This window comes from Aeromonas sp. AE23HZ002T15 (assembly GCF_054165525.2).
On record NZ_CM201342.1, the window covers coordinates 3,484,662 to 3,541,334 of the forward strand.

Below are 56,673 nucleotides of genomic sequence, written 5' to 3' on the forward strand. Positions count from 1 at the left end.
GGCTCGCCCCGTGATGCCGTTGCCGGTGGCGGCGCCCGTGGTGCGGGACAGTCAGCTGGAGGGGGTCAGGATCCTCTGCATCGACAACGAGGAGGACATACTCACCGCCATGGACTCCCTGCTGGGGCGCTGGGGCTGCGAGGTGCGCTGTGCCCAGAGCCTGGAGCAGGCGCAGTCGCTCATCGCGGGCGGCTTCCTGCCGCGCCTGGTGCTCTCCGACTATCACCTGGACGATGGCAAGACGGGTCTGCAGGCCCTGCACATGATCCGGCTGGCCCATGGCAACGGCATCGGCGGCATCATCATCAGCGCGGATCGCAAGAGCGAGCTGCAGGCGCAGATCCGCGAGCACGGCTTCGGCTATGTCAGCAAACCGGTCAAGCCCCTCAAGCTGAGGGCCCTGATGAACAGCCTCCTGTTGCCCATAGCGTGACTGCATTCACAGAATCCATCTTTGGCCCTTCTGGCTGATAACGGTTCTCATCCCGATGCATCGGCGACGTTGTCGCCGGTTTGCATGCATGATCGCAGCCAACTCTGAATAGTGAGTCCCTCTTACTGTCATTTCTACTAGGTGGCGTGAGGTTTTCTCTCATCTATAGTCATTCGGCGATTATTTTCATCGCAAACCAAGTTGTGCAAAAAAGGCAAACCGGATGAAAGTCCGGGACGCAAAGCCTCCGGTCTAAGGGTCAGAGTACCTAGGATAGCGGGGCCACCACAGGTTGTATCGTCCATGGAGCCAAGCCATGGTAGCGATGTTGTCTGCGTTACCTGTCAGGTTGCGTTGCCTTTTTCGTTGTTCATACCAATAACGAAATAAGGAAGTTCAACTATGTTCAGTCCAAAACATTCCCTGCTGGCGCTCCTGGTCGGGGGGATCTGTTCTACCTCCGCCTTCGCCGCCGCCCCCGGCAAACCAACCATCGGCTGGGGCGAAACCAAGTTCGCCATCATCCAGGTCGATCAGGCCGCCACCTCCTACAACAAGCTGGTCACCGTCCACAAGGATGGCGCCCCGGTCAGCGTGACCTGGAACCTCTGGTCCGGCGACGTGGGCCAGACCGCCAAGGTGCTGCTCGATGGTAAGGAAGTCTGGTCCGGCGCCGCCAGCGCGGCGGGCACCGCCAACTTCAAGGTCACCAAGGGTGGCCGCTACCAGATGCAGGTGGCCCTGTGCAACGCCGACGGCTGCACCCTCTCCGACAAGAAGGAGATAGTGGTGGCCGACACCGACGGCAGCCACCTGGCGCCGCTCAATGCACCGCTGCAAGAGAACAACAAGCCTTATGCCAACAAGTCCGGCAAGGTGGTGGGGGCCTACTACGTGGAGTGGGGGGTCTATGGTCGCAAGTTCACCGTGGACAAGATCCCGGCCAAGAACCTGACGCACATCCTCTACGGCTTCACCCCCATCTGTGGCGGCAACGGCATCAACGACAGCCTGAAAGAGATCTCCGGCAGCTTCGAGGCGCTGCAGCGCTCCTGCGCCGGCCGTGAGGACTTCAAGGTCTCCATTCACGATCCCTGGGCCGCGGTCCAGATGGGACAGGGCAATCTCACCGCCTTCGATGAGCCCTACAAGGGCAACTTCGGCAACCTGATGGCGCTCAAGAAAGCCAATCCAAACCTCAAGATCCTGCCGTCCGTGGGTGGCTGGACCCTGTCCGATCCCTTCTACTTCTTCAGTGACAAGACCAAGCGCGACACCTTCGTCGCCTCCATGAAGGAGTACCTGCAGACCTGGAAATTCTTCGATGGCGTGGACATCGACTGGGAGTTCCCCGGTGGCCAGGGTGCCAACCCCAACCTGGGTGGGCCGAACGATGGCGCTACCTATGTGGCGCTGATGAAAGAGCTGCGCGCCATGCTGGACGAGCTGGAAGCCGAGACCGGCCGCCAGTATGAGCTCACCTCGGCCATCAGCGCCGGCGGCGACAAGATTGCCAAGGTGGACTATCAGGCTGCCCAGCAGTACATGGATTACATCTTCCTGATGAGCTACGACTTCAGCGGCGCCTTCGATCTGAAGAACCTGGCTCACCAGACCAACCTCTACGCATCGAGCTGGGATCCGGCCACCAAGTACACCACCGACAAGGGCGTCAAGGCGCTGCTCGGCCAGGGGGTCACCCCGGGCAAGGTCGTGGTGGGTGCGGCCATGTATGGCCGTGGCTGGACCGGGGTCAATGGCTATCAGGCCGGCAACCCCTTCACCGGCACCGCCACCGGGCCCATCAAGGGCACCTGGGAGAACGGTGTGGTGGATTACCGCGATATCGTCAACAACCGCATGGGCGCAGGCTGGGAGCAGGGCTATGACGAGACGGCGGAAGCGCCTTACGTCTTCAAGGCCAGCACCGGGGACCTCATCAGCTTCGACAACGGTCGCTCGGTCAAGGCCAAGGGTCAGTACGTGCTGGCGAACCAGCTCGGCGGCCTCTTCGCCTGGGAGATCGATGCGGACAACGGCGACATCCTGAACGCCATGCACGAGGGGCTCGGCCACGGGGATGGCGGCACCACGCCGCCGGTCAACAAGCCGCCAGTGGCCAACGCCGGCAGCGATCTGAGCGCCACAGGCCCGGCCGAGGTGACTCTTAATGGCGCGGCCTCTCACGACCCGGAGAGCGGCGTGCTGAGCTACAGCTGGAAGCAGGTCTCTGGCCCGCAGGCCTCCCTGCTCGACGCTACCCAGGCCAAGGCCCGTGTGGTGCTGGATGCCGTCAGCGCCGACGTCAACCTGGTGTTCGAGCTGACCGTTACCGACGATCACAACCTCACGGCCAAGGATCAGGTGGTGGTGACCAACAAGGCGCCGCAACCGAACCTGGCCCCCGTGGTGACGGTACCGGCCACCGCCACCGTCGAATCCGGCAAGCAGGTGACCATCCAGGCCACCGCCTCCGATCCGAACGGCGACGCCCTGACCTATCAGTGGAGCCTGCCTGCTGGCCTCACCGCCACCGGTCAGAACAGCGCTACCCTGGTGGTCACTGGCCCGAGCGTCACCAGCGACACAGCCTATGACCTGACCCTGGTGGTGACCGACGGCTCCCTGGACGCCAGCGCCGGCACCCGTCTGACCGTCAAGCCGGTCAGCACGGGCGGTGGCTGCGAGGCGACCGATCCGGATGCCGTCAACCATCCGGCCTGGAGTGCCAGCGCCGTCTACAACACCAATGCCAAGGTGAGCCACAAGCAGCTGGTGTGGCAGGCCAAGTATTGGACTCAGGGCAACGAGCCGAGCCAGACCGCGGATCAGTGGAAGCTGCTGAGCGCGGTGCAGCTCGGCTGGAATGCCGGGGTGGCCTATAACGCCGGCGATCTGACCAACCACAACGGTCGCAAGTGGAAGGCCCAGTACTGGACCAAGGGTGACGAGCCCGGCAAGGCCGCGGTCTGGGTTGATCAAGGTGCAGCCAGCTGCAACTGATCGCCATCAAGGGAGAATGGGGCCTAGGCCCCATTCTTTTTATCGGCAGTTCAATCCGCGCCCAAAAGGTCCATGACGGGCGCGCCATCCAGCAGCGATCCTCGACCGAGAGAGGCGCCTAGTCGCCGGCCTGCTCGGGATCGAAGGAGCATATTTCGCCATCGCCGGGCCCTTGCACCGCGATGGGCCTGATGAATCAACACCCCGCTTGCAAGTTGGCTGACGCCACTTGCGGTCGGGAATGGCTTGCCGGGGCAATCCCGGCCAGGGCGTCGGCCGGTTTTTGGCTGTCAACGCCGGCGCTTCCCAGCAATAGGGCATGTGGACATGCCCATCAAGATGAGAACCATGACAATGAAAACAACGCACATCGCCAGCCTGATCATGGCCACGCTGGCAAGCGGCCCCCTGTTGGCCGCGGTTCAGGCACCCTCTCCCCTGGTGTTCAACGACAGGGCCCCCATCAACGATCTGCAAGGCTCTCTCGCGGCCCAGGTGCAGTTTGCCCAGAACCAGATCCTGCCGGCTCACCCCCAGGAGGGGGACAATCAGCCGAGACTGGTGGCCGAGCGCAAGAGTCTGCTGCTGGTGCGGCCCCTGCAGGCCGACACCAGCGTCCCCATGCAGCTGACGGCCAGGGATGGCGATGGCCAGCTCCTGGGCACCCTGACCCTCAATAATCCGGATCAGCTGCCCAAGCCGGCCTATTACCTGGAGGGCTCGCCGGAGGAGGGGGTCGACTTCACCCCGGGCCCCGGTACCAGCACCGTCATCAACAGCAGTGGCGAGCTGGCCAGGCTGAGCGATCCGGCCGCCGTCTTCCTGCAGGGCAAGCTGCAGCCCCACGCCCTGGTGACCATACAGACCGCGGACGGACGCTGGGTGCGGGACATCCACCTGCCGGGCGGGGCCGAGATGGCCGGCAAGATGGTGCGCGTCGTCTCCAACGCCGGTTACAACTCGACGGTACATTACAGCGGTCGTCAGGCGACGGTCTCCCGCGGTCAGACGCTGCAGTTCAAGTTCGTGGGCGGCCAGTGGATCCGGGACGGAGAGCTTGAGAACAACGGCATCCGCTATGCGACCGACGCCTGGAGCGCCGTGCTGCCCGCCCACTGGATCCGGCCTGGCCTGAGCCTGCAACTCAGTCAGGGAAGCCTGAGCGGCGAGCTGGCGGATCTGCAGGTCGGCGCCCCGAGCGAGCTGCTCATCCACACCATCGACATCGGCATGCTCACTTCTCCCCGGGATCAGTTCGCCTTCGCCAGGGATCCCGAGGCCCACCGTGAATACTTCCAGACGGTGCCCACCAGCCGGCTCATCGTCAGCCAGTACGCGCCCCTCTCCCTGCCGGAGGTGATGCTGCCGGACGGCACCCTGCTCACGGACTTCGATCCCAGCCAGGGGGGCTGGCACGAGGGCACCATGCGCCAGCGCATCGGCAAGGAGCTGATCTCCCACGGCATCGACAACGCGAACTACGGCATCAACAGCACCGCCGGTGAGGGGGAGGGCAGCCATCCCTATGTGGTGGCCCAGCTGGCGGCCCACAACAGCCGCGGCAAGTACGCCAACGGGGTGCAGGTGCACGGCGGTTCCGGGGGCGGCGGCATCGTCACCCTGGACAGTTCACTGGGCAACGAGTTCAGCCACGAGGTGGGCCACAACTATGGCCTCGGCCACTATGTGGGGGGCTTCGCCGGCTCGGTGCACCGCAGCGCCGAGGCGCGCAACTCGAGCTGGGGCTGGGACGGGGACAAGAATCGCTTCATTCCCAACTTTGGCCCGGGTCGCAACGGCCAGAGCAGTTGCCTGGATGGTCAGTGCCAGGCCCCCTTTGACGGCCGCCCGTTCGGCTTCGACGCCATGGCGGGGGGAGCCCCCCTCTCCGGCTTCAACCGTTTCACCCTCTATACCCCCAACTCGGCCGCCATCATCCAGCGCTTCCTCGAGAGCAAGGCGGTGTTCGATGCCGACTCGGTGACCGGATTCAGCAAGTGGAACGCCACTACCGCGACCATGGAGCCTTATGAGCACAAGGTAGATGCCCTGGAGCAGGTGAACGCGCCGGTGGCCAGTCTCGGCGAGGCCGCACTCACGGCCCTGCTGGCCGAGTACGATCTGGTCAGGGTCGCCATGTGGGACGGCAACTGGACACGCAACATCCAGCCGCCCGCCGCCTCGGCCGCCAATGCGGGCCGCATCCTGAACATCGTGCACGATGCCGGCTACAACAGCACCCTCTTCATCAACGGTCAGCAGATCACCGTCTCCCGGGGCTTCAAGAAGAGCTACACCTCCGATGGCAGCCGCTGGCAGGAGGGGGCCTTGGTGGACGCGCGGGCCCCGCGCAAGCCGCAAGATTTCGGGGTTCCGGTGACCACCCTGGTGGGTTACTACGATCCCCAGGGCCAGTTGCCGAGCTATATCTACCCGGCGCTGCACGGCGCCTATGGCTTCAGCTACGGGGATGACGCCGCGCGCCTCGGGACTGGGGATTGCCAGCTGCAGGTGGAGACCCGCGATGGCACCCTGCACTTCCGGCTGGCCAACCACCGCCTGAGCGCCAACCTGATGAACAAGTTCCACGTCAACGTGCCGGAGGCGAGCGAGCCACGCAGCGCCGCCGTGGTCTGCGGCGGGCGTACCCTGGACGAAGGGGCCCTGCAGGGGGCGGGCGGGGCCCTGACGTTTACCGTCAATGGCAGGCCATTGCAGTAGTCATTTGCTCTGTCTGGTTCGGTTGAGATAGATAAACATCCAGCTGGAGCAGGTGGAAGCAGCAACAAAAAAAGGCCCTGACGGGCCTTTTTTCATGGGGATAGCGGGTCAAAGCGGCTTTTGCCACAGGCCGAGCAGCAGATCCTGCTCCAGCTCGTCCGGTCCCTGGTGGGTGAAGGCGTGGCGCTGCTCGCCGCTGGCGCGCCAGCCGAGGCGGCTGGTCTCGAGGATGTGTTCACGCAGACCCTGATCCAGAGCCGTGGTGAACTGGCAGCGCTGCTGGGCGACCGGGGTCAGTCCGGCCAGGCTCGGCCAGCTGAGGGGGTGCTCCATGCTCACCGGGTTGAGGCTGACCCTCAGCTGCCATTGGTGGCGCGGGCCCGGCTGCAGGTAGAGCAGATAGCCACCCGGCGCCAGCCAGTTGACCAGCAACTCTGTCTTGACCTTGAGGTCGTTGACCAGCAGCACCTGGGCCGTGCCCGCCTGCAGCGGGGCGCGGGCGGGGTCGGCGATGATGAACTGGCCGTCTGGCTGGGCCTTGTTGGCGGCGAAGATGGCGTTCTTGGCCAGATCGAAGCCGCCGATGCGCCAGCCCGGCAGTCGCTCCGCCAGGGCGCGGCAGTAGTAGCCTTCCCCACAGCCGAGGTGAATGAGCTCATGGGCGCCGAGAGGGGCCAGCATGGCCGCCATGGCCTCCACCACGGGCAGCTGGTGGCCCTGCTCCAGATAGCGGCGCTTGGCCCGCAGCAGGGCGCGGCTGTCGCTGTCTTTCGGATTCTTGATGCCGGGGATGAGATCGAGATAGCCTTCCGGGGCCGGATCGAAATGGTGTTTCTTGTCGCAATAGACCCCGCGGGAGGCTTCATGAAGATGCAGGGCACCACGACAGATAGGGCATTGAAGATGCATAGCTACTCGCTTGGTTGAGGCCAGGGAGGGGTTCGATTATAGGGGAGGCGATCAAAAAAGGCTGCCGGGGCAGCCTTTTATCTGACGGCGTTCGCGTGATGGCAAAGGGCTGCGCCCTCAGCGGGTACCGAACACCACTATGGTCTTGCCGTGAGCGGAGATGAGCTCCTGCTCTTCCAGCATCTTGAGGATGCGGCCGACGGTCTCGCGGGAGCAGCCGACGATCTGGCCAATCTCCTGACGGGTGATCTTGATCTGCATGCCATCCGGGTGGGTCATGGCATCCGGCTGCTTGGCCAGGTTCAGCAGGGTCTGGGCGATACGACCGGTCACATCCAGGAAGGCGAGGTTGCCGACCTTCTGGCTGGTGTGCTGCAGACGCTTGGCCATCTGGCCGGAGAGGCGCAGCAGGATGTCCGGGTTGACCTGGATCAGCTGGCGGAATTTCTTGTAGGAGATCTCGGCGACTTCACAGGCGCCTTTGGCACGCACCCAGGCGGAACGCTCCGGGTTCTCGTTCTCTTCAAACATGCCCATCTCGCCGAGGAAATCACCCTGGTTCAGGTAGGAGAGGATCATCTCCTTGCCTTCATCATCCTTGATCAGGACGGCGACGGTACCCTTGACGATGTAATAGAGGGTTTCTGCCTTCTCGCCGGCGTGGATCAGGGTGCTCTTGGCGGGATACTTATGAATGTGGCAATGCGACAAGAACCACTCAAGGGTGGGATCGCTTTGCGGTTTGCCAATGATCATGAGACTTCCTCTGTAGTGTCATTTTTGTGGACTCGTGCGTCCGGGCAAGGTGCCACGCTTGCCATTCCTTGTATCGGGTCGCAGTAGAATAAGAGCCTTTGCCTGTGCTGACAAGGCTTCGGGGACTTTTGCGAGTCGCCTCTTGCGTCGTTCTGCTGCGCCATTCCGGCCATTCTAGGTAAGAAAGCATCGAAAGATGTTGATTTCGATCTATTTAGGCGGGAAGTTCGCAAGAATATGGGTATGTGCCACACGGCCCCTGCTTGAGGTATGCTATGGGCGTCAGAACCGTCGTCATTGAGAGGAAATGTGAGATGAAAGCCAAGGTCAGCTGGGTGGAAGGCATGAAGTTTGTGGGCGAGAGCGAGTCCGGTCATCAGGTGACCCTGGACGGCGCCAACCCGGGCGAGGGTGCCAGCCCGATGGAGATGATCCTGCTGGCGGTCGGTGGCTGCAGCTCCATCGACGTGGTCTCCATCCTGGAGAAGGCGCGTCAGTCCGTGACCGCCTGCCACGTGGAGCTGCAAGGGGAGCGTGCCGAATCCGTGCCCCGGGTGTTCGAGAAGATCCATCTCAATTTCGTCGTCACCGGCAAGGGGTTGGCCGAGAAGCAGGTGGCCCGTGCGGTGGATCTGTCGATGGAAAAATATTGTTCAGTTTCCCTGATGTTGGAAAAAGCCGTAGAAATTACTCATAGTTATCAAATCCTTGAGGCTTGATACGCGTAGCTGGATCTGCCGATAACACCATGACATAAGGAAATTACAATGAAGAAAATAATGATGTTGCTTCCCCTGTTCGGACTGGCCGCCTGCAGCATGCCGCAGCCGACCCAGTATCAGTACCGCCAGTACCAGTGCGGGGAAGAGCTGCTGGCCATCACCTATGATGCCCAGGCCGACATGGTGCAGTTCCCCTATGCCGGGGTTTATCACAAGCTGGGTCGCATCGAGGCTCCCAAGGGGACGTCCAGCTATTCAGACGGCGTGACCACCTTCTCCCATCAGGACAAGAACGCCACCCTGGTCAAGAACGGCGTGACCCTGCTCACCTGCGAGCTCAAGTAACTGCTCGTCTGTCTGGTGTGTCAAAAGGCCCGCATCGAGCGGGCCTTTGTGTTTCTGGGGATTAGCGGGGCAGGGCGTCCAGCAACTGGGTGGCGAGCTGCTGGCTGAGCTGACGCCGGTTGTCGTCGTCGATGGGCACGTCGCTGGCGAGCTGGATGGCGCTGCTCCACACCGTCTGCTGGCTCTGGCGGTCGAGCAGCAGTATGGCGAGGGTGCCCTTGCGGGCATCCCCCTTGGCCTGCAGGCCGGGCGTCATGCCGAGGCGGGAGAAGATCTCACCGTCGCTCATGTCCTTGCTGCCCGCCACGCCGATGGCAACCCAGACATCGGCCTCATCGAGGGGCACGCTCTGCCAGCCGCGGTTGTTGAGGTCCTGGCTGACCGCCTGCTGTACCGGCTCCAGCCAGCCGGCAGCGCTGTTGCCCGCATACTGGAACTGTTCGGCCAGGGCATAGCGCGGGGTGGCGCCGTAGCGCCAGTGGTCCGCCGGGCGCACCACCATGGTGCCGGTCTCCACCGTGGGAGCGGCAGGACCTGTGGTACAGCCGCCCAGCAGGGCGACCAGGGATAACGAGAGAAGTGCGGCGCGCATCGTGAACTCCTTGGTTCAGGTGATCTTGCCGGTTTCGATCAGCTGCTGGATCAGGGGGCGCAGGATCAGCTCCATCGCGAAGCCCATCTTGCCCCCCGGCACCACTATGGTGTTCATCCTGGACATGAAGGCGCCGTCGATCATCGACAGCAGGTAGGGGAAGTCCACCTGCTTGATGCCTCGAAACCGTATCACCAGCATACTCTCGTCCAGACTCGGTATCACCTTGGCGCTGAAGGGGTTGGAGGTGTCCACGGTGGGCACCCGCTGGAAGTTGATGTGGGTGCGGGAGAACTGGGGGGTGATGAAGTTGATGTAGTCGTCCATGGAGCGGACGATGGAGTCGGTGACCGCCTCCCGGGAGTGGCCGCGCTCCGAGGTGTCGCGAATGAGTTTCTGGATCCACTCCAGGTTGACGATGGGCACCACGCCGATGAGGAAGTCCACGTGGCGTGCCACGTTGTGCTCGTCGGTGACCACGCCGCCGTGCAGCCCCTCGTAGAACAGCAGGTCCGTCTCACCGGGCAGCGCCTGCCAGGGGGTGAAGGTACCCGGCATCTGGTTGAAGGGCACCGCCTCGTCAAAGCTGTGCAGGTAGCGACGGTACTGGCCGCTGCCGTTCTGGCCATATTCCTGGAAGAAGGACTCCAGCAGGCCGAAGTCGTTCGCCTCCGGGCCGAAGTAGCTGATGTGGCGCCCCTGCTCCCGGGCCTTGCGGATGGCCACGTCCATTTCGGGTCGGGTATAGCGGTGAAAACTGTCCCCCTCCACCACGGCCGCGTTGTAACCCAGTTGATGGAACATGGATCGGAAGGCGTTGGTGGAGGTGGAGGTGCCGGCACCGGACGAACCGGTAACCGCGATGATGGGATGCTTGGCCGACATAGAATTCTCTCTTCCTTGGGAGTCCCGTTATAAGGGGAGGATCAAAGGGCGGTCAAGTGGGTTCTGTGGCCGACCCCGGCCGTGGGAATCCTGATGGGTAGCGAAAAACACTATCCATATCAGCTTAATTTATTGTTCATGCTGCGGAGGTACTTCTCGTTGGTCATATTCGCTACCCGTGGCAGCGAGATATGTGCCTCATTCAGGCATGTCCGGAGCGGCGAAACGATGTAAGGACTCCAGAGGAACTATATTTATGCTCTCATGGAGTTCGCTGTAGACGATGACGGCACTACCTTGCCGCAGCTGTTTTCTGACATCATCGACCTTGTCAGCCAGGCTGACATCCTGTTCACCGTATTCGGTTCCCTCCTGCAGGACGAAATGTTCTATCAGGTTGTGCAGGGTATCCGGATCCAGTTCTTGCCAGGGGATTATCATGGTTTCATCTTCGGTCATGGGTATGCGGACATTGTCTTTGTCTGGCCACCGAGCGCAAGCAGTTTGTCCCCGTGAGGTCATCCATGCTGTCCGTTGAGCAGCGCCGCCTCGCCAGCCGGTTCGATCACCACCTGCACGATGCCCGTCGCCGAGCCCTGGACGGGGGGCTGCGCTGGTTCTGGATCATCAATCTGATCGCCATCCTGTTTCTGATCACCCGCTTCTACGTCTATTGGGATGCCCAGATGATGCCGACCGGGCTCCTGCCCTGGCACTACGAGTGGCAGCTCATCGCCATGCTGTGCATCTGTCTGCTGCTCCCCCTCCTGTGGCGCTGGCTCTCCCGTCAGCCGCCCTCCGTGTGGCGACCCTGGCTGTGGGGCTGCGCCCTGTGCTGGGGCGTGGTCTGGGCATCGACGGGCCATACCATCTCCCAGGTCGATCCCAAGGGGGGATTCAGCCTGAGCTTCAACATGGTGAGTCTGCTGCTGCTGACGGCCCTCATCGCCTTCTACAGCGAGGGGCGGCTGTTCTACTGCCTGGCGGTCACTCCCTTGCTGTTTGTGCTGATACGGGCCTGCGGTAGCCCGTCCCCGATCAATATGATCAACGGGCTGTCGGTGGTGGTGCTGCTCATTGTGCTGGAAACTGGGCGACGCATGCTCAACGGCTGGTTCGAGCTGGCGGTGCTGAGGGAGCACGACAACCTGGTGCTGGCACGGCGGATGGATGCCATGGCCAACAGCGATCCCCTGACCGGGGTGGCGAATCGCCGCTACTTTGCCACCGTCAGCGAGCAGATCCTGAAGGAGGTGCAGGCCCAGCACGAGAAGCTGGCGCTGATCCTGCTGGACGTGGATTTCTTCAAGCTGTTCAACGATCGCTACGGTCACCAGCTGGGGGACGAGTGCCTGATCGCGGTGGCGGACTGCCTGAGCACCTCCCTGCGGGAACCCACCGACGTGGTGGCCCGCTACGGGGGGGAGGAGTTCGTGATCCTGCTGTACGGGGCCGATGCCGCTGCCGCCGAGACGGTGGCGAAGCGGATCGCGGGCGAGCTCGCCATCTGCGCCATCCCCCATGCCGACTCCAGCGTCGCCGAGCGGGTCACCGCGAGCCAGGGGATAGCGCTCTGGCGGCGCGGCGAGACCATAGAGGCCTTGCTGGCGCGGGCGGACGAGGCGCTCTACCGGGTCAAGGACGGGGGACGAAACGGCTATCAAATAGCCCCTTGAGTCTGCTCCTGTAACCACTGGCTGATGCGCTCCTCCAGCCAGAAGCGGGGACGCCAGGGGGAACCGTGCAGGAAGCCAACGTGTCCACCCCGGCGGCTCAGCTCATAGCGCACCTGGGGGGAGAGCTGTTCGGGGGTGGGGATCACGGCCCCTGTCATGAAGGGATCGTCGGCGGCGTGGATGATTAGGGTCGGGATGGTGATCCGGGCCAGCATGCCGAGCCCGGAACAGCTCCTGTAGTAGTGATCCGCACTGTCGAAACCGTGCAGGGGAGCGGTGACCTGCTCGTCGAAATCCCGCAGGGTGGCGATGCGGGTGACCGCCTCCGGTTGCCAGCGCGCCTGGGCCGCCGCCTGATGGCGGATCTTCTTCTGCAGGTTGTCCCGCATGGTGCGCAGCAGATAGCTCTGATAGACCCGTGAGAAGCCCTGATTGACCCGATCCGCGCAGCTCGCCAGCTGCAGCGGCGCCGAGATCACCACGGCGGCGGTCAGTTCCACCGGGCAGGCCCGCGCCAGCAGATTCACCAGCATGTTGCCCCCGAGAGAGTAACCGATGGCCACCATGGGCTTGCCGGGGAAGCGGCGGCCCAGCTCGGCGATCAGCGCCTGGGCATCCTCGATGGCACCGGAGTGATAGGCCCGCAACAGCCGGTTCGGCTCGCCGCTGCAGCCCCGGAAATGCATCAAAACAGCTTCATTGCCCTGCCGCTGCAGATGGGCAAAGAGCCCCTTGGCGTAGTGGGAGTGGATGCTCCCCTCGAGACCGTGGAACAGCACCAGTAGCGGTTTCCCATCCTGGCTGATGGGGCCGCTCCAGGCGAGATCGACGAAATCCCCGTCTGCCAGTTCGAACCGCTCCGGGATGAAGCGGGCGGGCGCCCGGCGCAGCCACTTCGGCAATATGGTCTGCAGATGGGGGTTGCGGGCCCACCAGGGGGCGTGGAAGTGGCTCTCAATCAACATAAGGGGCTCGCGAGGTGGCAAACGGCGGCGAGGCTGGCTCGCCACCGTCATCAGAGGTCGGGGATCAGGCGGGCAGGCGGTCGTGGTGTTCGGCACCTCGCAGCATGGCCTGGATCAGTTCGTTCGCTTCAAACTTGGTGAGGGCCTCGTGGGCGCCCACCTGATGGGCCCGCTCCACGCTGATCTCGCTGGAGAGGGAGGTGTGCAGGATGATGTAGGCCTCCGCCAGCTTGGCATCGCTCTGCACCTCGAACGCCAGCTCGTAGCCATCCAGCCCCGGCATCTCGATGTCGCTCACCAGGATGTCGATGGGGTTGCCCTGGGCGGCCCGCGCTTGCATCAGGCTGAGGGCATCACGGCCGTTGGTACAGACCTCGTAGGGGATGTTGATGTAGTCCAGCGCCGCCATCAGCTGACGGCGGGCGACGGCGGAGTCATCCACCAGCAGGATCCGCATCGGCTTGAGGCGCTCGCGCTGCACGTCGGTCAGCACCGGATAGAGGTGGCTGGGATCGTCCGGGTAGACCCGGGAGAGGATCAGCTCCACGTCCAGCAGCTGGATCAGCTGATCGCCGACCTTGGTCACCCCGGTGACGAACACGTTGTGGCCGAGGGAGGGGGGAGGCGGCTCTATGTCACGCCAGTTGCACTCGGTGATCTTGTCGATGCCGCGTACCAGGAAGCCCACCAGGGTGCGGCGGCAATCCGTGATGATGATGAAGCACTGGGCCATCTCCTCCCTGGCGATGGGCCTGTAGCCCACCGCCATCGCCATGTCGATCACCGGTATGGTGGTGCCGCGCATGTTGGCGGCCCCGAGCACGGTCGGGTGGGAGTGGGGCAGGGCGGTGAGCTGGGTATAGGGCACTATCTCCTTCACCTTGAGGGTGCCGATGGCGAAGGATTGCCTGGCGGAGAGGTGAAACAGCAACATGCCCTGGGATTGGTTGGCCTTGCTCGTCATGGCGGATGTCCTGTTGATCTAAACGGTGGTGTTCAGCATAGGGGATGCGAAACAGAATGACTCGTCTGTTATTAGCGACCGCTGGCCGCAAAACTGGATCCCTTTCCCCCGGTTTTTTCCGGCCCGAGTCACCGGCTCAGGGCTGTGACAGGGCCGCCAGGGGCTGACCGAGCCAGCGCTGGCAGGCATCCGCCAGGACGGCCTCATCCTGATAACCCAGCTTGTCCATCACCTGTGCCAGCTTGCTGCCGCTTCTCAGCAGGCGAGCGGCCTGCAGCAACTGCCACTGGGCGCGCAGGGATTGCACGTCCAGGCCGGCGGCGACAAACACGGACTCGTCGACGCTGCCCCCTGCCTGCAGGGCCTGCCAGGCCGCCTGCAACGGGGTTGTGGTCTGGGGAAGCAGGGTCGAAGCCATCAGCTCGTCCTGAGCGACCCGCAGGCGATGACCATAGGCCCCCTGCCAGTCGCGCCCCTTGTCCCAACCGGCCAGGTTGTCCAGCAGGGCATCCAGCAGCGGCGTGGCCTGCAGCCAGCCCGCCTGGAGCGGCTGCGCCACCCGCACGGAACAGCTCAGCCGATCGTGCTGACAGCCCGCCAAAGGGGTGAAGGCGGCGAGGGCATCGGTGCAGAGCCAGAAGTGGCTGCCCGCCGTCAACAGCAGCTCCTGGGCGCCGAGTCTCAGCAGCGCCGCTCCCCGGGTGATCCGCAGCAGTTGGCCCAGGGGGCTGCGCTTGCGGGCCCCCATCTGCAGATGAGGAGTGGAAAAATGCTGATATTCGATGGCGTGATGCATGTAAAAACCCTGATATGATGCTGCCTGGAGGTAACAAAAATGGAAACCAGACGTAAAAAGCGCTTCATTGCCGGTGCAGTTTGTCCGGCGTGCGGCAAGATGGACACCATGATGCTGTATATGGAGCATGGAGTCGAGAAGGTGACCTGTGTCGACTGCGGGGATACCCAGGTGCAGACCCAGGCCGAGGTGGATAAGGCGACCCGCGAAGCCGAGCAGGTCATCGGGGTGTTTAGGCCGGAATGACGGGGGAAGTGAACCCCGCCTCGCACTCGGCTCGCCGGGCAAGCTGACCCGGGAGGCTGGGTGGGCGGCAGGCCTGCCCCTTTGCTAGGGGCATCCTTCATTCCCAGAGGTGGCCAGCCCCGTTCCGGGCTGCTGGATTTTTCGGCACGCCCAGGCGGGGCAGATCATATGCTTGGCCACCTTTTTGAGGTATTCTGGCCCCGTTTTTTTCTATCCGCAGGATCCCTGACATGAAAGTAGCTCCCCTGAGCGTGGTTACGCTGGAATACACGGTCACCGACGAACACGGTGAAGTCATCGACACCACTGTCGGTAAAGAGCCTCTGGTGTATCTGCACGGTACCCGTTATCTGGTCTCTGGCCTCGAAGCCGAGCTGGAAGGCCGCAGCGTGGGCGAGGCATTCGAAGTCACCCTGACCCCGAGCCAGGCCTACGGCGAGTATGACGAGAACCTGGTGCAAGAAGTGCCGGGCGAACTGTTCGATGGCATGGAAGTGTCTGAAGGGGATACCTTCGTTGCCGAGACCGACGATGGCCACCGCCCGGTGACCGTGGTCGAGGTCTCCGAAGAGTTCATCAAGGTGGATGGCAACCATCCGCTGGCCGGCGTGACCCTGGGCTTCAAGGTTGAAGTCAAGGAAGTGCGTGCCGCTACTGCCGAAGAGCTGGCCCACGGCCACGTGCACGGTGCCGGTGGCTGCGGTCACGACCATGGCCACGATCACGACCATGATCACGATCATGGCCATGGCGGCTGCTGCGGTGGTGGTCATCACGGCCACGACCACGGTCATGATCACGGCGACGACCACGGTCACGGCGGTTGCTGCGGTGGCGGCGGTTGCGGTGGCAAGGGTCACCAGCACTGATCGGCCATTTGGCCCCATAAAAAAACCCGCCTCGTTGCGGGTTTTTTTATGGGCGACGGGCGCTGCGCTCAGTAGTGCGGGGGCGGCGTCTCTTCCGCCATGCTGGCGATCTGGCTCGGTTGCACGCTCTGCAGCTTGTCGATCAACAGCTGGATCTGATGCTTGAGCCGATCGAGTTCTCGACCCTGGGTGGTCACCTCGTCGTTGAGTTGCTCCACCGTGTATTCGGCATAGGCGAGACGGCTTTCCAGGGTCTCGAGGCGATCGTTAAGTTGCTGACTCATGGGCCTGTTGGTCCTTACTTGATAGTCCAGATTTCGGCCAGGCCGCTGGAACTGGCGCTGACGAGGTGGCTATTGTCGCGCAAAGCCATGCCATAGACCACAGCGCTCGGTGGTTTCGCCTTGGGATGAGGGGAGACGCGCCAGCGCTGCAGCAGGCTGCCGTCGCTGACTCGCCACAAGAGCAGTTGGCGGGAAGGGGAGCCGGTGATGAGCCATTGACCGTCATTGGCGAAGCGAGCGCTGGTATAGACCTCGAAGCGGTGATCGAACTGCAGGCGGCTCAGCCCCTTGCCGGTCTTGAGATCCCAGATGGTGGCCTGATGACTGTCGGCGGTGAAGGCGTAGCGTCCGGTTGGCTCCAGCCGTGCCATCACCACCCGTCCGCCGTGGTTGAAGCGCCACACCACCTGGCCGGAGCGGGTATCCCACAGGTAGGCGCTGTAGTCGTTGCCACCGGTGAGGGCGTAACGGCCATTGGCGGAGAGATCTACCGTATTGACCTGCTCGCTGTGACCGAGGAACTGCAACCTGCGACCGGTACGGGTATCCACCACTTCCGCCTTGCCATCCTCACGCCCGATCAGCACCTGAGTGCCGTCGGCGGACAGCGCCGCGTCCCTCAGGCTGGATTCAGGAAGGGAGTAGTAGCCTTGGGACTGGCCATCTTGCAGCCGCCAGATGGCGAAGGCGTGCTGGGTTGCCGTGATGGCGTGGCTGTCGTCCGGGGAGAAACGGGTGAGGGTCACGAAGTCATTCTGGTCATCGGACTGGCGCCAGCGCCAGCGCTCCTGGCCCTTGGCGAGATCCCACACCACAGTGCCCTGACCCAGGCTGGAGGCGATAGCCAGCTGGCCATCCTGACTCAGATCCGCACTCAGCAAGCCCTGATTGGCGAGGCGGATCTGCTGGTCCGGGGATGAGCTCTGTTCGCAACCCGTCAGCATCAGGCAAATCGCGAGGAGATAAATGGCACTTTTGATCATTTTTCCTGTCTCATGCTTTCGTTACCTGCGATCAGGGCGTTAGTATAAGGCGCTTATCACTATAAACCTCTCATTTCATGAAGGAACCGAGAGCGGTATTTAGAGTTTTGGAGAAACTGATGAACAATTTTCTGAAGGTGTCCCTGCTGGCCGCGGCCGTTACCGTCGGCCTGACTGGTTGCCAAAAAGATGAAAAGCCGGCTGCCAACAATGCAGAGGTGAAGGCAGAGGCCAGCAAGACCGCAGAGGCCCCCAAGGCAGAAGCCAAGAGCTTTGAAGAGCAATCCGGCTACGCGATCGGCCTCTCCATGGGTCGTTACATCGCCAATACCCTGGAGCGCCAGCAAGAGCTCGGCATCAAGCTGGACAACACCGTCATCCTCAAAGGGGTGACCGACGGTCTGGGCAAGGAAGCGAGCATGACCGACGAGGAGATCCAGAAGGTTCTGCAGGAATACGACGCCAAGATCAACGAGTTGACCAAGGCCAAGGCTGACAAGGATGCCGTGGACAACCTGAAGAAGGGTGAAGAGTACCTGGCCGCCAACGCCAAGAAAGAGGGCGTGAAGAGCACCGAATCCGGCCTGCAGTACCTGGTCGAGAAGATGGGTGACGGCGCCAAGCCGAAGGCCACCGACATCGTCAAGGTTCACTACACCGGTACCCTGACCGATGGCACCAAGTTCGACAGCTCCGTCGATCGCGGCGAGCCGGCCACCTTCCCGCTGAATCAGGTGATCCCGGGCTGGACCGAAGGCGTACAGCTGATGCCGGTCGGTTCCAAGTTCAAGTTCTTCCTGCCGTCCAAGCTGGCCTACGGTGAGCACGGTGCAGGCTCCATCCCGGCGAACGCCGTGCTGGTGTTTGACGTCGAGCTGCTCGCCATCGAGAAGCCGGCCGCCGACGCTGCCGACGCGAAGAAATAAGCAGGAAACTGCACAAAAACGGCTCCTCTAGGAGCCGTTTTTACTTTTGTCTGGTAGCCAGAATTGTCAGAAAGCCTGCCTGCATGGCTTGAGTGTGTGACATATCGCCCGCAGAATAGACAACAAAATCAATCGCAAGGATGGATCCCGTGGCTGAAAGCAAACCTCGCGTCCTGTTGGTGGAAGACACCCGCAGTCTGGCGGTCGTCTATGAGCAGTACCTGGCCCAGGATGGCTATGAGGTACTGCTGGCCGATTGTGGCCAGCAGGCGCTGGCGCAGTTGCTGGCGAGCCCGCCTCCCGTGGTGTTGCTGGATCTGGAGCTGCCGGACATGTCCGGCATGGACATACTGCAGCAGATCACCGAGCAGCAGTTGCCCTGCTCCGTGGTGGTGATCACCGCCCACGGCTCCGTGGACGTGGCGGTGGAGGCGATGCGCCACGGGGCCTTCGATTTCCTGACCAAGCCGTTCGACGGCAAGCGGCTGTGTGCCACCGCGCGCAATGCCTTGAAGCATCAGCAGCTCAGCTCCCTGGTTGCCCAGTATAGGGAGAACTTCGAGCGCAGCTCCTTCGCCGGTTTCATCGGTGCCTCCATGCCGATGCAGGCGGTCTATCGCATCATAGAGAGCGCGGCGCCGAGCAAGGCGACCGTCTTCATCACGGGGGAGAGCGGTACCGGCAAGGAGGTGTGCGCCGAGGCCATCCATCAGTGCAGCCCGCGCCGGGAGCAGCCCTTCATCGCGCTGAACTGCGCCGCCATCCCCCACGATCTGATGGAGAGCGAGATCTTCGGCCATGTGAAAGGCTCCTTTACCGGCGCCCAGGGGGATCGCAAGGGGGCGGCCAGTCTGGCGGACGGTGGCACCCTGTTTCTGGACGAGATCTGCGAGATGGATCTCGATCTGCAGAGCAAGCTGCTGCGCTTCATCCAGACCGGTACCCTGCAGCGGGTCGGCAGCGGCAAGCTGGAGACGGTGGATGTGCGTTTCGTCTGCGCCACCAACCGGGATCCTCTGGTGGAGGTGAAGGCGGGGCGTTTTCGGGAGGATCTCTACTACCGGCTGCACGTCATCCCCCTGAGCCTGCCCCCCCTGCGGGAGCGTGGCGAGGATATCCTGCTGCTGGCACGGGATCTTCTGCTGCGTTATGCGAAGGAAGAGAACAAACGTTTCAAAGACTTCGATGCCGAGGCGGTACGGGTGCTGCTGGACTACCCCTGGCCTGGCAACGTGCGCGAACTGCAGAACGTGGTGCGCAACATAGTGGTGCTCAACGACAGGGAGCTGGTGAGCCCGGAGATCTTGCCGCCTCCTCTCAATGGCGGCCAGGGCCGCGTGGCATCTCTGCCTGTGGTAAGCACCACCGAGGTGGTCGCCCAGGCCTCGAGCCGGGCCCCCATACGGCCGCTCTGGCTGGTGGAGAAGGAGACCATAGAGCAGGCCATCGCCAGCTGTGACGGCAACATCCCCAAGGCGGCGGCCCTGCTGGAGATCAGCCCCTCGACTATCTATCGCAAGAAACAGGGCTGGGAGGAGGCGAGCCAGGGCTGATGGACGTTCAGCCCACTCCTTCCCAATCCCGCTATCGCAAGAAGCAGGGACGGGAAAAGCAAGCCAGGGCTGAGGTCGGTATCGGGATGACAGGCGTCATTCAGAGCAGATAGCTGGTGTGCGGGGCGGCCGAGGGGCCGCCCTGTTGTTTTCTCTCGGTTGTTCGCTAGAGCTTGGCGAGGCGCTTGAGCCTCGCCAGCCGCTCGGCCTCGTTGGCCTGCAGCCAGCCATCCTGGGACAGCAGGAACCAGGCGCGTGCGAAATACTCGGCCGTGGCCGGATCATCCAGCGCCAGTGCATTTTCCCCCAACTCCTCAAACAGATAGCCATCCTCGGGAGTGCTGGCGGAGGCCATGTCGGCCTGCAATTGCTTCAGTTCTTCCATCGCCTGCTCGTGCAAGCCTTGCGCCCGGGTGAGGCGCGCCAGACTCCAGCGGGCGATAAAGGCCTTGGCCTGGTTGTTGTGCTGCTCGTGCCAGGCCAGGCATTTCTGCTGACTGGCTCTGGCCTCCGCCAGGCGTCCCAGTTCGAACAGAGTCCAGCCCTGATTGTTGTAAAGGCTCGGCAGCCAGCCCCGGGCCCGCTCGTCCTGGCTGCGCTCGGCCAGGGTCATCGCCAGCTGGTGCCAGCGGCTCTGCTCCTCCAGCGGGGCGGCGATGGCCACCATATGGGCCGCATCTATGGCCAGGTGATCCTCACCCTGCTTGAGACCCAGCTGCCAGGCCTGCTCAAACAACGTCCTGGCACTGGCCTTGTCACCGGCGGAGTTGAAGGTGCGGCCGCGCTCCAGCAGGGCGCGAAGACGGGCTCGCGGGGTGGCAGTCGTGAGGCGGGGTTCTAGCTCGTCGAGCAGCTGGTGCGCCTCGGCAAACTGGCGTCGCAGGGAGTGGGTGCGGGCTATCTGGGTCAGCAACTCAAGCTCATACTGCAGATCGGCGGCGCGAGCCTCGGGAAGAAGGGCATGGAAGCGCTCAGCGCTGGCGGCGGGATCCTGATAATCCCACAGGGTCATGAAGTCGGGCGGGTTGGTCATCTGGCCTCCTGGCGAGCATTCCTGCCACCCAAGATGCCCGCAGGCCATTGTTTGTACAAGAGGCGCCCGTCACAGAGCGCCTCCTGAGCCGTTACAGGCCGATCACGGCCTGCGTCAATACACCATGGCCAGGCTCATCAGCATCAGGCCGAGGGCGGCGAAGGCACCCTCCTTGATGGCGAGTCGGGGCACCAGCGCCTTGGGCAGGGCCGGGAACAGGCTCAGCGCAAAGCCGAGCCCAGGCATCAGCCAGTGAAAGCCGGGGCTGCGCTGGGCAGGATCGGCCGCACCATTGATGACGATCAGCAGGATGAAGAGGGTAAACGCGGGCAGGATAAACCAGCGTGCGCTGCCAGAGGCGACGGCCCGCAGGGGCGAGATGCGGTAGAGCACCAGGGTGACGATGAACAGCACCAGGGGGGCCAGCAGATAGAGGGGGGCCGGGTTCATGTGAAAGCTTCTCCAGACGATGGGCGGCGAGTGTAATCAGCGAGAGTCAGGGATGACCAGCATCCATGCCCCGGGCTGTGAAGCCGATCCCAGGGCAAAGGTTTGCGAGCGGCTCAGCGCAGCCAGTACCAGCCACAGGCGAAGGCCAGCCAGCTCAGCCCCAGCAGCACCCAGGGCAGGGGATGCTGGCGGCGGATCTCGATGATCTCGATTTCGCTCTCTTCCTCATGCTCGCCCTGTAGTTGCGACTTCGCCTTGGCCTGCAGCTTCTTCTGGCGGCTGGTCTCGCGGGCGCGAGCCTTCATCTGCTTCTTGTATTCGTCTATGCCCTTCTGGATGCCCTGGGCGATCAGCTGGGTCTGCTCCTTGGTCTGACCTGGCCTCTGGTTGGCGCGGGCGATCTTCATCGCCTCTTGCTGGGTCTCGGGGGAAATCTTGTCGTACTTGGCCATTCACGGCACTCCTTGGCATCGATTGGCGGGAATTATGCCATAACCTGTGCAGCCATGGCTGCCACCCGGCTCGGTGAAATGGCGGTGAATAGGGTGAGAGCGCGGGGAGATATTTCGACAGAAGAACAGGTTGCGCGAAGGATCACATTTAGCGCAATTTGTGAGTCGCCGATGAAAAACCGTCACAGGTTGTTTGTTATATTACCGCCCGACCCAAGGCATGGGTCGTCCAATAACAAAATAACAAGGTGATATGGAAATGAATTATAAATTAGTCAAAGGAAGTGTCGCACTGGCTGTGCTGGCCGCTCTGAGTGGTTGCAATTCCTCCAAGAATGAAAGTGTCGCCCCCTGTACCGAAAATGTCTGCAAACTGACCGTCCTGCACACCAATGATACCCACGGCCGTTTCTGGCACAACGCCGATGGTGAATATGGCATGGCCGCCCAGAAGACCCTGGTCGAGCGTCTGCGTGGCGAGGCCAAGGCCGCGGGCAGCGAGGTGCTGGTACTCTCCGGTGGGGACGTCAATACAGGTGTACCTGAGTCCGATCTGCAGGATGCCGAGCCCGATTTCATCGGCATGAACAGCATCCGTTACGATGCCATGGCGGTGGGCAACCACGAGTTCGACAACCCCTTGAGCGTCCTCGAGAAACAGCGTGAGTGGGCCAAGTTCCCCATGCTGTCTGCCAACATCTATGACAAGGCCAGCGGCAAGCACTACTTCGACCCCTACAAGGTGTTCAAGCTGGACAACGGCCTCAAGGTCGCCGTGCTGGGCCTGACCACGGAAGATACCGCCCAGCTGGTGGATCCGAACAACGTCAAGACCCTGGAATTCCGGGATCCGACCACGGAAGCGGCCAAGCTGGGTCAGCAGATCCGCAGCAACAAGGAAGCGAACCTGGTCTTCGCCATCACCCACATGGGTCACTACGCGGATGGCCAGCACGGCAGCAATGCCCCCGGTGATGTGGAGATGGCCCGCGCGCTGCCGGCCGGCACCCTGGACGCCATCATAGGGGGTCACTCCCAGAACCCGGTCTGCATGGAGCCGGGCACTCCGGACAAGTACGCCAGCTTCCAGCCGGGGGACGACTGCCTGCCGGATCAACAGAACGGCACCTGGATCATGCAGGCCCACGAGTGGGGCAAGTATGTGGGTCGCGCCCAGTTTGACTACCAGAATGGCAAGCTGACCCTGACCAGCTATGAACTCATCCCGGTCAATCTGGTCAAGCGTGATGCCAAGAACGCGGTAATTAAAGACACCAATAACAATGTGCAGTTTATTCAGGACGAAATTATCAAGGACCCTGAACTTTACTCCACCTTGCAAGTATTCCAGGAGAAGGGAGAGGCCGAGTTAGGCGTAAAAATTGCCTCCACCGATGACCTCCTGCTGGGGGAGCGTAAAAATGTTCGTTATATGCAAACCAACCTGGGACGGCTTATTACTACGGCCACAGCCCAAAAGCTGGGTGCCGATTTTGGCATCGTGAACTCGGGTGGTGTGCGTGCGTCCATACAGATCGGCGATATTACCTACCGCGACGTGCTCACCGTTCACCCCTTCGGTAACACGGTTAACAAAGCAACCATGAAGGGTGCCGAGCTTGTCGATTATCTGGGCCAGGTCGCGACCTTGACCAGCGGTGGCTATCCCCAATTTGGCGGCATCAACATGGAAGTCAATTGTGGCGCCAAGAGCGTCACCATTGCCTCCATCGGTGGCAAGGCCTTCGATGCCAATGCAACTTACAGCTTTGCCATCCCGAGCTTCAGCGCGGCGGGTGGCGACAAGTATCCTGTCATCAACACCATCAATGCTGGCCTGGTCGATGCGGGTGTGCTGAAAGAGTATCTGGAAGCCAAGCAGAACGTCCATGCCGCTGACTACCAGCCTGCGGGTGAAGTGACCTTCATCAACAACACTGTCAATCCGGCCAACACCAACAACTGTGGCCAGGAGATCATAGGTAACTGATCATCGTTGAAGCCAAAACCGGGGCCTTGGCCCCGGTTTTTTTGGTCCAGCGAATAGTGTGAAGCCCATCTGCGTGGACGAACCATGGTTAATTGGCCGATGTGGGCGACATGATCCCATGGATGGACAAGCAGTAAAAAGGCGACCCTGAGGTCGCCTTTTATATTTCCTGAAGGGAGAGCCTTACAGCTGCTCGATCCCGACGATGTGCCAGGGGGCATTGTCCTTGGCGAGGTCACGCTCGAGGTGCCACACCTCCTTGATGTCCTCCTCGACGTTCTCCTGGCGGTCCATGTAGCGGCCGCTGAAGCGCACGCTGACCTGGGCCCAGTCGCTACCGTAGTCGGCACGCACCAGCTGGGTGTCCACATACATCACTTCGGTATGCTGCTCACCGGTCAGTTCGGCACGCTCGGCCTTGAGGTTCTCGAACAGTTCCGGGCTCACGTACTCACGTACCTTCTCCAGATCGTTCTTGTTCCACGCCTCTTGCAGGGTGCGATAGTGATCGCGGGCGCCGGACAGGAAGCCGTTCATGTCAAAGCCTGGGGGCAGACGGAAGGGCACGTCGCTGTCGGCGAAGCCGGTCGCTTGCGGGGCGCTGTGGCTCTGCTCAAACTGCTGCGGGGCCTGGGGAGGCTGGTAGCCAGCATAGGCGGCCTGTGGCTGGGCCGTCGCCGCCTTGCTCTTGCGCAGGGCGCGGAACAGGAAGACGCCACCCAGGGCCAACAGGGCGATCAGCAGCATGTCCATGCCTTGCAGGCCTTCGAAGGCACCGCTGCCCAGCAGGTAGGCGAACAGGCCGCCGGCCAGCAGACCACCCAACAGGCCACCCATCATGCCGCTCTTCTTGGGGGCCGCGGCTAGGGTCGGGTTCTTGCCGTTCACTGGTGCTGCGGCTGGAGCCGGTTGTGCCGGCGCCGTCTTGTAGCTCTTGCCAAAGGATTTGCCGCCGCCAAATTTCTTGGCTTCGGCGATGGGTGCCCCGAGGCCAATGGCCAGGATCACGGCAAACAGGGTCAGCATCTTTTTCATTTTGACTCTTTTCACTCTCATGTGGATGGGGGCATGCTCTGCTTGTGCAAGCTCAGCGAGGCGCATGGCAGGCTGCCTGTCCCTTTTTGTGTTGCAGCTTGCGACTATGATTAACACGTTTGGCATGAATTATTCATGAACGAATTGTCCCCCTCGGAACGGCAACAGGAGAAGCTGGATGAAAAACAGACGACCGAGCCGTAAAGAACGCAGACTGCGCAACAAGGCGAGAGCCAAGGGACAGGATCAGACCCTGGTGTGGCCCTTTATCGTGTTGTGACGGTGACGGGATAACCCGATTGGTCATCCCGACGGGTGATGATAATCCGCTATGGCTTGACCCGGAGGAGGGGAAAGATAGCCGGGCTCTTTGAATGGCGCGCATTAGCGCTCGCGATGGCGGGGTTTCTTTTGTAAAATTCCCGTCCCCTTCCCGCTGCGGTTTTTATGTGTATGGCAGAGCAAGTGACGGCGAAAAAAGACGCCAAGACACAACAGCTGAAAGTTCCCCCCCACTCCTTTGAGGCCGAACAGTCCGTACTGGGCGGCCTGATGCTGGACAACGAGGCCTGGGATCGGGTGGCCGAGCGGGTGATCGACAAGGATTTCTACAGCCGTCCCCACCGCCTCATCTTCCAGGCCATGACCCGTCTCTCCAACGCGGGCAACCCCATCGATCTCATCACCCTGCAGGAGGAGCTGGAACGCTCCGAGCAGCTGGAGGAGTCCGGTGGCTTTGCCTACCTGGTGGAGATCGCCAAGAACACCCCGAGCGCCGCCAACATCAACGCCTACGCCGAGATAGTGCGGGAGCGGGCCGTGGTGCGGGAGATGATCTCGGTCGCCAACGAGATCGTCGAGGCGGGCTACGAGCCCCAGGGGCGCACCTCGGGGGATCTGCTGGATCTCGCCGAGAGCAAGGTGTTCCAGATTGCCGAGCAGCGCTCCAGCGCCAACGAGGGCCCCCAGCCCCTGAACCTCATCCTGGAGCAGACGGTCGACAAGATTGAGGAGCTGTTCAAGACTCCCCACAACGGGGTGACCGGGGTCTCCAGCGGTTACGGGGATCTGGACAAGATGACAGCCGGCCTGCAGCGCTCTGACTTGATTATCGTGGCGGCCCGTCCCTCCATGGGCAAGACGACCTTTGCCATGAACCTGTGCGAGCACGCGGCGCTCACCGCCGACAAGCCTGTGCTGATCTTCTCCCTCGAGATGCCCTCGGAGCAGATCATCATGCGTATGCTCGCCTCGGTCGGGCGCATCGATCAGACCAAGGTGCGGACCGGCCAGCTCGACGACGAGGATTGGGCGCGCCTCTCCTCCACCATGGGGCTCCTGCTCGAGAAGGGCAAGATGTACATAGACGACGCCTCCGGCCTGACCCCGACAGACGTGCGCTCCCGCGCCCGGCGCATCGCCCGTGAGCACGGGGGCCTGTCCATGATCATGATCGACTACCTGCAGCTGATGCGGGTACCGGCGCTGTCCGACAACAGAACCCTGGAGATCGGTGAAATCTCCCGCTCCCTCAAGGCCCTGGCAAAGGAGCTGCAGTGCCCCGTGGTGGCGCTCTCCCAGCTGAACCGAAGCCTGGAACAGCGGGCCGACAAGCGCCCGGTCAACTCGGATCTTCGTGAATCCGGCTCCATCGAGCAGGATGCGGACTTGATCATGTTCATCTACCGCGACGAGGTGTATCACGACGACAGCCCCGACAAGGGGATCGCCGAGATCATCATCGGCAAGCAGCGTAACGGCCCCATAGGTCGGGTGCGTCTCACCTTCCAGGGGCAGTTCTCCCGGTTCGACAACTACGCCGGCCCGGCCTTTGACGATGACTATTGAGTATCTGACTGCCCTGACAAGGGAATTGCTGGGATGACTATCGGCAAGCAGCGTAACGGCCCCATAGGTCGGGTGCGCCTCACCTTCCAGGGGCAGTTCTCCCGGTTCGACAACTACGCCGGCCCGGCCTTTGACGACGATTATTAACCGGGAGCGAACTGCTCCTAGATGACAAGACACAGTTTTCCCGGTTCGACAATTCTGCCGGTCCGGCCTTAGACGATGACTATTAAGGGCTGGCACCTCTGTGCCTGGCGCCGTGCGCCATATGCCCTCGTAAGGGAAAACAGATGAAAGCGGCTATTGCCCAAATCGATACAACGGCCCTGCGCCACAACCTCGCCGTGGTCAAACGCCACGCCCCCTCCTGCAAGATCATCGCCGTGGTCAAGGCCAACGCCTATGGCCATGGCCTGCTGCCGGTCGCCCGCACTCTGGTGGATGCGGATGCCTATGCTGTGGCCCGCATCGAGGAGGCGCTGATGCTGCGCTCCTGTGCCGTAGTCAAACCCATAGTGCTGCTGGAGGGCTTCTTCTCCAGCGCAGATCTGCCGGTGCTGGCGGCCAACAACCTGCAGACCGCCGTGCACACCTGGGAGCAGCTCGAGGCCCTGGAGCAGGCCGAGCTGCCGGCCCCCGTGGTGGCCTGGCTCAAGCTCGACACCGGCATGCACCGGCTCGGGGTGCGGGCCGACGAGATGCCCGCCTTCATCGAGCGCCTCGGCAAGTGCAAGAACGTGGTGCAGCCGTTCAACATCATGACCCACTTCAGTCGCTCCGATGAGTTGGAGCAACCGACTACCCGTGAGCAGATAGACCTGTTCAGCCGCTTGACCGCCCCCCTCAAGGGTGAGCGGGCCATGGCGAACTCGGCGGGCATCCTGGCCTGGCCGGATTCCCACTGCGACTGGGTGCGCCCCGGTGTGATCCTGTATGGCGTCTCCCCCTTCCCGGGGACCGTGGCGGCGGATTACGACCTGAAACCCGTGATGACCCTCAAGACCCAGCTGATTGCGGTGCGGGATCACAAGGCGGGCGAGCCGGTGGGTTATGGCGCGAACTGGGTGTCGGAGCGCGATACCCGGCTCGGGGTCATCGCCATCGGCTACGGCGACGGCTACCCACGCATGGCGCCCAACGGTACCTCAGTGTTGGTCAACGGCCGCATAGTGCCCCTGGTGGGCCGCGTCTCCATGGACATGACGACTGTGGATCTCGGCCCGGGTGCCACCGACAAGGCCGGTGACGAGGCCGTGCTCTGGGGTGAAGGTTTGCCAGTGGAAAGAGTGGCAGAGGAGATTGGGACCATTCCCTATGAGCTGATCACCAAGCTGACGTCTCGTGTGTTTATGGAGTACGTTTAACTCCCCTCATTCCCAGCCCTTCTCCCGCGAGGGGGAAGGAGAAACAAAAAGGCCGCCCTTATCGGGGTGGCCTTTTTTATGCTCTGGTGTTTGTGGTGCGGATATAAAAAGCCCCGCATCGGCGGGGCTTGAGTATCTAGTACTGTGCAGCACTTAGCCGATAGTCATCAGGCTGGCGTTGCCACCGGCGGCGGCTGTGTTGACCGAGAGGGCGTGCTCGATCAGCAGGCGCTCCAGCGGGATGTCGGTCTCGCCACGGTGCAGGCCGTGCACCCCGACGATGGCGCCGGCGCGGGCGGCGGCGAGCTTGCCCACCTCGCTCAGCTGATCCGAGTCACCGTGGTGTAGCAGGGCATCGAAAGCGGTGTCGCCGTTGGCCCAGTCCGCTACCAGCTGGATGCGGCCCCGCACCTCGGCCGGCAGGCTGGATTGCAGGGTACGGTTCTGGGCATTGTCCTGCCACAGCACCTCTGTTCCGACCGCGAGACAGGCCGCCAGCTGGGCCAGCAGATCTGCCTTATCCTCGGCCAGACAGAGTACCCGCTCCCTGGGCAGCAGGCTGTAGGTGTTGCGCTCACCTGTGGGACCGACCAGCACCTGGGTCAGGCCACTCTGGGCCAGCTCGGCATACTGGTCGCATAGGGCTACCAGGGCCTTCTCCTGCTTGGCTGCCCAGTTGCGTAGCGCCTGCAGGGCCGGCTTACTCGCCTCGCCGCGCTGGGTTGCACCGGATTCCTGGCGCAGCTGGCTGGCCACCGCATCCTGCGGGCGGGTCGCCAGCAGGCGGTACATGTAGAGCGGGCCACCCGCCTTGGGACCGGTGCCGGAGAGGCCCTCACCACCGAAGGGTTGCACCCCGACCACGGCCCCGACGATGTTGCGGTTCACGTAGAGGTTGCCGACCTTGGCGGTGTTGACCACCTGGGCTATGGTCTCGTCGATCCGGGTGTGCACACCCAGGGTCAGGCCGTAGCCGCTGTCGTTGATCTGAGTCAGCAGCTCGCCGAGCCTGGCGCGCGGGTAGCGCACCAAGTGCAGCACGGGGCCGAACACCTCGCGGCCGAGCTCATCCAGACTGTCGAGCTCGATAAGTGTCGGTAGCACGAAGGTGCCGCGGCTGTAATCGGCACCCTGGGCGCGAGCGATCTGATGCACCTTGCGACCCTTGTTGGTCATGGCCTTGATGTGCTGCTCGATATTGGCCTTGGCCTCGGCGTCGATCACCGGACCTATGTCGGTGGAGAGGTGCTCGGGGCTCCCGACCTTGTACTCGGCCATGGCCCCTTTGAGCATGCGGATCACCCGATCCGCCACGTCGTCCTGCACGCACAGCACCCGCAGGGCGGAGCAGCGCTGGCCGGCGCTGTCGAACGCGGAGGAGATGACGTCCATCACCACCTGTTCGGTCAGGGCGGAGGAGTCGACGATCATGGCGTTCTGACCGCCGGTCTCGGCGATGAGGGGGATAGTGCGACCCTGGGCATCGAGGCGACCGGCCAGGTTGCGGGAGATGATGCCCGCCACCTCGGTGGAACCGGTGAACATGACGCCGCGCACCCGCTCGTCGGCAATCAGCGCCGCGCCCACGGTTTCACCGCGGCCTGGCAGCAGTTGCACCGCGCCGGCCGGCACGCCGGCTTCCAGCAGGATGCGCACCGCCTGCGCTGCGATGAGGGGGGTCTGCTCGGCGGGTTTCGCCAGCACCGTATTGCCGGCGGCGAGGGCCGCGCACACCTGACCGCTGAAGATGGCGAGCGGGAAGTTCCAGGGGCTGATGCAGACCACGGGGCCGAGCGGCCTGTGGCTGTCGTTGGCGAAGTGGTTGCGCGCCTGGGCGGCGTAGTAGCGCAGGAAGTCCACCGCCTCGCGCACCTCGGCGATGGCGTTGCTGAAGGTCTTGCCGGACTCGCGCACCAGCAGGCCCATCAGGGGCTGCAGCTCGGATTCCATCAGATCGGCGGCGCGCTCCAGCACGGCGGCACGCTCGGCCGGCGGGGTGGACTGCCAGATCTGGCCGCTGGCGAGGGCACAGGTCAGCGCGCTGTCGACCAGCTCAGGGCTGGCTTCGCTCACCTGACCGACCAGGTCGCGGTGATCCGCCGGGTTGACCAGGTTCTGGAACTCGATCGGTGCAGATATATCCGTGCCCAGCATGGGCAGCGCCTGATAGCGGGTATTGGTGCTGGCGAGCAGGGCGGCGGAGAGGGACCCCAAACGGTGTTCGTTGGCGAGATCCAGCCCTTCGGAGTTCGGACGGGCATCGCCGTACAGATCCCGGGGCAGGGGGATACGCGGGTGCGGCAGGCCCAGGGTGCCTTCACGGGCAGCCATCTGTTCGATCTGCTGCACCGGATCCTGCACCAGATCCGCCAGGGAGATGTTGTTGTCCGCGATGCGGTTGACGAAGGAGGTGTTGGCCCCGTTCTCCAGCAGGCGGCGCACCAGGTAGGCGAGCAGGGTCTCGTGGCTGCCGACCGGCGCATAGATGCGGCAGGGGCGGCCCAGCTTGCCGTCGGCGACCTTGCCGACCACCTGTTCGTACAACGGCTCACCCATGCCGTGCAGGCACTGGAACTCGTACTGGCCCGGGTAGTAGTTCTGGCCGGCGAGCTGATAGATGGCCGACAGGGAGTGGGCGTTGTGGGTTGCGAACTGCGGGTAGATGGCTTCCGGCACCGCCAGCAGCTTGCGGGCGCAGGCCAGATAGGAGAGATCGGTATAGGGCTTGCGGGTATAGACGGGGTAGCCTTCCAGGCCATCCTGTTGGGCGCGCTTGATCTCGCTGTCCCAGTAGGCGCCCTTCACCAGCCGGATCATCAGGCGGTGACGGCTGCGCTTGGCGAGATCGATGACGTAGTCGATGGCATAGGGGCAGCGCTTCTGATAGGCCTGGATGACGAAGCCGATGCCGTTCCAGTCGGCGAGGGACGGGTCGAAGCAGAGCTTTTCCAATAGGTCGAGCGAGATCTCCAGGCGATCGGCCTCTTCGGCGTCGATGTTGATGCCGATGTCGTACTGCTTGGCGAGCTGGGTCAGGGAGAGCAATGTGGGGTAGAGCTCCTCCATCACCCGATCGTACTGGGCGCGGCTGTAGCGCGGGTGCAGGGCGGAGAGCTTGATGGAGATGCCCGGGCCCTCGTAGATGCCGCGGCCGTGGGAGGCCTTGCCGATGGCGTGGATGGCCTGCTCGTAGGAGGCCAGATAGCGCTTGGCGTCCTCCTCGGTCAGGGCCGCTTCCCCCAGCATGTCGTAGGAGTAACGGAAGCCTTTGGTCTCCATGGCGCCGGCGTTCGCCAGCGCCTCGGCGATGGTCTCGCCGGTGACGAACTGCTCGCCCATCAGCCGCATGGCCATGTCGACGCCCTTGCGGATCAGCGGCTCGCCGCCCTTGCCGATCAGCCCCTTGAGGGAGGTATTCAGACCCGCCTCGTTATGGGTGGCCACCAGCTTGCCGGTGATGAGCAGGCCCCAGGAGGCGGCGTTGACGAACAGGGAGGTGCTGTTGCCCAGATGCTGGCTCCAGTTGCCGCCGCTTATCTTGTCGCGGATGAGGGCATCGCGGGTCGCCTTGTCCGGGATGCGCAGCAGCGCCTCCGCCAGACACATCAGGGCCACCCCTTCCTGGGAGGAGAGGGAGAACTCCTGCAGCAGCCCCTGCACCAGGCCCTGGCGGCCACTGGCACCCTTCTGGTTGCGCAGCTTCTCGGCGATGCTCATGGCGAGCTTCTGGGTCGCCTCGGCCTTGTCTTTGGGCAGGCGCGCCTGCTCCAGCAGCATGGGCACGGCCTCGGTCTCGGGACGGCGGTAGGCGGAGGTGATGGCGGCGCGCAGCACGGACTGCGGCAAGATGCTCTCGGCAAACTCGAGGAAGACCTGGATGCCCTGCTCGGTCAGGGTTTCCAGCGGCTCTTCCCCTGCGGCGGCGGCCAGACCGGACTGCTCTGGCGGGGTCAGGCCGCGATCCAGCTGCTCCAGGTAGGTGAAGATCGCCTGCTTGATCAGCCAGTGGGGGGTGCGATCCAGGGTCTGGGCGGCCTGTTTGAGCCGGTCGCGGGTCGCTTCGTCGAGTTTAACGCCAAGGGTGGTGGTGGCCATGGGACTTCCTGTGTCTAGAAGGTAACAATATTACCGGACGGTTAAATTTTGACGATGATGGTGCAACCAGGTGCAACCTTCAAGTAAGAAATTTTAATGTACTGGCTACATTGCTGAATTTATCCCTGTCTATTGACGCTCGAGAGTGCGACCTAAGTGCGGTGCCTTATTAGTTTTCATAGAGATATTAGTGGTTTGGGAAATACACCTTATCTACGGTGCGGGGTGCAACCCATCGCATTGTGGGTGGCTCTTTTTTGTGGAGGGGCCGCTGTGCGCTCTGAGGGGGCGAGTACAACCGCCTCTTGTGGGTTTCGTATGGTCTTGTCAGGCCGTGTCCTGGTGAAGCCCGGCTCTTCTATGCTGATAGCTGGCCAAGGGGCCAGCCATCGATGACAAGGAGAAAGCCATGGCACGGGTCAGTACCTACCTCAATTTTGCCCGGGAGACGGAAGCCGCCTTCCTGTTCTACCGGGAGGTGTTTGGCGGCGACTTCAACGGCCCCATCCATCGCTTCAAGGACTCCCCCGGCTGTCCGGGTCAGGATCCGATTTCCCCGGTGGACGGGGAACTGGTGATGCACGTGGAGCTCACCATCCTCGGCGGCCACGTGCTGATGGGGACGGATGCCCCCGCCAGCATGGGCTTCACCCTGGTGCAGGGCAACAACAGCTACCTCAACCTGGAGCCGGACAGTCGGAGCGAGACCGACCGGCTGTTCGCGGCCCTGGGGGCGGGAGGCAAGGTGGAGATGGCGCTGCAGGAGATGTTCTGGGGCGACTACTTCGGCTCCTTGGTGGACAAGTTCGGCACCCACTGGATGTTCAACTGCCAGAGCAAGACTTGATAGCGGCCTTACAATGAAAAAGGGCGCCATGGCGCCCTTTTTATTTCTGTGGATAGATGCCTTATTGCTTGCGGCCCACCATATCGGCGGGCACCACCCAGGCATCGAACTGCTGAGCCGTGAGGTGGCCGGAGGCGATGGCCGCCTCCCGCAGGCTCAAGCCCTGATGGTGGGCGCGCTTGGCGATTTCGGCCGCCTTGTCGTAGCCGATGTGGGGGTTCAGCGCCGTTACCAGCATCAGGGAGCGGGAGAGCAGCTCGTCGATGCGATCCCGGTTCGGGCTGATGCCGACGGCGCAGTGCTCGTTGAAGCTCTTCATGCCGTCCGCCAGCAGCCGCACGCTCTGCAGGAGGTTGTGGGCCATCATGGGTCTGAACACGTTCAGCTCGAAGTTGCCGCTGGCGCCACCGATGTTGATGGCCACATCGTTGCCCATCACCTGGGCGCACAGCATGGTGAGCGCCTCGCTCTGGGTCGGGTTGACCTTGCCCGGCATGATGGAGGAGCCGGGCTCGTTCTCGGGGATGAGCAGCTCGCCGAGGCCGCTGCGGGGGCCGCTCGCGAGCCAACGCACGTCGTTGGCGATCTTCATGAGCGACGCGGCCAGCGTCTTGAGGGCGCCGTGGGCATGGACCTGGGCATCGCTCGCCGCCAGCGCCTCGAACTTGTTGGGGGCGCTCACCAGCGGCAGGCTGGTCTGCTCGGCCAGGGTCCTGGCCACCGCCTCGGCGAAGCCGGGGGGGCAGTTGAGGCCTGTTCCCACCGCGGTGCCACCGAGTGCCAGCTCATACAGATGGGGCAGGGCGGCGCGCAGGTGGCGCTCCCCATGTTCGAGCTGGGCGACCCAGCCGGAGAACTCTTGGCCCAGGGTGAGGGGGGTCGCATCCTGCAGGTGGGTGCGACCTATCTTGACGATGTCGTCGAAGGCGGCGGCCTTGCTCGCCAGGGTCTCCTTGAGGGCGATGAGCGCCGGCAGCAGCTGGCCCGTGATGGCGGTGGCGGCGGCCAGGTTCATGGCGCTCGGGAAGACGTCGTTGCTGGACTGGCTCTTGTTGACCTCGTCGTTGGGGTGGATCAGGCGATCCTCCCCCCGGGCGCCGCCGAGCAGCTCGCTCGCCCGGTTCGCCAGCACCTCGTTGAGATTCATGTTGGTCTGGGTTCCGGAGCCGGTCTGCCACACCATCAGCGGGAACTCGGCCTGGTGCTGGCCGCACAAGATCTCGTCCGCCGCCGCCATGATGGCCTGGGCCTTGCGGGCGGCGAGCAGCCCGAGATCGTGGTTGACCCGGGCGCAGGCGGACTTGATGCGGGCGAGGGCATAGATGATCTCCTGGGGTTGCCGCTCCCCGGAGATGTTGAAGTGATGCAATGAGCGCTGGGTCTGGGCGCCCCAGAGCCTGTCCGCCGGCACGGCGATCTCCCCGAGGCTGTCCCGTTCCATCCTGATATTCATGACATTTCTCCTGCCGATTGGATGCTGGTTCCCTAGCATGGCCATAAACGACGGCCGAGGCCAGTTTGCATAAATCTGTATTTTGCATATAATAAGTAAAGCTTATTATATAGGTTGGCTATCATGTACAAACAACCGGATACCCTGGGATTCCTGATCGGCGACGTGCAGCGCCTGATGCGCCGCCAGTTCCAGCAGCAGCTGGAGGGCAGTTGTCTGACCCTGGCCCAGGCTCGCGTCCTGGTCCATATCGCCCGCAGCGAGGGCATACGCCAGGTGGATCTCGCCGAGCGGTTGGACGTCCAGCCCATCACGCTGGCGCGCCAGCTCGATCAGATGGCCGACAACGGCCTGGTGGAGCGGCGCAACGACCCCAACGACAGGCGTGCCCATCAGCTGTTCCTGACCGAGGGGGCCGAACCCTATCTCGAGAAGATCAAGCAGGCCTCCGCTGTGGTGCATCAGCACGCCATCGGTGAGCTGGGGGAGGCGGGCACCCGCGCCCTCTGCGACGCCCTCAAGACCCTGCGCGACAATCTCTCGAAGTAATGATCTCATCTTTATCAGCATTGAATGTGGAGTGTTTCTATGAATGCCGAATCTTCCCCTCCCCAAACGCCGGTGATGAACCGCCGCCGGACCCGTCTGATTCTGCTGATGGTGGTACCGGCCCTGGCCCTGCTCGGCATAGGTGCCATCTACATGCTGGGTGGCCGTTATGTCGAGACCGACAACGCCTATGTGAAGGCGGACAAGGTGCCCATCAGTACAGAGGTGCTGGGCCGGGTGGCCAAGGTCTATGTGAATGAGAACGAGCAGGTCAAGGCCGGTCAGCTGATGTTCGAGCTGGATCCCGAGACCTTCCAGGTGGCGGTGACCAAGGCCGAGGCGGAGCTCGCCAAGGTGCGCACCGATCTGGTGGCGTTGCAGACCAGCTATCGCGGTCAGCAGGCGGAGATCGACGTGGCCCGCACCCGCCACGCCTATGCCCTGAAAGAGGAGCACCGTCAGGCGGATCTGGTGGCCAAACACTTCACCTCCACCGCCAACTATGACGATGCCCGCCAGCTCACCATACAGACCGCCCAGCAACAGGTGGCGCTGGAGGAGGGGCTCAAGAAGATAGAGGCCTCCCTGAACGGGGACGTCAACCTGCCGGTGGAGCAGCAGCCCGCCTATCAGGAAGCCGCCGCCGAGCTCGCCAAGGCCAAGCTGGATCTCGCCCGCACCAAGATCTACGCCCCCGCCAACGGCATCGCCAGCCAGCTGCCCAAGCCGGGCCAGTACAGCATCGTCGGCATGACCGCCATGATGTTGGTGGAGACCGACAGCCCCTGGATAGAGGCGAACTTCACCGAAACCGAGCTGACCCATGTGCAGCCGGGGCAGGAGGTGGAGATCAGCCTGGATACCTACCCGGATGCCCATTGGCACGGGGTGGTGGAGAGCCTGAGCCCGGCCACCGGCTCCGAGTTCTCGGTGATCCCGGCCCAGAATGCCACCGGCAACTGGGTCAAGATCGCCCAGCGAGTCGCGGTGCGCATCAAGCTGGACGAGATGGCCTCCGGGCCCACTCTGCGCGCCGGCCTGAGCGCCATCACCAAGATAGACACCGGCCACAAACGCAGCCTGCTGGGCTGGTCATTCTGAGGTTGATATGACGACGCAAAGCCATCAGGGGGTGGATCAGAGCTCCCGACGTGGCTTCATCACCCTGTCGGTGATGTTGGCCACCATCATGCAGGCGCTGGACACCACCATCGCCAACGTCGCCCTGCCCCATATGCAGGGGGCCATGGGCGCCACCCAGGATCAGATCTCCTGGGTGCTCACCTCCTACATAGTGGCGGCGGCCATCTTCATGCCGCTCACCGGCTTCGTCTCGGCACGGATAGGTCGCAAGAAACTCTTCATGTGGTCGGTGGCGGGTTTCACCGTCGCCTCCATGCTGTGCGGGGCGGCCCAGAGCCTGGATCAGATAGTGCTGTTCCGTCTGCTGCAGGGGATCTTCGGCGCCAGCCTGGTGCCCCTCTCCCAGGCCGTGCTGTTAGACACCTATCCGCCGGAGAAGCATGGTTCCGCCATGGCGCTCTGGGGCATAGGGGTCATGGTGGGCCCCATCCTGGGGCCATCCCTCGGCGGCTGGCTCACCGAGTACTACAACTGGCGCTGGGTGTTCTACATCAACCTACCGTTCGGCCTGCTGGCCTGGTTTGGCCTCGCCGCCTTCATCGAGGAGACCAGGATAGATGCGAGCCGCCGCTTCGATCTGCTGGGCTTCGCCCTGCTCAGCCTCGGCATAGGGGCGCTGCAGATGGCGCTGGACAGAGGGGAGTCCCAGAACTGGTTCGCGAGCCCCGAGATCGTCATCGAGACCATCTTGATGGTGATGGCGTTTTACTTGTTCGTGGTGCACATCTTCACCCACAAGCACCCCTACATAGAGCCGGCCCTATTCAAGGATCGCAACTTCAGCGTCGGCCTGGTGTTCATCTTCATCGTCGGCATCATCTTGCTGGCGACCATGACATTGCTGCCCCCCTTCATGCAGGGGCTGATGGGTTACCCGGTCATCGACGTGGGCTACCTGCTGGCGCCGCGCGGGGTGGGTACCATGTTCGCCATGATGCTGGTGGGCCGGTTGTCCGGCCGGGTGGATGTTCGCATCCTCATCCTGCTGGGGCTGCTGCTCACCAGCTTCTCCATGTGGGAGATGACCCTGTTCAACACGGACATCAGCAGTTGGGACATAGTACGCACCGGTATCATCCAGGGGCTGGGGCTCGGCTTCATCTTCGTGCCGCTCTCCACCGTTACCTTCGCGACCCTGGCGCCACGGTTTCGCAACGAGGGAACGGCGCTGTTCAGCCTGGTGCGCAACATCGGCAGCAGCATCGGCATCTCGGTCGTGATCACCTATCTGGCCCAGCGCACCCAGATGAACCACGAGGTGTTCGCCTCCTACATCAACCCCTTCAACACCGGGTTGCAGCAGGGGATGGGGGTGGCGGCGCTGATGGCCCCCAAGGGGCTCGCCATGCTCAATGGCGAAGTGACCCGCCAGGCCAGCCTGCTCGCCTACCTGCAGGACTTCCGCCTGATGATGTGGGTGACCCTGTGCGCGGTGCCGCTGGTGCTGCTGCTCAAGGCCCCCAAGCGGGGCGGCAAGCAGGAGGAGATGGCGATCCTGGAATAAGGGCCCGCCCTTATCCGGGAACCTAGTGTTCAGCCCCTGCTCAGGCAGAGGGAGAAAACAGGGCATAGAAAAGAGGGATGGCCTGAGCCATCCCTCTTTTTATTGATGCATCTCATCTGACGACGCCAGTGCGTCAGATCTTGGGAGCGAAGGGAGTTAGTCCAGCCAGCGGGGAGGCATCCATAAATTCCTGGGGCGCCTCGCCGTGTTTGAAGATCTTGAAGTCCTGGCCGCGGGCGCTCCAGTACTCGATGGACTCACCGCTGATCTGCAACAGGCTGGCTTCGCGCAGAGCCACCACATGCTCGCTTGGGTTGACGGCGCAGAACTCGGCGAGGCGCTCATCCCGGGTCTCCCCCATGTGACCGCTGATGCTGGCATCCAGATAGTGGGGGTTGATCTGCAGGGGGAACAGGCCGAGGGCGGGCAGCACGGCGGCGTTGCACACCGGCATATCGTTGGTGGTGCGAATGCTCGGGGTCGCCACGTTGCAACCTGCGCTCCAGCCCACATAGGGCACGCCACGCTCGCGCACGGCGCGCTGGATCGGCACGATCAGGCTGTATTCGTGCAGCAGCTGGTTCAGGCGCCAGGTGTTGCCGCCGCTGATGAAGATGGCATCGGCCTGGTTGATGGCCGCCACCGGATCGTCGAAGTGGTGGATGCTGATGGCTTCCACTCCCAGGCTCTCGGTGAGCTCATTGGCGCGGGCATCCCAGTCGCTGCGGATCACCGCATAGGGGATGAGCAGGATGCGCTTGACCTGTTTGCGGGCGAGCACGCTCTGAACCCGCTCACGGGCCCAGCCGAGCAGGCCAGGGAATTCGGTGGCTTTACCATTGCTCAGAAGAAGCAGTTCCATAGTGACTCCTCGATAGCTGAAAGGCGCAGGGCCGGGGCCCTGATCTAAGGCAGACAGGCACTCTACCCCCATCGAGGCAAAAAGTGTGTGATCTCATCCCGTTTTGTGCCCGGCTATTGATTGCATGGTCAGTTTTTGGCCGCCACCGCCAGTCTCAATCAGGGGGCCGAAGTGACATCCGCATAGAGCAGCATCAGCTCGGCCATGGACTCCACCTCGAGCCGCTTCATCAGGCTGGCGCGGCACACCTCGACGGTGCGCACCGAGATGCAGAGCGTGCTCGCTATCTGCTGGTTCTTGTGACCCTGGGCGATGAGCTGCAACAGTTGGTGCTCGCGGGGGGGCAGGCGGCGGTAGGCGCGCTGGTGCACAAGGCGTGTCGCGGCGACCCGGGTCGCCTGCCAGGCCCGTTCGATGGCACCGAGCAAGGGGGCGAGCTGCACCGGTTTTTGCAGGAAGTCGATGGCCCCCAGTTTCAAGGATTCCACCGCCAATGGCACATCCCCGTGGCCGGTGAGAAACAGTATGGCGATGGGGCTCTGCGCCTCTTTCAGCCTCTGCTGCAGCTCGGGGCCGGACAGCCCCGGCATGCGGCAATCCAGGATAAGGCAGGCGGGTTGCTCCAAGTCCACCTCGGCGAGGAAGCGTTCGCCGTCGTCGAAACAGTCAAGGGTCAGATCGCTGCTCTCCAGCATAAAGCGCAGGGCGTCGAGCACGGCCCTGTCGTCGTCGACCAGATAGAGGGGAAGCTGGGAGGGGCTCGGCATATCAGTTCCTCGGGCTGGGAGGGGCCTTGGGCACCTCCATGGGAGCGGGGATCAGCACCAGGGCGAGGCAACCCCGGGGGCTGGCGTTGGTGAGGCTGAAGTGGCCGCGATGGCACTCCACGACATCCCGGCAGATGGCGAGGCCAAGCCCCATGCCACCCGGCTTGCTGCTGTAAAACGGCTGCTGCCACTGGGCCTCCGGCAGTCCCGGGCCATTGTCTCGCACCTCCAGCCGCAACCTCTCTTCCTCGAAGGCGATCAGCAGCTCGACCCTGGGCTCGGCATCCGCTGATTGGGCACCAGCCTGCGCCGCACTCTCGGCGCCATTTCGGATCAGGTTCACCAGCAGCTGCTCCATGCCGGTAGCGTCCAGCAACAGCAGCCTGGGCTGGCCTTGCCAGCTCAGGTGAAGGGAGACTCCGAGGGACGTCAGCAGTTGCTCCAGCAAGGGGATCAGCTGCGTGACCAGGGCCTGCAGATCCGTGGGCTCTGGCTGGCGCGGCCGCTTCTGCCAGCGGGATCTCAGCCTCCCTATGGTCTGGCTGATGCGCTCTACCTGCTGGCCAATCTGCTCCAGGGCCTGTCTCAGGGCCGGATCCGGCGAGCCCTGCCCTTGCCGCGTGAGGCGCAGCAGGGCTCCCTGGCTGTAGCCTGCGATAGCGGTCAGGGGCTGGTTTATTTCGTGGGCCATGGTGGCACCGAGCTCGCCGAGCCTAGCCAGGTGCTGGGCCTGCTCGAGCTGGCGCACCTTGTCATCGAACTGACGGGCCTGCTCGTCGATCCGCTGGCGGGCACGGCTCAAGCGGCGCTGGCTGCGGTTGAACAGGTGTTGCAGCAGCAGGTGGTGACCTGCGAGCAGTCCGATCAGCAGCAGCGCCCCCCAGCCCCATTGCCGATGCTGGCGCAACCAGTGCCAGGCCTCCTGCCACCAGGGGCCCTGCAGGGGGTGGCGATCCAGCTCCTTGAGCAAGCGATCGATGGCGAGCGGGCTGGCGGGTACTGTCCAGCCCGCCGAGTCGGCGGCGACGGCGGCCGCGCTGTCCGGGGGCAGGGCGAACAGGGCGCGGGTGACCGCCAGCGCGAGTTCGGGGGCGACTCGCTGCGTGCTTGCCATGGACCAGTTCGGATAGAGCCGGGTCGAGCTCTGGCAGCCAAGGCCCGTCGTTGCCTGCTGGTCCAGCACCCGAAATGCCCCCTCCGCGACCTTGCCTTCTCGCACCATGCGCTCCAACTGGCAGACCGGCACTATGGCGGCAGTCACTGCCTTGCGCTGCAGTTGGGAGATCAGTCTATCCAGCGGAAATCCGGTGAAGTCTATCGCCGCAAAGAAGTCATCTATCCGCACACCCTGCTGATGGGCCTCGAAACGGTAGGCGAGATAACCACCGAAGGCCTCTTTTGATACGGCGGCCACCGTCTCGCCCTTGAGCTCCCGCCAGTGGCGGTAGGGGGCGTCGGCCTGCACCACCAGGGCGGCGCCGATGACCAGGTTGTCTCCGCCATCCGGGCTCTTGAGGGTGGCGAGCCAGGAGAGGGGATATTGGCGCGACAGGCTGACCAGTTGGCCCGGGTTGGTGATGACAAAGTCGATCCGTTCATCGGCGACGGCCTCGGCCAAGCCGTCGAGCGCCAACGGCACCAGCGCGAAGCCCTGGCCCGGCACGGATTGGGTGAGCCAATCCAGCAGCGGCTGCCACTGCCGGCGAGCGGGATCCAGGCCGCGAGTCGCGAGCACCCCGACCCGCACCGGTTCGGCGGTTTGAGTTGGCGTGGCAGGTGCGGTGGCTGCTAGGGCCTGTGTCGTCAGGGCCAGCATGGCCATCAGCCAAAGCAGACCCATCAGGATGCGCTTCTGGCCGTGGGGGATAAAGGAGATCGGGGAGTCAGGCATGGGCGGCAGTCTATCACCGCGAGTATCGCCTGGGGCCGCTCAACCGCCTTGCCGGGCGCGCAATGGGGGGCCCGTCACAGTTCGGCCAGAGGCCCGCCGCTTTTCTTGCGCTGGATCAAGGGGGCCCTCGCTATGTGGAAAACCACAATAGAGACGAATTTTTCTGCCGGGGACAATGGCCTCATCCCCATGCTTGCCTAGTCTGGCAAGCCAGCAGAAGGAAGCATCCATGGAGCCCAGCAAGCGCCGATTGTTATCCGGCATCGCCGCCATCACAGCCGGTGCGGCCCTGATCCCCGTCACCCAGGTTCATGCCCAGGGCCAGGGGGCCCGCCCGGCCATAGGTCGCGGCGATCCCGGCAAGCGTTACGGCATGCTGATCGACCTGCGCCGCTGCGTCGGCTGTCAGGCCTGCACCATCGAAAATCAGCCCCCCCTCGGCCAGTTTCGCACCACTGTCAGTCAGTATGAGGTGAGCGATGTGACGGCTCTCGATGCCCCTGCGTCCCTCTTCATGTTGCCGAGGCTCTGCAACCACTGCGCCGAGCCCGCCTGCTTGGACGTCTGCCCCACGGGGGCCACCTTCCAGCGGGACGACGGCATCGTCGTGGTCAACAACGACTGGTGCGTCGCCTGCGGCTATTGCGTGCAGGCCTGCCCCTACGACGCCCGCTTCATCAACCACGAGACTCACGCCGCCGACAAGTGCACCTTCTGCGCCCACCGGCTGGAGGCGGGGCTTCTGCCCGCCTGCGTGGAGAGCTGCGTCGGCGAGGCGCGCATCATAGGGGATCTAAACGATCCTGCGAGCCAGATCAGCCGCTTGTTGCGCGAGCACGAGTCCGCCCTCAAGGTGCTCAAGCCCGAGGCCCATACCCAGCCGCGGGTCTTCTATCTCGGCATGGACGAGGCCTTCGTCAGCAAGGTAGACGGCAACCCGGCCCTGCGCACCCTGCTGACCGACGATGGCAAGGAGATAGCCCATGACCATTAACGAACTGCTGGCCCCGGATCAGCCCATCACCTGGCTACCCTGGGCGGTGCAATATTTCTTCCTTATTGGCCTCGCCTACGGCGCCCTCTGGCTCGGTGCGTTTGATCTGTGGCGCAAGGCGCCGGACAGTCGGCTCCAAACCCTGGCCGCTGTGTTGATGATGGGCGCGGGTCTGGTGGCCCCCATCGCCCTGACGGCGGACCTGCACCAGCCGGCCCGGGCTTGGCACTTCTACGCCCAGACCCGCTTCAGCTCCATCATGTGGTACGGCGCCTATCTGCTGCCCCTGTTCAGCCTGCTCAGCATGCTGCTGGGCTGGTTATTGGTAAGGCCAGCCCTGGCCCAGCGCGGCCAGGGGAATGACGTCATAGCCCGTCTCGCCCGCCTGCTCTGTCTGGGCGCTTGGTCAGTCGATCGCTGGCTCAAGCCGCTCTCCCTGCTGGCTGCCCTGAGTGGCCTCAGCATCGCCCTCTACACCGGCCTCGAGACCATGGCGGTCGAGGCTCGCCCGCTCTGGCACAGCCCCTGGCTGCCCTGGCTGCTGGTCATCAGCGCCCTGCTGGGAGCCCAGGGCGCCCTGATGCTGCTCAACCGATTGCTGGCGGGCTGGCGTGCGCAGACCGAGGCGACCCTGCTGCGTCAGAGCCGCTGGACCCTGGCCCTGCTCGCTCTCTCCCTGCTCGGCTGGGCCCTGTTCGGCGGCGCCTCGGCGGCGGAGGCGAGCGCGCTCTATAGACTCGATCCCAGCTGGCGGCTGGCGGCCCGTTGGCTGCTGCTGACCCTGGCGCTGCTCGGTGCCCTGATGCTGGTGGGAAGGGGATCCCGCCGAGTGCAACCCTGGCGGCTGTGGGGGCTGGCGCTGCTCGCCCTACACCTAGTGTGGGGGCTGCGCTGGCTGGTGCTGATCCAGGGGCAGCTCGCCCCCAAATACGGGGCCGGTGTCTACCTCTACCAGATAGCCTGGGGCCCAGAGGGTGTGCTCGGCATCCTAGGCACCTTCGGCCTGCTGCTGGCCCTGCTGGTGGCGCTTAGCGAACTGGTGCGCCCCTCTCCTTCATCCACTCCCGATTCCACCACCCAGGCATCCGCCCCCCAATCTGCACGCGAGGCAAACTAGATGGATCACAGCAAACGCAAGTTTCTCAAGGGCGCCGCCATCGCCGGGGGCACAGGGCTCTTCGTGGCCGGATACAGCGATACCCTCCAGCAGGTGGTGAGCGGGGTGGCCACCGGCAGCGCCGGCAAGCCGACCCGGGATCCCATCCACGGCAACTCTCTTCCCGTGGAGTTTCGGGTCGATGCACAGGGGGAACTGCACCCCAACCCGGCCCAGCGCCTCGCCAATACCATGTGCCTCGGTTGCTGGACCCTGTGCGGGGTGCGGGCCCGCATCGACAACGAGAGCGACAAGATAGTGCGGATCCTCGGCAACCCCTATCACCCGCTCTCCGCCCGCCACCACATCGACTTCAAGACCCCGATCAAACAGGCTCTGCTCGGCACCAGCGGTTATCAGGAGGGGGGGCTGGACGGCCGCTCCACCGCCTGCGCCCGGGGCAACGCCATGCTGGAACAGCTCGACAGCCCGCACCGGGTTACTCGCTGCCTCAAGCGGGTGGGGCCGCGCGGCAGCGGCCGCTGGCAGAGCATTTCGTTTGAGCAGTTGGTGATCGAAGTGGTGGAGGGGGGCGATCTGTTCGGCGAGGGCCTGGTCGAGGGGCTGAAGGCCATCCGCAATCTCGCGGAGCCGCTGGATCCCGCGAACCCGGAATACGGCCCCAAGGCCAACCAACTGCTGGTGAGCAACGCCTCGGACGAGGGGCGGGATCACTTTATCAAGCGCTTCACCTTCAACGGCTTCGGCACCCGCAACTTCGCGAACCACGGCGCTTACTGCGGCCTGTCGTTCCGGGTGGGGGCCGGCGCCCTGCTGGACGATCTGGAAAAAAACGCCCACCTCAAGCCGGACTGGGACGAGAGCGACTTCCTGCTGTTCATGGGCACCTCACCACAGCAGTCCGGCAACCCCTTCAAGCGCCAATCCCGCCAGCTGGCGGCGAACCGGGCGCGGGAGGGCAAGCCCTTCTCCTACGTGGTGGTGGCCCCCAGTCTGCCGAACACGGTGAACATGCCGTCCGCCCCCGCCAACCGCTGGTTGCCCATCAGGCCCGCCACGGATTCCGCCCTGGCCCTGGCCATGTTGCGCTGGATCATCGACAACGACCGTTACGCCGAACCCTTCCTAGGAGCGCCCAATGCCGAGGCCGCTGAGCGGGCCGGTTATCGCGGTTTCAGCAACGCCAGCCATTTAGTTATTTGCGATGAATCCCACCCGCGCTTCGGCCAGATGCTGCGCGCCAGCGATCTCGGGCTGCCCTTTGAGGGGGAAGCCTATGGGGAGGGGGACGTCGTGCTGGTGGCCGATGCGGGCAGCGGTGCCCTGCTGCCTGCGAGCCGGTGCGAGCGGGCCAGCCTCTGGGTGGATCGCCGCATCGCGGTTCCGGGCGGCGAGCTGGCGGTCAAGAGCAGCTTCCAGCTGCTCGCCGAATCGTGCCGGGAGATGAGCCTCGAGCAGTACAGTGCCGAGTGCGCCGTGCCGGTGAACGACATCGTCGAGCTGGCGCGGGAGTTCACCAGCCACGGCACCCGGGCGGCTGTGGTCTCTCACGGTGGCACCATGAGCGCCAACGGCTTCTACTCGGCCTGGGCCATCATGATGCTAAACGCCATGATAGGAAACCTCAACGCCAGAGGCGGCGCAGTGGCGAGTGGCGGCAAGTTCGACCCCTTCGGTGCCGGGCCGCGCTACGATCTGACGAGCTTCCCGGGCATGGTCAAACCCGCAGGGGTCTTCCTGTCCCGCTCCAAGTTCCCCTACGAGAAAACCTCCGAATATCGGCGCAAGCGGGAGGCGGGGCAGAACCCCTATCCGGCGCATGAGCCCTGGTTCCCCATCTCGGGCCCATTGCTCGGCGAGCACCTGACTGCGGCGGTGAACGGCTATCCCTATCGGCTCAAGGCCTGGATCAACCACATGGGCAACCCTCTCTATGGTCAGGCGGGGCTCGCCAAGGCCATAGGGGAGCAACTGAAAGACCCCAAGGTGCTGCCGCTCTTTATCAGCATCGACAGCTTCATCAATGAATCCTCGGCGCTCTCTGACTACATAGTGCCGGACACCCTCACCTATGAGTCCTGGGGCTGGGCCACCGCCTGGCACGGGGTCATGACCAAGGTCTCCACCGGCCGCTGGCCCGTGGTGGAACCGCGGGTTGCCAAGACCGCCGAGGGGGATCCCGTCTGCATGGAGTCCTTCCTGATCGCCGTGGCCAAGCGCCTCTCACTGCCGGGCTTTGGCGAGGGGGCGGTTGAGGGGGCGGATGGCAAGCTGCATGGCCTTAACCGGGCGGCGGACTTCTCCCTCTATGGCGCGGCGAACGTCGCCTTCCTGGGTCAGCCGGTTCCCGCCATAGATCTTGAGGATCTCGCCTGGTCCGGGGTGGAGCGCATCATGCCGGTGCTGAATGCCACCCTGAGCCCGGAGGAGGCGAGCCGCGCCGCCTACCTCTTCGCACGGGGCGGACGCTTCGAACCCGTCGCCAAGGGGCGCGATGACTCGGGTCAGCCGAGCAAGCGCTGGCCCAAGCCATTGATGCTGTGGAACCCGGAGGTGGGCAGCCGTCGTCATAGCCAAAGCGGCCGGTTCCTGAGCGGCACCCCGCGCTTCTTCCGCCCCCAGCTGGCGGATGGCACGCCGCTTGGCGAGGCATTCAAACCGGCTCAGTGGCCCCTGCTGCTCACCAGCTACAAGTCCCACACCATGAGCTCCATGAGCATCGGCTCCGATCGTCTGCGCCAGGTGAACCCCAGCAACCGGGTGCGGCTCAACGAGCAGACGGCGGCTCGCCTCGGCATCGAGAGCGGGGACAGGGTGCGGGTCAGCACCCCGGATGGCAGCGTGATCGGGCTGGCCGAGTGCGTGGCCGGGGTGCAGGCAGATGCCATCGCCATCGAACACGGCTTCGGCCACAAGGAGCTGGGGGCAAGGGCGCACTGGGTCGATGGCAAGGAGGTGGCCGCCAGCGCCCTGCGCGGGGCCGGGGTCAACCTCAACGATCTCGCGGTGCTGGATCCCAGCCGCCATGGCCGCTACCCCCTGGTGGACTGGGCCATCGGCTCCTCGGCCCGCCAGGGGCTGCCGGCCCGGGTCGACAAGCTGGTGTAGCGCCGGATGCAAAAAAGCGGGGCCATCATGGCCCCGCTTTTCATTGCGCTTCTGAACATCAGTTATCCAGTTCGAAGTCCACCCACACCAGGCGGTGATCCGAGCTCACCCCCTTGGCGATGCCTCGCTGTGCGTCATACACCAGGTGGTAGCCGGGCTCGAAGCTGGCGGGCCAGAACACCCCCGAGGCCACCGCATTGAGGTTGGCGGAGGGGATCAGGTGATCGAGCTGCAGGCCGCTGCTGCTGGTGATGCGCTCCGGCGTGCTTCTGTTGTTGTTGCGGGTGCACAGCTTGGATTGGCTGGCGAGGCACTCGGGGCCCCCCTGGCTCACCGGGATCAGGGCGCCGTTGGTGACCGCCTGATTGACCAGCACATGGTTGTGCAGATCCTGGATGGCACTCAGATCCCCGTCACCGAGCTGGGGATCGGCGTTGAGATCCCCGGCGATGATGAAGCGGGCGCCCTCAGCCAAGCCACCGGCCTTGCCCGCGTCATCCACCATGTAGCTCGCGGCCTCCACATAGTCCTGCCAGAAGGCGACCTCGGCCCGGTTGTGCTTGACGTTGTGGCGCGCAGCGTTGCCGAAGATGGGCGGGGTCGGGTGGGAGATGAGGAAGTGGATGACCTGTTCCCCCTTGGCGGTCTTGACCCGCACCGGCACGTCCGCGTGGTTCTTGGAGGAGAGGGGGAACTGATCCCAGGCGGCTGCATCATACCAGGCATCGCCGCACTGGCGGCCGGCGGGGATCGGCGCCTTGGGGTTGTTGCAGTCGTCGATGACTGGGTTGGTTTCGCCGGGCATGTCCTTCCACTTGAAGTGCTGGAAGGTGCGGATCCCCTTGGTGTCGATGGGATACTTCGACATCACGGCGAAGGCGTACTGGCCGTGATAGTTGCCAAAGCCCCAGGCGTCGTCCGGCCCGCTGCTGACCTTGCCGTCCAGGTTGAGGTCCTGGCCGCTCATCAGGCCGGTGTTGGTGGCGAAGTTCTGCATCACCGGGTAGCTGATGGCCTGCACCTCGGCGTGCTGCGGATGGGCCAGGTAGTTGGTGTTGAATGCCTGCAGATCGGCGCTGCTCTCCCCCTTGCCGTCGTTGTCGAACTCGTTGAGCAGGAAGACGTCCGGGCGGGTACGCTGGATGATCTCGGCGATATTGCGGATCTGCTGCACGTCCTTGGCGCGGGTGATCTCGGCCTGGCTGAGGCTGCCGTCGCCGCTCTGATAGCGAGTCAGCAGGGCATCCTGGGCGGCTCTGTCCAGCGCTAGCTCGGCGCTCAGCATACCGGCCGCGGTGCGATCGAAGGAGAGGTTGAAGGTGGCGAAGCGAACCATGGTGTCCGGGGCCTCTGAGTCATTTTGGCTGTTACAGCCTGCCAGCATTCCGAGGGAAATGGCAGCGGCGAGCAGGGTCTTGTTGGTTTTTTTCATTGTAATATTCCGTAGCATCAAGATGTTATGCCTCAGTAGGGTCACTTGAGGCGCGGCCATTATAGAGATCCAGCCCGGAGACAGGGCTCTGAATGAGCCAAAGTGTGCCTTCATTCACAAAGTGGCTGATTTCTTGGTTCTGAATGGGACAGAATGGTCCGGGTTCATGGTGTTTGAGCGGCAGAGGGAGGGAAGCGATGAGTCGGCAGCAAACGGCCCTGGTGGTCGAGGGGGGCGCCATGCGCGGTATCTTCGCCGCCGGGGTGCTGGATGCCTTCCTGGCGAAGGGCGGGGCAAGCTTCGATCACTGCGTCGGGGTCTCGGCGGGGGCGGTCAACCTGGCGGCCTATCTGGCGGGCCAGCAGGGGCGCAATCACAGAGTCATCACGGATTATTCCTGTCGCCCCGAGTTCATCAGCCTGGCCAAGTTCCTGCGGGGCGGCCACTGGCTGGATCTCGACTGGTTGTGGGAGACCACCATCCGCGAGATCAGGCTGGATCTGGCCCACTTTGCCGAGAGCGCAGTGCCCCTGACCGTGGTCACCACCCGGGTATCGGACGGTCAGGCCGCCTACCTCGAGGCCAGCGCGGATGAGCTGGAGCAGCAGATCAAGGCCTCCTGCTCGGTGCCGCTCGCCTATCGGGACTTCGTGCGTATCGGGGGGGAGGCCATGACGGACGGCGGGGTGGCGGACTCCATCCCGGTACGCCACGCCTACGAGCAGGGGGCCCGGGACATCACAGTGGTGCTCTCCCGGCCGCTGGGTTATCGCAAGAGTGCGCCTCGCCTGCCGGCCCTGCACCGCTATCTGCTGCGCCAGACCCCGGCCCTGGCGGAGGCGAGCCTCAGGCGCCATCAGAGCTACAACGATGCCATCGACTTCATCCGGGAGCCGCCAGGAGATTGCCGGGTGCGGGTCATAGTACCGCCCGCGGGTTTTCGGGTCGGCCGCACGACCACGGACAAGGACAGGCTGGAGCAGGGTTATCAGATGGGCTGGCAGGCGGGGTTGGCCTATCTGGCCGAGAACGGATCTATTGGGTAGAAACGCCGGGCCCTGATGGTACTGGCGGCCCTAGTTGGCCGCCTGGGGGAGGGCATTGTTCAGCGGATGCATGCTGTTATCAGGGACAGGCACCATATGGATGGCCTGGCCGAGCCAGCCCCAATCTAGCGGCGGATTGCCGGCCTTGAAACGCTGATAGGCTTGCCCCTGTCGAACGGTCAAAAACAGGGTGGCGGGCAGGCCGAGGCGGTTGAGATAGCGTACCATGACCTCTCCCTGATAGGTGGAGAGGCGTTGCTGCAGCTGGAGCAGGCTCAATCCATGCTCCTGTCCCGTTTCATCCCAGATTGCAAACATGCGAAGCGGCTCCTTGCCATGAATGCCCTACTGTTTAGAAAATAATCGCATATGGCAATTGTCAGATCTGACAGTGCCATATGACAGCGACTGATAGTGCGGGAGCAGAAAAGCGAAAACCCGGCCTGAGCCGGGTTTTCTGAAGGATGGTGGAGGGAGAAGGATTCGAACCTTCGAAGGCAGAGCCGTCAGATTTACAGTCTGATCCCTTTGGCCGCTCGGGAACCCCTCCACGGGGTATTGCTATTTTTTGGCCTGCTATCAGGAAGATGGTGGAGGGAGAAGGATTCGAACCTTCGAAGGCAGAGCCGTCAGATTTACAGTCTGATCCCTTTGGCCGCTCGGGAACCCCTCCACGGGGTATTTTCCTGATTGTTCGCACTTGAATGGTGGAGGGAGAAGGATTCGAACCTTCGAAGGCAGAGCCGTCAGATTTACAGTCTGATCCCTTTGGCCGCTCGGGAACCCCTCCCCAAGTGCGAGGCCGCATACTATCAGATCCCGCCCTGTTGTGAACCCCCAAGGCTCATTCTGACGAGAAAAAAGTACTGTTTGCTCATTTTTTGATATCTCTCGCTCAAAATTCACGCTTTTCAAGGGCTTTTATATCCCTGGTGAGAGCCTTCATTTCTCCTGGGCGATGGAAGCCGGTCAAGGGGGGGGAAGCAAGCGCAGAGCCGGGGGCGTGACATAAGAAGGTAGTAGGGGGGCGGATCCGGGATCAGAGCGCACAAACGACGAAGGAGCCCTGAGGCTCCTTCGTGCTGGGACCTGACTGGACTCAGGCTTCCCGGGCCCGGGCCTGCTGGCAGCCCTCGACCGCCTGGGCGATGAGCTCAAGGGCGCTCTGCTCGCAGGGAGGCAGCTCCTCGTCGCACCGGCCGATGGGGGTGACGCGATCCCCCCACTTGATGAGGGCGGCGCCCCAGGTCAGGCCGGCCCCGAAGGCGGCGCTCAGCAGGTAGCTGTTCGGCTTGACCCGGCCCTGTTCCAGCGCCTCGCACAGGGCGATGGGCACGGTGGCGGCGGAGGTGTTGCCGTACTGCTCTATGTTGACCATCACCTTCTCCATGGGGGCGTCCATGCGCTTGGCCAGGGTCTCGATGATGCGCACGTTCGCCTGGTGCGGGACGATGAGATCCACCTGCTCCGGGGTTATGCCAGCCTGGGCCAGCACGGCCCCAGTGGCTTCTCCCATGCCGCGCACGGCGCGCTTGAAGATCTCCTGCCCCTCGAAGTTGAAGGTGAACAGGCCGTCGATGTCGGCAAAGCGAACCCGATCGGTGCCGAAGTTTGGCACGTGCAGGATCTCGCGTGCCTCGCCGTCGCAGCCGATTTTGTTGGCGATGAGGCCGGATTCCACTTCGCTCGCCTCGATCACCACGGCCCCGGCGCCGTCACCGAACAGCACGGCGGTGTCGCGCTTGGCCCAGTCCAGCAACTGGGTGAGGCGCTCGGCGCCTATCACCAGCACCTTGCTCATCATGCCGGTCTGTACCAGGGAGGTGGCTACCGAGAGGGCATAGACGAAGCCGGTACAGGCGGCGTTGAGATCGAACACCGCCGCCTTGTGGGCACCGAGGGCCTGCTGTACGGCGGAGGCGCCGTTCGGGATCAGGGTGCCCGGGGTGGCGGTGGCGAGTATGATGCCGTCGAGATCGATACCATCGAGCCCGGCGCAGGCGAGGGCGCGGCGGCCCGCCAGGGTGGCGAGGGCCTGGGTGCTGACGTGGGAGACCCGGCGCGCCTTGATGCCGGTGCGGGGATAGATCCACTCATCCGAGGTGTCCATGATGGTGCTGAGCGCGTCGTTGGTCAGCACTGAGGGAGGCAGGCATTTGCCCCAGCCGGTGATATTGGCGTATTTCATCTTGTGGTCGCTTGTCGTGGAGGGCCCGCAGGCGGAGATGACGAAATTATGCCGCACGGGCCGAACAGTGTCATCTGGCTGTCATCCTGCGGTGTTCGGTGTCGTGGGATGAGACGGGCAAGAGGATGATTTTTCTTAAATTATCCGCCAGCCTTGCCGTAAGATGGCATTTTCGGCCCAAGGCTCCAGGCCCGCGCCCTGCTTCGAGGTGATCCCAGTGCACAAAGCGAATCTCAACCTGCTGCCCACTCTCAAGGTGTTGCTGGAGACCCGCAACATCAGCCGGGCGGCGGAGCTGCTGCACCTGAGCCAGCCCTCCATCAGCAAGCAGCTGACCCAGCTGCGCGCCGAATTTGGCGATGAGCTGCTGGTGCGCGAAGGCCAGCGCTGGCTGCTGACTCCGCGGGCGGAGGGGCTGGCGGCGGCCCTTGCGGATTCCCTCGGTGCGCTGGACCGACTCTACGAGGCCCCCCGCTTCGAACCCGGGCAGTGCGAGCGGGTGTTCCGCCTCGCGTCATCGGACTACGTGGCCCAGCACATCCTGCCGGATATCTGCGCGGCCCTGGCCAGAGCCGCGCCGCTGGCCTCCCTCGAATACAGCCTCTGGGACAAGCGCCAGTTGCCGCAGCTGTGGCAATCCGAGCTGGATCTGGTCTCCACCATCACGGATCTGGTGCCGGATCAGATCCGGGGCCTGCATCAGGGGGAGGATCGGCTGGTGATGCTGATGGGGCGCCAGCATCCACTCTCGGGCACGGCGCCGACCCTGGATGACTACCTCGCCTGGCCCCACCTGCAGGTGAGCGGGGGCGGTGACAAGGACAGCCCGGTGGAGCGGGTGCTATCCCCCCAGGGGCTGGCCCGGCGCTGGTTTGCCCGGGTGCCCTTCTTCCAGGCGGCGGTGGAGGTGTTGCTGCGCACCGACTGCCTGATGACCACCCCGGCCCACATCGCCTGGCAGCTCGCCCGGGAGCACGGGCTGAGCTTCTGCGATCTCCCCTTCGCCACCCGCCCCCAGCAATATCATCTGCTGTGGCACCAGCGCCACCATCAGGATCCGGCCCACCGCTGGTTCCGGGAGCTGGCCTATCCCTTCCTGCGGGATCACCTGCAACACACGGTCGGCGAGAGCCGCAAGACCCTGGGCAGGGGCCGCTTCTGAGCGTGGCAGCGGTTTATCCTTTCCTGTTCACCTGAATGGTGACTCGTGCTGCACCATAGCCATTGGCTATGAGATCTATTCATAACTTTCACTTCTTGCATGATCTCGTCCCCCTTACCCTGAGGGTCGGTATTCATCTTCATTCGAGATAGAGGCAGGTATGGAATTCACGAGTTGGTTGGCGCTGGCGGCGGTCTGTTTCATGGGGGCCATCAGCCCGGGGCCCAGTCTGGCACTGATCATCCGCAATACGGTGCAGGGCGGGCAGGGACACGGGGTGGCGACGGCCCTCGGCCACGGGCTCGGGGTCGGCATCTATGCGCTGATCACGGCCCTCGGCCTCTCGGTGCTGATCACCCAGACCCCAGTGCTGTTTGACATCATTCGCTACGTCGGCGCCGCCTTCCTCGCCTGGCTCGGCATCAAGGCGCTTCTGGCCAAGCCGGCCGGCGGGGCGGTGGAAGAGGAAGCCCACGGCCTGCGCGGCCGCCAGGGGGCCTTTGAGGGCTTTATGGTCGCCTTCCTGAACCCCCAGCTCGCCATCTTCTTCATCGCCCTGTTCAGCCAGTTCGTGCATGCGGACACCGGCTGGCGGGAGGGGGGCATCATGATGCTCACCGCCGGCGGTATAGATGCCGTCTGGTATGTGCTGGTGGCCCTGGTGCTCTCCCGCGGTCCCGTGCTCGCCTGGCTCAAGGCGAAATCCTTCGTCATCGACAAGGTAAGCGGCCTGGTGCTGCTGGGGCTGGCCTTGAAAGTCGTTATCTAAAGGAAGATTTGACTGTCTGCTCCCTTCTCCCCTTGCGGGAGAAGAAGGGGTTGACACCGGGCTGATCCAATCCTGTATCTTGCGGTGATCTTAAGCGGGATCAAGGCAGAGGCTGGTGAGTCTCGCTAGAGTGGCGGCCATTTGCAGCCCTTAGAACCGGACGCCATGCACGATCAGACCCATCATAACCGCCTGGAGCTGCTGGCCCCGGCCAAGAACCTCGCCTATGGCATCGAAGCCATCAACCATGGTGCGGATGCCGTCTACATGGGCGGCCCCGCCTTCGGCGCCCGCAGCGCCGCTGGCAATTCCCTGGGCGACATAGAGGCGCTGGCGCGCCACGCCCACCGTTTCGGCGCCCAGGTGTTCGTTGCCTTCAACACCCTGCTGCACGACCACGAGTTGGAGCAGGCCAGGCGTCTCACCCACCAAATTTACGAGGCAGGCGCCGATGCCCTGATCGTGCAGGACATGGGGCTGCTGGCGCTGGACCTCCCCCCCATAGCACTGCACGCCAGCACCCAGACCGACAACCGCACCCCGGAGAAGGTCAAGTTTCTGCAGGACGCCGGCTTCTCTCAGGTGGTGCTGGCCCGGGAGCTGTCCCTCGAGCAGATCCGCGCCATCAGTGCGCAGACCTCGGTGCAGCTGGAGTTCTTTATCCACGGGGCCCTGTGCGTCTCCTACAGCGGTCAGTGCAACATCAGCCATGCCCGCACCGGCCGCAGCGCGAACCGGGGGGAGTGCGCCCAGCTCTGCCGGTTGCCCTGCACCCTGCAAAAGCCGGACGGCGAGGTGCTGGTGGCAGACAGTCATCTGCTCTCCCTCAAGGACATGGATCAGAGTGCGAATCTGGAGGCGCTGATCGAGGCGGGGATCCGCTCCTTCAAGATTGAGGGGCGCCTCAAGGGGCTGGATTACGTCAAGAACGTCACTGCCTGGTATCGCCAGAAGCTGGACGCCATCCTGGAGCGGCGCCCGGATCTGGTGGCGAGCTCTGCCGGGCGCTGCTCCTATGGCTTCACACCGGATCCGAAGAAGAGCTTCAACCGGGGTTCTACCGACTACTTCCTCCACGGCCGCCAGCCAGACATAGACTCCCCCCGCAGCCCGAAGTACCTGGGGGAGCCCCTCGGCCGGGTCACTCGCGTCAGCAAAGAAGGGATAGAGTTAGACGGGCGTCCGCTGGAGAGCCAGGGGATCACCCTGAACAACGGCGATGGCCTCGGCTTCTTCAAGCCGGGGGGGGAATTGGTGGGAATGCGCCTCAACAGGGTCGAAACAAAAGGGGGGAGTAAGCAGTTGCTCCTCTCCGAGTCCATGCCTGGCCTCAAGGTGGGGGCCGAGATCTACCGCAACCACGATCAGGCCTTCAGCAAGCTGCTGGAAAAACCGAGCAGCGAGCGCCGCATCCGGGTGGATATGCGCCTGTCCGAGTGCGAGCAAGGGGTGAGGCTCGATCTCGTGGACGAGCAGGGCACAGCGGTCAGCGTGACGCTCATTTGCGACAAGCAGATTGCCGATAACCCGGAGCGGGCGCAGCAACAGGCGCGGGATCAGCTCGCCAAGCTCGGCAACACCCTGTTCGTGGCGCGCAAGCTGGAGTTGGCGTTCACCAACCCCCTGTTCCTTGCCGCGTCCATGCTCAACGGCCTGCGCCGGGACGGCATAGCAGCCCTGGAGGCGGCGCGCCTCGCCGCCTACAAGCGTCCCGAGCGGCGCATCCCGTTGCGGGACGTCACCTATCCCCAGCATCGGCTATCCTACCTCGGCAACGTGCTGAACGGGGCCGCCGAGCAGTTCTTCCGCGAGCACGGGGTGGAGCGCATCGCCCCGGCCTACGAGGCAAACCAGGAGGAGGGGGAGGTGGTGCTGATGGTCACCAAGCACTGCATCCGCTACAGCCAGAACCTCTGTCCCAAGGAGGTGCCGGGCCTCAAACCCGAACCGCTGGAGCTCAAGATGGGCAAGGACAGTTTCCGGCTGCGCTTTGACTGCAAACGCTGTGAGATGCAGGTGATGGGCAGCCTGAAACGCTGAGTCGCGGCTCAGGGGGATTGCCCACAAGCAGGGCGGCAGCCAAAGGAGAGCGCCAGCCAGCAGCACCTGGGAGCGCAAGGCATGGCCGATTAAGGCACTGCCGCCGACGCTGCCACTCAGATGAGACCTCAAGCCCCGAGTGACAGTGACACTCGGGGCTTTTTAACAGGGAAACCCTAGGGCATATAACCCCCATCCCCCGTGTCGATGGCTGCACGCGAGCGGCCCATCAAGCCCTGCCTTGAGGGGGGATTGCCTTGCGCCTCCAGTTGCCAGCATCAAACTTGCTATTGCCTAACTTGTCATTAAAGATGAGTTATCAACATGGCGATTCAAATGGAAATTTCTTCCATAGGGGATAGATAGGATGTCATCCCTGCTTGAACAGGCCCGTACGCCACCTAGCCAAGTTGCCATTGCCCACTTCGATACACGACCAGTCAGCTCCCTGCTCTGAGCGGTTGTTGAGTTCGGATGGCCGATATAAACAAGGATGTTAAAAATGACTCAGGATAACCGGGCTTATATCAATTTATTGCGTGAGATAGTTGAAAATTTCAATTATGGAGAAAGTCAGGCTTCGCAGATAAAAGCAAAACTTCGTAAGGCATTGAAATGGGTAATTATTGGTGCGGTTATTTTTTTAGTTGGTTCATTGTTATGGGTGGCCGCGATTAAAACCTATGAGGGGTGGGATGATCAGCCTGATCGTGGTGCCGTTGCGTTGCCGCAAGGCTGGCTCGATGAGAATTATGCGCAGCCACTCTATATAGAACAAGGTTGGGATGCCGCCGACAGCTTGTGGTTTTACAACACCACGCAAGGCTCAGGCCTGATGCCATATGACTTCTTTGTCTCATTGGAGCAGCCGGACACTCAATCGCTCATTACCGATAACGGCTTTATCGATCGCCATCGTTATTTGCCACAGCAGGCCTCTCGCTTTAATCCTGATGCGCTTCCTGTCGGTTTTGTCAAAGACAGTTATCAAGGTCGCGACTATTTTGGATTTACCTGCGCCGCCTGTCATACCAGCCAGCTCAATTATGGCCAGCAAGCTATTCGCATCGATGGCGGCCCCAGCATGGCAGATATGGACCGCTTCCTGCACGATTTGCAGGCAGCCATGCAGGCCACACTGGATGACAACACCAAGCTGCAACGCTTTATTGCACGGGTCCAGGCGCGAAAAAATGACTATGACAAGCCAGACGTGATCCGCCAAGATCTGCAAAAATGGACCTCTGTCATCGCAGTCTATAACACAGTTAACCACGTCAAACCGGCCAGCAGTTATGGCTACGCCAGGTTGGATGCCTTTGGGCGGATCTACAACCGGGTTTTGCAGCATGTGATCAACAGAGAACAGGCCGCGACCATATTGCGTTCAGTGGCGACGCCAGTGGGCCGGCCACTGCTGACCGAGAGTCAGATCACGCTGGTATTGGCAGGCATGAATGACACCATTATGGGGGACGTTCAGTTTTCTCAGGTGTTGGAGCGGTTGCAATCGAAAGAGGCAGGCTACCCCAATCTTGGGATGAAAGAGCTGCTTTATATCCGCGATGCGTTCTTTAATCCGCCAGATGCACCGGTCAGTTACCCCTTCTTGTGGGACATCGCCCAGTCTGACTATGTGCAATGGAACGGGCTCGCCAGCAATGGCGGACTCGGCCCGATAGGTCGCAATGCGGGCGAGGTCATCGGAGTCTTTGGCATTCTGGATTGGCGGGAAAACAACCCCAGCATGTTCAGCCTCGATGCATTGGGGGCCAGGCTCAGCGGCCAAGAGCGTAAGCAAAAGCAGATGACTTTCGACTCCTCCATCGATTTATACAATCTCGGTCGACTGGAGTCGCACCTGAAAAGTCTGAAATCCCCACGTTGGATTGATGCCAGTGCAGCG

Annotated in this window: 46 protein-coding genes, 3 tRNA genes, 1 pseudogene and 1 riboswitch (2 of these 51 running past the window's edge); of the genes and pseudogenes, 25 read left to right on the forward strand and 25 right to left on the reverse strand. The window is 63.2% G+C overall.

The window, feature by feature from the left end:
* The 3 genes from ACT5M9_RS16320 to ACT5M9_RS16330 all read left to right on the forward strand — a co-directional run.
* Positions 1-433, forward strand: the 3' portion of a protein-coding gene (locus tag ACT5M9_RS16320) for a hybrid sensor histidine kinase/response regulator (RefSeq protein ID WP_457980392.1). The gene continues 3,041 nt to the left of window position 1, outside the view; the window shows 433 of its 3,474 coding nt (coding positions 3,042-3,474); its start codon lies off the left edge, out of view; the stop codon is at positions 431-433.
* Between the two features lie 203 nt (positions 434-636).
* Positions 637-723, forward strand: a riboswitch (cyclic di-GMP riboswitch).
* A gap of 112 nt (positions 724-835) precedes the next feature.
* Positions 836-3,436 carry a glycosyl hydrolase family 18 protein gene (locus ACT5M9_RS16325; protein ID WP_457980390.1) on the forward strand — a complete coding sequence of 867 codons (2,601 nt, stop codon included), beginning with the start codon at positions 836-838 and terminating at the stop codon, positions 3,434-3,436.
* Positions 3,437-3,784: 348 nt separating this feature from the next.
* Complete coding sequence (locus ACT5M9_RS16330; protein WP_457980388.1) at positions 3,785-6,157, forward strand: M66 family metalloprotease; 2,373 nt, start codon at positions 3,785-3,787, stop codon at positions 6,155-6,157.
* 108 nt (positions 6,158-6,265) lie between these two features.
* Here the strand turns inward: ACT5M9_RS16330 and ACT5M9_RS16335 are convergent, their stop codons facing one another.
* Complete coding sequence (locus ACT5M9_RS16335; protein WP_438550384.1) at positions 6,266-7,066, reverse strand: putative RNA methyltransferase; 801 nt, start codon at positions 7,064-7,066, stop codon at positions 6,266-6,268.
* A 117-nt stretch (positions 7,067-7,183) separates the two neighbouring features.
* A complete protein-coding gene (gene crp, locus ACT5M9_RS16340) occupies positions 7,184-7,822 on the reverse strand; it encodes a cAMP-activated global transcriptional regulator CRP (protein ID WP_025328082.1) in 639 nt (212 codons plus the stop codon).
* Between the two features lie 314 nt (positions 7,823-8,136).
* Between crp and ACT5M9_RS16345 the strand changes: the two genes are divergently transcribed.
* Together ACT5M9_RS16345 and ACT5M9_RS16350 are read left to right on the forward strand one after the other, a co-directional pair.
* Entirely contained in the window at positions 8,137-8,541 is a 405-nt protein-coding gene (locus tag ACT5M9_RS16345; RefSeq protein ID WP_349921210.1) for an OsmC family protein, read from the forward strand.
* A 48-nt stretch (positions 8,542-8,589) separates the two neighbouring features.
* On the forward strand, positions 8,590-8,889 hold the full coding sequence (locus tag ACT5M9_RS16350) for a hypothetical protein (RefSeq protein ID WP_438550383.1): 300 nt from the start codon (positions 8,590-8,592) through the stop codon (positions 8,887-8,889).
* Between the two features lie 61 nt (positions 8,890-8,950).
* Here the strand turns inward: ACT5M9_RS16350 and ACT5M9_RS16355 are convergent, their stop codons facing one another.
* The 3 genes from ACT5M9_RS16355 to ACT5M9_RS16365 form a co-directional block, all read right to left on the reverse strand.
* Positions 8,951-9,481 carry a DUF4136 domain-containing protein gene (locus ACT5M9_RS16355; RefSeq protein ID WP_457980385.1) on the reverse strand — a complete coding sequence of 177 codons (531 nt, stop codon included), beginning with the start codon at positions 9,479-9,481 and terminating at the stop codon, positions 8,951-8,953.
* A gap of 15 nt (positions 9,482-9,496) precedes the next feature.
* Positions 9,497-10,366 carry a phosphoribulokinase gene (locus ACT5M9_RS16360; protein ID WP_438550381.1) on the reverse strand — a complete coding sequence of 290 codons (870 nt, stop codon included), beginning with the start codon at positions 10,364-10,366 and terminating at the stop codon, positions 9,497-9,499.
* Positions 10,367-10,564: 198 nt separating this feature from the next.
* Positions 10,565-10,807, reverse strand: a complete 243-nt coding sequence (locus tag ACT5M9_RS16365; protein WP_438550499.1) for a YheU family protein — start codon at positions 10,805-10,807, stop codon at positions 10,565-10,567.
* 83 nt (positions 10,808-10,890) lie between these two features.
* Here ACT5M9_RS16365 and ACT5M9_RS16370 point away from each other — a divergent pair, with 83 nt between their 5' ends.
* Positions 10,891-12,042, forward strand: a complete 1,152-nt coding sequence (locus ACT5M9_RS16370; RefSeq protein ID WP_457980383.1) for a GGDEF domain-containing protein — start codon at positions 10,891-10,893, stop codon at positions 12,040-12,042.
* Here the strand turns inward: ACT5M9_RS16370 and ACT5M9_RS16375 are convergent.
* The 3 genes from ACT5M9_RS16375 to ACT5M9_RS16385 all read right to left on the reverse strand — a co-directional run bounded on the left by ACT5M9_RS16375 (position 12,027) and on the right by ACT5M9_RS16385 (position 14,767).
* Entirely contained in the window at positions 12,027-13,007 is a 981-nt protein-coding gene (locus tag ACT5M9_RS16375) for a hydrolase (protein WP_457980381.1), read from the reverse strand. The two genes, ACT5M9_RS16370 and ACT5M9_RS16375, sit on opposite strands and share 16 nt — an antisense overlap.
* A gap of 64 nt (positions 13,008-13,071) precedes the next feature.
* Positions 13,072-13,971: a chemotaxis protein gene (locus tag ACT5M9_RS16380; RefSeq protein ID WP_438550378.1), complete on the reverse strand. Its 900-nt coding sequence runs from the start codon at positions 13,969-13,971 to the stop codon at positions 13,072-13,074.
* Between the two features lie 136 nt (positions 13,972-14,107).
* Positions 14,108-14,767 (reverse strand): hypothetical protein, encoded by a 660-nt coding sequence (locus ACT5M9_RS16385; protein WP_438550377.1) that lies wholly within the window; start codon positions 14,765-14,767, stop codon positions 14,108-14,110.
* A 39-nt stretch (positions 14,768-14,806) separates the two neighbouring features.
* On the opposite strand from ACT5M9_RS16385, the gene ACT5M9_RS16390 reads away from it, so the two are divergent.
* Positions 14,807-15,013 carry a YheV family putative zinc ribbon protein gene (locus ACT5M9_RS16390; protein WP_033130616.1) on the forward strand — a complete coding sequence of 69 codons (207 nt, stop codon included), beginning with the start codon at positions 14,807-14,809 and terminating at the stop codon, positions 15,011-15,013.
* Positions 15,014-15,243: 230 nt separating this feature from the next.
* A complete protein-coding gene (locus ACT5M9_RS16395) occupies positions 15,244-15,882 on the forward strand; it encodes an FKBP-type peptidyl-prolyl cis-trans isomerase (protein ID WP_457980379.1) in 639 nt (212 codons plus the stop codon).
* 68 nt (positions 15,883-15,950) lie between these two features.
* Here the strand turns inward: ACT5M9_RS16395 and ACT5M9_RS16400 are convergent, their stop codons facing one another.
* Positions 15,951-16,166 carry a SlyX family protein gene (locus ACT5M9_RS16400; protein ID WP_349921220.1) on the reverse strand — a complete coding sequence of 72 codons (216 nt, stop codon included), beginning with the start codon at positions 16,164-16,166 and terminating at the stop codon, positions 15,951-15,953.
* A 14-nt stretch (positions 16,167-16,180) separates the two neighbouring features.
* Complete coding sequence (locus ACT5M9_RS16405; protein ID WP_457980377.1) at positions 16,181-17,149, reverse strand: WD40 repeat domain-containing protein; 969 nt, start codon at positions 17,147-17,149, stop codon at positions 16,181-16,183.
* A 119-nt stretch (positions 17,150-17,268) separates the two neighbouring features.
* Here ACT5M9_RS16405 and fkpA point away from each other — a divergent pair, with 119 nt between their 5' ends.
* Positions 17,269-18,075 (forward strand): FKBP-type peptidyl-prolyl cis-trans isomerase, encoded by an 807-nt coding sequence (gene fkpA, locus ACT5M9_RS16410; protein WP_438550374.1) that lies wholly within the window; start codon positions 17,269-17,271, stop codon positions 18,073-18,075.
* A gap of 149 nt (positions 18,076-18,224) precedes the next feature.
* Positions 18,225-19,628, forward strand: a complete 1,404-nt coding sequence (locus ACT5M9_RS16415) for a sigma-54-dependent transcriptional regulator (RefSeq protein ID WP_457980375.1) — start codon at positions 18,225-18,227, stop codon at positions 19,626-19,628.
* Positions 19,629-19,794: 166 nt separating this feature from the next.
* Here ACT5M9_RS16415 and ACT5M9_RS16420 read toward each other — a convergent pair whose 3' ends face one another.
* The 3 genes from ACT5M9_RS16420 to ACT5M9_RS16430 all read right to left on the reverse strand — a co-directional run bounded on the left by ACT5M9_RS16420 (position 19,795) and on the right by ACT5M9_RS16430 (position 21,563).
* Positions 19,795-20,661 (reverse strand): tetratricopeptide repeat protein, encoded by an 867-nt coding sequence (locus tag ACT5M9_RS16420; protein WP_457980373.1) that lies wholly within the window; start codon positions 20,659-20,661, stop codon positions 19,795-19,797.
* Positions 20,662-20,775: 114 nt separating this feature from the next.
* Positions 20,776-21,111, reverse strand: a complete 336-nt coding sequence (locus ACT5M9_RS16425; protein ID WP_100858211.1) for a hypothetical protein — start codon at positions 21,109-21,111, stop codon at positions 20,776-20,778.
* A 113-nt stretch (positions 21,112-21,224) separates the two neighbouring features.
* Positions 21,225-21,563, reverse strand: coding sequence for a DUF2956 domain-containing protein (locus ACT5M9_RS16430; RefSeq protein ID WP_457980372.1), 339 nt, complete (start codon positions 21,561-21,563; stop codon positions 21,225-21,227).
* 259 nt (positions 21,564-21,822) lie between these two features.
* Between ACT5M9_RS16430 and ushA the strand changes: the two genes are divergently transcribed.
* Complete coding sequence (gene ushA / locus ACT5M9_RS16435) at positions 21,823-23,553, forward strand: bifunctional UDP-sugar hydrolase/5'-nucleotidase UshA (protein ID WP_457980370.1); 1,731 nt, start codon at positions 21,823-21,825, stop codon at positions 23,551-23,553.
* A 183-nt stretch (positions 23,554-23,736) separates the two neighbouring features.
* On the opposite strand, the gene ACT5M9_RS16440 is transcribed toward ushA, so the two are convergent.
* Complete coding sequence (locus tag ACT5M9_RS16440; RefSeq protein WP_457980368.1) at positions 23,737-24,588, reverse strand: Tim44 domain-containing protein; 852 nt, start codon at positions 24,586-24,588, stop codon at positions 23,737-23,739.
* 453 nt (positions 24,589-25,041) lie between these two features.
* Between ACT5M9_RS16440 and dnaB the strand changes: the two are divergent.
* Both dnaB and alr read left to right on the forward strand, forming a co-directional pair.
* A pseudogene (dnaB, locus tag ACT5M9_RS16445) lies at positions 25,042-26,583 on the forward strand (replicative DNA helicase).
* A gap of 143 nt (positions 26,584-26,726) precedes the next feature.
* The gene (gene alr / locus ACT5M9_RS16450) at positions 26,727-27,800 is read left to right on the forward strand and encodes an alanine racemase (protein ID WP_457980366.1); all 1,074 of its coding nucleotides are present in this window, start codon (positions 26,727-26,729) and stop codon (positions 27,798-27,800) included.
* 153 nt (positions 27,801-27,953) lie between these two features.
* Here the strand turns inward: alr and putA are convergent, their stop codons facing one another.
* Complete coding sequence (gene putA, locus ACT5M9_RS16455; protein WP_457980364.1) at positions 27,954-31,895, reverse strand: trifunctional transcriptional regulator/proline dehydrogenase/L-glutamate gamma-semialdehyde dehydrogenase; 3,942 nt, start codon at positions 31,893-31,895, stop codon at positions 27,954-27,956.
* A 409-nt stretch (positions 31,896-32,304) separates the two neighbouring features.
* Between putA and ACT5M9_RS16460 the strand changes: the two genes are divergently transcribed.
* A complete protein-coding gene (locus ACT5M9_RS16460; RefSeq protein WP_457980363.1) occupies positions 32,305-32,742 on the forward strand; it encodes a VOC family protein in 438 nt (145 codons plus the stop codon).
* A gap of 61 nt (positions 32,743-32,803) precedes the next feature.
* Here the strand turns inward: ACT5M9_RS16460 and fumC are convergent, their stop codons facing one another.
* Positions 32,804-34,195, reverse strand: coding sequence for a class II fumarate hydratase (fumC, locus tag ACT5M9_RS16465; RefSeq protein WP_457980362.1), 1,392 nt, complete (start codon positions 34,193-34,195; stop codon positions 32,804-32,806).
* Between the two features lie 123 nt (positions 34,196-34,318).
* Between fumC and ACT5M9_RS16470 the strand changes: the two genes are divergently transcribed.
* The 3 genes from ACT5M9_RS16470 to ACT5M9_RS16480 are packed head-to-tail and all read left to right on the forward strand — an operon-like array spanning position 34,319 to position 37,391.
* Positions 34,319-34,744, forward strand: coding sequence for a MarR family winged helix-turn-helix transcriptional regulator (locus ACT5M9_RS16470; RefSeq protein WP_457980360.1), 426 nt, complete (start codon positions 34,319-34,321; stop codon positions 34,742-34,744).
* 39 nt (positions 34,745-34,783) lie between these two features.
* Complete coding sequence (locus ACT5M9_RS16475; RefSeq protein WP_457980358.1) at positions 34,784-35,845, forward strand: HlyD family secretion protein; 1,062 nt, start codon at positions 34,784-34,786, stop codon at positions 35,843-35,845.
* Positions 35,846-35,852: 7 nt separating this feature from the next.
* Complete coding sequence (locus tag ACT5M9_RS16480) at positions 35,853-37,391, forward strand: DHA2 family efflux MFS transporter permease subunit (protein ID WP_457980357.1); 1,539 nt, start codon at positions 35,853-35,855, stop codon at positions 37,389-37,391.
* A 133-nt stretch (positions 37,392-37,524) separates the two neighbouring features.
* Here ACT5M9_RS16480 and pepE read toward each other — a convergent pair whose 3' ends face one another.
* The 3 genes from pepE to ACT5M9_RS16495 form a co-directional block, all read right to left on the reverse strand.
* Positions 37,525-38,253, reverse strand: coding sequence for a dipeptidase PepE (gene pepE / locus ACT5M9_RS16485; protein ID WP_457980355.1), 729 nt, complete (start codon positions 38,251-38,253; stop codon positions 37,525-37,527).
* Between the two features lie 158 nt (positions 38,254-38,411).
* On the reverse strand, positions 38,412-39,020 hold the full coding sequence (locus ACT5M9_RS16490) for a response regulator transcription factor (protein ID WP_457980353.1): 609 nt from the start codon (positions 39,018-39,020) through the stop codon (positions 38,412-38,414).
* 1 nt (position 39,021) lies between these two features.
* Positions 39,022-40,911, reverse strand: a complete 1,890-nt coding sequence (locus tag ACT5M9_RS16495) for a sensor histidine kinase (protein ID WP_457980351.1) — start codon at positions 40,909-40,911, stop codon at positions 39,022-39,024.
* Between the two features lie 229 nt (positions 40,912-41,140).
* Here ACT5M9_RS16495 and dsrO point away from each other — a divergent pair, with 229 nt between their 5' ends.
* The 3 genes from dsrO to ACT5M9_RS16510 are packed head-to-tail and all read left to right on the forward strand — an operon-like array spanning position 41,141 to position 46,130.
* Positions 41,141-41,905, forward strand: coding sequence for a sulfate reduction electron transfer complex DsrMKJOP subunit DsrO (gene dsrO, locus ACT5M9_RS16500; RefSeq protein WP_457980349.1), 765 nt, complete (start codon positions 41,141-41,143; stop codon positions 41,903-41,905).
* Complete coding sequence (gene nrfD, locus ACT5M9_RS16505) at positions 41,895-43,022, forward strand: NrfD/PsrC family molybdoenzyme membrane anchor subunit (protein ID WP_457980347.1); 1,128 nt, start codon at positions 41,895-41,897, stop codon at positions 43,020-43,022. Before dsrO ends, nrfD begins: the two co-directional genes overlap by 11 nt.
* Positions 43,023-46,130: a tetrathionate reductase subunit A gene (locus ACT5M9_RS16510; protein ID WP_457980346.1), complete on the forward strand. Its 3,108-nt coding sequence runs from the start codon at positions 43,023-43,025 to the stop codon at positions 46,128-46,130.
* 58 nt (positions 46,131-46,188) lie between these two features.
* Here ACT5M9_RS16510 and ACT5M9_RS16515 read toward each other — a convergent pair whose 3' ends face one another.
* A complete protein-coding gene (locus ACT5M9_RS16515) occupies positions 46,189-47,562 on the reverse strand; it encodes an endonuclease/exonuclease/phosphatase family protein (RefSeq protein WP_457980344.1) in 1,374 nt (457 codons plus the stop codon).
* 197 nt (positions 47,563-47,759) lie between these two features.
* On the opposite strand from ACT5M9_RS16515, the gene ACT5M9_RS16520 reads away from it, so the two are divergent.
* The gene (locus ACT5M9_RS16520) at positions 47,760-48,608 is read left to right on the forward strand and encodes a patatin-like phospholipase family protein (RefSeq protein WP_457980342.1); all 849 of its coding nucleotides are present in this window, start codon (positions 47,760-47,762) and stop codon (positions 48,606-48,608) included.
* A 30-nt stretch (positions 48,609-48,638) separates the two neighbouring features.
* Here ACT5M9_RS16520 and ACT5M9_RS16525 read toward each other — a convergent pair whose 3' ends face one another.
* The 5 genes from ACT5M9_RS16525 to ACT5M9_RS16545 form a co-directional block, all read right to left on the reverse strand.
* Positions 48,639-48,926, reverse strand: coding sequence for a hypothetical protein (locus ACT5M9_RS16525; protein ID WP_457980340.1), 288 nt, complete (start codon positions 48,924-48,926; stop codon positions 48,639-48,641).
* A 147-nt stretch (positions 48,927-49,073) separates the two neighbouring features.
* Positions 49,074-49,158 (reverse strand) — tRNA-Tyr (locus tag ACT5M9_RS16530).
* Between the two features lie 38 nt (positions 49,159-49,196).
* Positions 49,197-49,281: transfer RNA gene (locus ACT5M9_RS16535), tRNA-Tyr, on the reverse strand.
* A gap of 32 nt (positions 49,282-49,313) precedes the next feature.
* Positions 49,314-49,398: transfer RNA gene (locus ACT5M9_RS16540), tRNA-Tyr, on the reverse strand.
* A 309-nt stretch (positions 49,399-49,707) separates the two neighbouring features.
* Complete coding sequence (locus tag ACT5M9_RS16545) at positions 49,708-50,796, reverse strand: ketoacyl-ACP synthase III (protein WP_457980338.1); 1,089 nt, start codon at positions 50,794-50,796, stop codon at positions 49,708-49,710.
* 217 nt (positions 50,797-51,013) lie between these two features.
* Between ACT5M9_RS16545 and ACT5M9_RS16550 the strand changes: the two genes are divergently transcribed.
* The 4 genes from ACT5M9_RS16550 to ACT5M9_RS16565 form a co-directional block, all read left to right on the forward strand.
* Positions 51,014-51,958: a LysR family transcriptional regulator gene (locus ACT5M9_RS16550; protein WP_457980336.1), complete on the forward strand. Its 945-nt coding sequence runs from the start codon at positions 51,014-51,016 to the stop codon at positions 51,956-51,958.
* A gap of 160 nt (positions 51,959-52,118) precedes the next feature.
* Positions 52,119-52,727, forward strand: coding sequence for a LysE family translocator (locus ACT5M9_RS16555; RefSeq protein WP_457980335.1), 609 nt, complete (start codon positions 52,119-52,121; stop codon positions 52,725-52,727).
* A gap of 165 nt (positions 52,728-52,892) precedes the next feature.
* A complete protein-coding gene (locus ACT5M9_RS16560) occupies positions 52,893-54,767 on the forward strand; it encodes a peptidase U32 family protein (RefSeq protein WP_457980625.1) in 1,875 nt (624 codons plus the stop codon).
* Between the two features lie 502 nt (positions 54,768-55,269).
* A protein-coding gene (locus ACT5M9_RS16565; protein ID WP_457980333.1) for a di-heme-cytochrome C peroxidase crosses the window boundary here: on the forward strand, positions 55,270-56,673 show its 5' portion. Its footprint extends 834 nt past the window's final position; the window shows 1,404 of its 2,238 coding nt (coding positions 1-1,404); the start codon lies at positions 55,270-55,272; the stop codon falls past the right edge of the window.

What these genes read in the sequence shown, in the direction of transcription:
- ACT5M9_RS16420 (WP_457980373.1), bottom strand. Translation starts at nt 20,661, where the DNA reads ATGACCAACCCGCCCGACTTCATGACCCTGTGGGATTATCAGGATCCC.
- fumC (WP_457980362.1), bottom strand. Translation starts at nt 34,195, where the DNA reads ATGAATATCAGGATGGAACGGGACAGCCTCGGGGAGATCGCCGTGCCG.
- ACT5M9_RS16350 (WP_438550383.1), top strand. Translation starts at nt 8,590, where the DNA reads ATGAAGAAAATAATGATGTTGCTTCCCCTGTTCGGACTGGCCGCCTGC.
- pepE (WP_457980355.1), bottom strand. Translation starts at nt 38,253, where the DNA reads ATGGAACTGCTTCTTCTGAGCAATGGTAAAGCCACCGAATTCCCTGGC.
- ACT5M9_RS16490 (WP_457980353.1), bottom strand. Translation starts at nt 39,020, where the DNA reads ATGCCGAGCCCCTCCCAGCTTCCCCTCTATCTGGTCGACGACGACAGG.
- ACT5M9_RS16560 (WP_457980625.1), top strand. Translation starts at nt 52,893, where the DNA reads ATGCACGATCAGACCCATCATAACCGCCTGGAGCTGCTGGCCCCGGCC.
- fkpA (WP_438550374.1), top strand. Translation starts at nt 17,269, where the DNA reads ATGAACAATTTTCTGAAGGTGTCCCTGCTGGCCGCGGCCGTTACCGTC.
- ACT5M9_RS16430 (WP_457980372.1), bottom strand. Translation starts at nt 21,563, where the DNA reads ATGGCCAAGTACGACAAGATTTCCCCCGAGACCCAGCAAGAGGCGATG.
- ACT5M9_RS16380 (WP_438550378.1), bottom strand. Translation starts at nt 13,971, where the DNA reads ATGACGAGCAAGGCCAACCAATCCCAGGGCATGTTGCTGTTTCACCTC.
- ACT5M9_RS16360 (WP_438550381.1), bottom strand. Translation starts at nt 10,366, where the DNA reads ATGTCGGCCAAGCATCCCATCATCGCGGTTACCGGTTCGTCCGGTGCC.
- ACT5M9_RS16345 (WP_349921210.1), top strand. Translation starts at nt 8,137, where the DNA reads ATGAAAGCCAAGGTCAGCTGGGTGGAAGGCATGAAGTTTGTGGGCGAG.
- ACT5M9_RS16365 (WP_438550499.1), bottom strand. Translation starts at nt 10,807, where the DNA reads ATGATAATCCCCTGGCAAGAACTGGATCCGGATACCCTGCACAACCTG.
- ushA (WP_457980370.1), top strand. Translation starts at nt 21,823, where the DNA reads ATGAATTATAAATTAGTCAAAGGAAGTGTCGCACTGGCTGTGCTGGCC.
- ACT5M9_RS16525 (WP_457980340.1), bottom strand. Translation starts at nt 48,926, where the DNA reads ATGTTTGCAATCTGGGATGAAACGGGACAGGAGCATGGATTGAGCCTG.
- ACT5M9_RS16520 (WP_457980342.1), top strand. Translation starts at nt 47,760, where the DNA reads ATGAGTCGGCAGCAAACGGCCCTGGTGGTCGAGGGGGGCGCCATGCGC.
- putA (WP_457980364.1), bottom strand. Translation starts at nt 31,895, where the DNA reads ATGGCCACCACCACCCTTGGCGTTAAACTCGACGAAGCGACCCGCGAC.
- dsrO (WP_457980349.1), top strand. Translation starts at nt 41,141, where the DNA reads ATGGAGCCCAGCAAGCGCCGATTGTTATCCGGCATCGCCGCCATCACA.
- ACT5M9_RS16370 (WP_457980383.1), top strand. Translation starts at nt 10,891, where the DNA reads ATGCTGTCCGTTGAGCAGCGCCGCCTCGCCAGCCGGTTCGATCACCAC.
- ACT5M9_RS16390 (WP_033130616.1), top strand. Translation starts at nt 14,807, where the DNA reads ATGGAAACCAGACGTAAAAAGCGCTTCATTGCCGGTGCAGTTTGTCCG.
- ACT5M9_RS16385 (WP_438550377.1), bottom strand. Translation starts at nt 14,767, where the DNA reads ATGCATCACGCCATCGAATATCAGCATTTTTCCACTCCTCATCTGCAG.
- ACT5M9_RS16545 (WP_457980338.1), bottom strand. Translation starts at nt 50,796, where the DNA reads ATGAAATACGCCAATATCACCGGCTGGGGCAAATGCCTGCCTCCCTCA.
- ACT5M9_RS16495 (WP_457980351.1), bottom strand. Translation starts at nt 40,911, where the DNA reads ATGCCTGACTCCCCGATCTCCTTTATCCCCCACGGCCAGAAGCGCATC.
- ACT5M9_RS16440 (WP_457980368.1), bottom strand. Translation starts at nt 24,588, where the DNA reads ATGAAAAAGATGCTGACCCTGTTTGCCGTGATCCTGGCCATTGGCCTC.
- alr (WP_457980366.1), top strand. Translation starts at nt 26,727, where the DNA reads ATGAAAGCGGCTATTGCCCAAATCGATACAACGGCCCTGCGCCACAAC.
- ACT5M9_RS16515 (WP_457980344.1), bottom strand. Translation starts at nt 47,562, where the DNA reads ATGAAAAAAACCAACAAGACCCTGCTCGCCGCTGCCATTTCCCTCGGA.
- ACT5M9_RS16405 (WP_457980377.1), bottom strand. Translation starts at nt 17,149, where the DNA reads ATGATCAAAAGTGCCATTTATCTCCTCGCGATTTGCCTGATGCTGACG.
- nrfD (WP_457980347.1), top strand. Translation starts at nt 41,895, where the DNA reads ATGACCATTAACGAACTGCTGGCCCCGGATCAGCCCATCACCTGGCTA.
- ACT5M9_RS16510 (WP_457980346.1), top strand. Translation starts at nt 43,023, where the DNA reads ATGGATCACAGCAAACGCAAGTTTCTCAAGGGCGCCGCCATCGCCGGG.
- ACT5M9_RS16425 (WP_100858211.1), bottom strand. Translation starts at nt 21,111, where the DNA reads ATGAACCCGGCCCCCCTCTATCTGCTGGCCCCCCTGGTGCTGTTCATC.
- crp (WP_025328082.1), bottom strand. Translation starts at nt 7,822, where the DNA reads ATGATCATTGGCAAACCGCAAAGCGATCCCACCCTTGAGTGGTTCTTG.
- ACT5M9_RS16400 (WP_349921220.1), bottom strand. Translation starts at nt 16,166, where the DNA reads ATGAGTCAGCAACTTAACGATCGCCTCGAGACCCTGGAAAGCCGTCTC.
- ACT5M9_RS16325 (WP_457980390.1), top strand. Translation starts at nt 836, where the DNA reads ATGTTCAGTCCAAAACATTCCCTGCTGGCGCTCCTGGTCGGGGGGATC.
- ACT5M9_RS16330 (WP_457980388.1), top strand. Translation starts at nt 3,785, where the DNA reads ATGACAATGAAAACAACGCACATCGCCAGCCTGATCATGGCCACGCTG.
- ACT5M9_RS16355 (WP_457980385.1), bottom strand. Translation starts at nt 9,481, where the DNA reads ATGCGCGCCGCACTTCTCTCGTTATCCCTGGTCGCCCTGCTGGGCGGC.
- ACT5M9_RS16375 (WP_457980381.1), bottom strand. Translation starts at nt 13,007, where the DNA reads ATGTTGATTGAGAGCCACTTCCACGCCCCCTGGTGGGCCCGCAACCCC.
- ACT5M9_RS16470 (WP_457980360.1), top strand. Translation starts at nt 34,319, where the DNA reads ATGTACAAACAACCGGATACCCTGGGATTCCTGATCGGCGACGTGCAG.
- ACT5M9_RS16555 (WP_457980335.1), top strand. Translation starts at nt 52,119, where the DNA reads ATGGAATTCACGAGTTGGTTGGCGCTGGCGGCGGTCTGTTTCATGGGG.
- ACT5M9_RS16480 (WP_457980357.1), top strand. Translation starts at nt 35,853, where the DNA reads ATGACGACGCAAAGCCATCAGGGGGTGGATCAGAGCTCCCGACGTGGC.
- ACT5M9_RS16475 (WP_457980358.1), top strand. Translation starts at nt 34,784, where the DNA reads ATGAATGCCGAATCTTCCCCTCCCCAAACGCCGGTGATGAACCGCCGC.
- ACT5M9_RS16460 (WP_457980363.1), top strand. Translation starts at nt 32,305, where the DNA reads ATGGCACGGGTCAGTACCTACCTCAATTTTGCCCGGGAGACGGAAGCC.
- ACT5M9_RS16335 (WP_438550384.1), bottom strand. Translation starts at nt 7,066, where the DNA reads ATGCATCTTCAATGCCCTATCTGTCGTGGTGCCCTGCATCTTCATGAA.
- ACT5M9_RS16395 (WP_457980379.1), top strand. Translation starts at nt 15,244, where the DNA reads ATGAAAGTAGCTCCCCTGAGCGTGGTTACGCTGGAATACACGGTCACC.